The following is a 57,671-nucleotide window of genomic DNA, read 5'->3' as shown; positions in this document are numbered from 1 at the left end:
GGTGCTCGCCGTGGCCGTCGCCGCGACGTCCGCGGTGCTGTACTCGACGGTCTCCGGCGGCGTCGTCCGCGAGGCCTGGCGTGCGACCGGCGCCGACCTCCGGATCTCCGGCCCGGTGGTCGACGAGCCGGCGGCCGAGCAGATCGCCGCGCTCGACGGCGTCGAGGTGGTGGTCCCGGTCGGCGAGGTGGGCGACGGTGTGCTGCAGGGCGATGGCGGCTCCCCGCGTGCGGAGGTCTACACGGTCGACGCGGCGGCGCTCGCGACAGCCCAGGCGGACGTGGCAGGGGTACCGGAGACGCTCGGCGAGCTGGCCCGGGCGACCGGCTCCGGCGAGGCCGACGACGCGGTCCCGGTGATCCTCACCCGAGCCGCCGCCGGTCCCGGCGTGAGCCCGGGCAGCACCGGGATCACGCTCGCGACGCAGGAGGGCAACGTCCCCGTGCGCGTCGTCGACGTCGTCGACGAGCTGCCCGGACTGCCGGCCGACCGCTCCCTCGTCCTCGTCGACGCGGGCCGGCTGGCCGCGGGCACCGGCGACAGCAGCGGCTACCCACGGCTCGCACTCGTCGACCTGGCTGACGGTGCCGACCGTTCGGCGGTGGCCGCCGGGATTGTTCGTCTGCTCCCGACGGCGGTGGTGGAGGACCCGGACCAGGAGGCCGACGAGATGCTGGCGGCGCCGGTCTCCGGCGGGCTCGTGATCGCGTTCGTGCTGGCCGTGCTGCTCGCGGGCCTGCTCTGCGCGGCGGCCGTGGTGATGACGTTGATGCTCGCGGCGCCCGCGCGCGCCCGGCTGCTCGCCGTGCTGCAGACGCTCGGCCTGTCGCCACGCCAGGGGCGCGGGCTCGTCGGCTGGGAGATCGGGCCGTGGGCGGTGGTGGCGCTCGCGGTGGGCGCGGTGCTCGGCGTGGCGGTGCCGTCGCTCGTGCTGGCCGCGGTCGACGTCACGGCGCTGACGGGTGGCATCACGCAACCGGATGCTGCGTACGACCCCCTGCTCCTCGGCGCGGCCGCCGCAGGGTTCGTCGTGGTGGTGCTGGCCGCGGTGGGTGTCGCGGCGGCGCTGAGCCGGCGCGGCGAGGTGGCGGCCCAGCTGCGGATGGGCAGCAATGACTGACACGACGACGACCCTGTACCCAGGCGTTCGAGAGGGGACCCGATGAGCACGACCATCGAGCTGACGGACGGCGGCGCTCCGGTGTCGGCCGTCCCGGCGGAGGGCGGGGAGATCCGGTGCGGCGACCTGGTCCGGATCTTCGCCACGGACGGCGTCGAGGTGCAGGCGCTGCAAGGGCTCACGCTGAGCGTCGACCCGGGGGAGATCGTCGCCGTCGTCGGCGCGTCCGGGTCCGGGAAGTCCACACTGCTGACGATCCTCTCGGGCCTGGACACACCGACCGGCGGGTCGGCGGTGGTGGCGGGCACCGACCTGCTGACCATGGGGCACGCCGAACGGGTGCGCTACCAGCGCTCGACCGTCGGCTTCGTATGGCAGCAGACCTCGCGCAACCTCCTGCCGTACCTCACGGCGAGCGAGAACGTCCGGCTCCCGCTGGAGCTGGCGTCCCGCGGGTCGAGCCTGTCGAGACGGGACCGCGCGCGCCGCGTCGAGGCACTGCTCGAGCTGCTGGAGGTCGGTCATGTGGCCGGGCGGCGGCCGGGCGAGATGTCCGGCGGGGAGCAGCAGCGGACGGCGATCGCCGTCGCCGTGGCCAACAGCCCCCGCGTGCTGCTGGCCGACGAGCCCACCGGCGAGCTCGACGAGGCCACCTCCGTCGAGGTGCTGGAGGCCCTGCGCGGCGTGAACCGGGAGACGGGCGTGACCACCCTGATCGTGACGCACGACCCGACGGTGTCCGAGCACGTCGCGCGCACGATCCAGATCCGCGACGGCCGTACCTCCACGGAGACGCTGCGGCGTACGGAGACCGACGAGCACGGTGAGGCACGGCACGTCTCGGAGGAGTTCGCGGTGGTCGACCGGGTGGGCCGCCTGCAGCTCCCGCAGGACTTCGTGCACGCTCTCGACCTGCGCGACCGCGTGCGGCTGGCCCTGGAGCCGGACCACGTCGGCGTCTGGCCGGCGGCGCCGCAATCGCTGGTCGAGCCTGTCGAGACCGGACCGGGCACCGACGAGCTCGGCCGCCGGAAGACCGAGGAGGACCGATGACGACGACGACCGCGGCGCGCACCGTGCTGCGTGCCCAGGACCTCACCCGGGTGTTCGGTACCGGGGCGGGCGAGGTGCACGCGCTGACCAGCGCGTCGCTGGAGGTCGCGGCGGGCGAGCTGCTCGTGGTGCGCGGTCCGTCCGGCTCGGGCAAGACCACGCTGCTGAACCTGCTGGGCGGCCTGGACCGTCCGACGTCGGGCAGCGTGTGGCTGGGCGACTCCGAGCTGACGGCGCTGGGGGAGAAGGCGGTGCTCACCGCCCGGCGCGAACGGATCGGCTACGTGTTCCAGTCGTTCGGGCTGGTGCCCGTGCTCTCCGCGGCGGAGAACGTGGAGGTGCCGCTGCGGCTGCGGCGCACCGCCCCGGCCGAGCGTGCGGAACGGGTGGCGGCTGCGCTGGACGCCGTCGGGCTGGCCGGGCACGCGAAGCAGCGGCCCTACGAGCTCTCCGGTGGCCAGCAGCAGCGGGTGGGCATCGCCCGCGCGCTCGTGGCCGAGCCGGAACTGCTGCTCGCGGACGAGCCCACCGGGCAGCTCGATTCCGGGACCGCTGCCGTGGTGATGGACCTGCTCGCCCGGGTGGTGCACGAGAGGGGCGTCGCCGCCGTCGTCTCCACGCACGACCCGGAGCTGATGGCACGTGCGGACCGGGTGGTCGAGCTCCACGACGGCCGGGTGATAGACCGAGGCAACGGGTGAATTTCCTGGTGAACGGCCTGGCGGCACCTTTGTTACGGGTGTGAGAACCACCTGGTCAGAACTGTTACCGAGTGTTACCCGCGCATACCGAGATGGTCACAACTCGGTGGCTTTTCCTGTGAGGTGGTCATCGCCATCTGCATGTAGCGGCTACGTTAGGTCTGTTATCACTGGGCGCAAAGAAGCGTCCGCATCGCTCCGGACCGCGACCCGTCGGCTCGGGGTGAACTGCTACCCAGGAGGACACGTGACACCTCGAAAGCGACTTGTGGGGCTGAGTGCGTTCGCGCTCGCATCCGCGCTCGTGCTGACGGCTTGCGGCGGCGGTGGCGACGAGCCCCCCGCCGAGGGCGCCAGCTCCGGCATCGTGACGGTCGGCAACGGCGAGCCGCAGAACCCGATCATCCCGACCATGACCAACGAGACCTTCGGGTCCAAGGTTGTCAGCAGCGTCTTTGCCGGGCTCGTCTACTACGACGCCGAGGGTGTCGTGCACAACGAGGTCGCCGAGTCGATCGAGTCGGAAGACAACGTGGTCTGGAACGTCACGCTCAAGGACGGGTGGACGTTCTCGGACGGCACGCCGGTGACGGCGCAGAGCTTCGTCGACGCCTGGAACTACGGCGCCTACGGCCCCAATGCGCAGAACCTGAGCTACTTCTTCGAGCCCATCGAGGGCTTCGAGGACCTGCAGCTCGCCGAGGACCAGCTCGACGCCGAGGGCGTGCCGCTGGAGGGCGAGGTGCCCGCGGCAGAGGAGCTGTCCGGTCTCGAGGTCGTGAGCGACACCGAGTTCACCGTGACGCTCGCACAGCCGGAGTCCGACTTCCCGCTGCGGCTGGGCTACTCGGCGTTCTACCCGCTGCCCGAGTCCTTCTTCGAGGACCCGGAGGCGGCCGGCGAGGCCCCGATCGGCAACGGCCCGTACGTGCTGGAGACCTGGGAGCACAACGCGCTCATCGAGCTGCGCCCGAACGAGTCGTACGCGGGTGAGCGCACGGTCCAGAACGGTGGTGTGGACCTTGTGGCCTACACCGACGAGGACTCGGCCTACAACGACCTGCTCGACGGCAACCTGGACATCGTCACCAACGTCCCGGCGTCGGCGTTCGGCACCTTCGAGGAGGAGCTGGGTGACCGCGCCGTCAACCAGCCGGCCGCGGTGATCCAGGTGCTGCAGGTTCCCGAGTACGTCGAGGGCTTCCAGGGCGAGGCCGGGCTGCTGCGCCGCCAGGCCATCTCCAAGGCCATCGACCGCGACCAGGTCACGGAGACCGTGTTCAGCGGCTCCCGTACCCCCGCCTCGGACTTCACCTCACCGGTCATCAACGGCTGGAGCGAGGACGTCGAGGGCAGCGAGATCCTCGACTTCGACGCCGCGGAGGCCAAGCGGCTCTGGGACGAGGCAGAGGCGATCGAGCCCTGGGGCGACGAGCCGCTGCTGATCGCGTCCAACGCGGACAGCGACCACCAGTCGTGGATCGACCCGGTCTGCAACGGCATCCGCGACACGCTCGGCATCGACTGCGAGTTCGACGCCTACCCCACGTTCGACGAGTTCCTCGACGCGCGTGACAACGACGAGATCAAGGGCATCTACCGCGGCGGCTGGCAGGCCGACTACCCGGCCATGAGCAACTTCCTCGGCCCGGTCTACGGCACGGGTGCCGGCTCGAACGACATGGGCTACTCGAGCGAGGAGTTCGACAACAAGCTCACCGAGGCCAACGGTGCTACCGACCCCGAGGCCGCGATCGAGCTCTACAAGGAGGCCGAGACGATCCTGTTCCAGGACCTGCCGGGCATCCCGCTCTGGTACAACAACGCGACGGGCGGCTGGTCCGAGGCCGTCGAGGACGTCGTGTTCGGCTGGGACAGCGACCCGATCCTGTACCAGGTGACCAAGTCGGAGTGAGCCTGATCACGTCCGGACCTCCGGCGTGACGCTTCGCTCCAGGTGAGGCGGGGTACGCGCGTCGCGTACCCCGCCTTCCACTGTGCTGCGGCGCACCGTCCGGGTTGCTGTCCGGAACAATGGTTCGCTGAAACCGCTCAAGGAGAATTTCGATGCTCTGGTATCTCGGACGCCGGCTACTGCAGGTGATCCCTGTGTTTCTCGGCGCCACCCTGCTGCTCTACGCGCTGGTGTTCCTGCGCCCTGGTGACCCCGTGGCGGGCCTGGGCGGTGAGCGTGGGCTGCCCGAAGCCGTGCAGCAGCAGATCCGCGCCCAGTTCCACCTGGACCAGCCGTTCATCGTGCAGTACCTGTACTACCTGAAGGGCATCTTCACCTTCGACCTCGGTAACACGTTCACCGGACGTCCGGTGGCAGAGGTTGTGGCAGAGGCCCTGCCCATCACCTTCCAGCTCGCCATCATGGCACTCGCCATCGAGACGATCTTCGGTATCGGCTTCGGCCTCTTCGCCGGTATCCGCAAGGGCAAGTTCTTCGACTCCACGGTGCTGGTGTTCAGCCTCCTGCTGATCGCGCTGCCGACGTTCGTCACCGGCCTCGTCCTGCAGATCGTCGTCGGCGTCCGCCTCGACTGGCTGCCCGTCACCGCAGGCCGAGATCCCGACTTCATCAGTCTGCTGATGCCGGCCGTGGTGCTCGCGACGACGTCGTTCGCCCAGATCCTGCGCCTGACCCGTACCTCGGTGATCGAGAACGTCACCGCCGACTTCGTCCGCACCGCGCGCGCCAAGGGCCTGCCGCGCGACAAGGTGACGACCCGGCACGTGCTGCGCAACTCGCTCATCCCCGTCGTCACCTTCATCGGTGTCGACCTGGGCAACCTGATGACGGGCTCGATCGTCACCGAGGGCATCTTCAACATCAACGGCGTCGGCGGCACGCTCTTCAAGGCGATCTCTCAGGGCGAGGCGGTCACGATCGTGACGATGTCGACCGTGATCGTGCTCGTCTACATCGTCGCCAACCTGCTCGTGGACCTGCTGTACGCCGTCCTGGACCCGAGGATCCGTTATGCCTGAGAACCGCTACGACAAGGCCCCGCGTCCGGGCCAGGGCCACTTCGTGGCCGCACCTGAGGACGTCAAGGTCGGTGTGGTCGACGCCGTCTCGGTCGACGAGACGCCGTCGAGCATGTGGCGCGACGCCTGGCGGGACATGAGCCACCGACCGCTGTTCTGGATCTCCGCCCTGATGATCCTGGTGGTCATCGTGGTCTCGATCGCCCCCGGTGCGTTCACCAATCTGCTGCCGCGCTCCGGATGTGTCCTGGCGGACTCGCTGCTGCCGCCGTCGAGCGAGCACCTCTTCGGCACGGACAAGATCGGCTGCGACATCTACACCCGTACGCTCTACGGAGCTCGCGCGTCGGTGCTGGTGGGCCTGCTCACCACGGCCTTCGTCGTGGTGCTCGGCACCGCGATCGGCGCCATCGCCGGCTACTACGGCGGCTGGACGGACACGATCCTGTCGCGCATCACGGACATCTTCTTCGCCGTGCCGTTCGTGCTCGCCGCGATCGTGATCCTCAGCATCGTGCCGACCCGCAGCCCCTTGGCCGTGGCGCTCGTGCTTGCCTCCTTCGGCTGGACCACCATCGCCCGCATCACGCGTGGCGCCGTGCTCAGCGTGAAGAACAACGAGTTCGTGACGGCGTCCAAGGCGCTCGGCATGAGCCGCGGCGCCATCCTGTGGCGGCACGTGCTGCCCAACTCGGCAGCGCCGATCATCGTCTACTCGACGGTTGCGCTCGGTACGTTCATCGTGGCCGAGGCCACGCTGACGTTCCTCGGTATCGGGCTCGACCCGTCCACCGTCTCCTGGGGCGGTGACCTGTCGAACGGGCGAGCATCGATCCGCACCAACCCGGACATCATGTTCTACCCGGCCGCGGCACTCGCCTTCACGGTGCTCGGCTTCATCATGCTGGGCGACGTGGTGCGCGACGCCCTCGACCCGAAGGCGAGGAAGCGATGACCACCACGATCACCCTCACCGACGGATCCACTGAGGACGCTCCTGTGCCCGCCGAGAAGCGCGACGACACCACGCCCCTGCTGGAGATCCGCGACCTGCAGATCTCCTTCACCACGGCCACCGGCAAGGTCGACGCCGTGCGCGGCGTGGACCTCACGATCTACCCGGGTCAGTCCGTGGCGATCGTCGGCGAGTCGGGCTCCGGCAAGTCGACCACCGCGCACGCGATCATCGACCTGCTGCCCGGCACCGGCAAGGTGACCGGCGGTTCCATCTCGTTCGGCGGGCGCGAGCTCGTCGGCCTGAAGCGCAAGCAGGTCGAGGACCTGCGCGGGCGCGAGATCGGCCTGGTTCCCCAGGACCCGATGTCCAACCTGAACCCGGTGTGGCGCATCGGCACGCAGATCGACGAGGCGCTGGTCGCCAACGGCTTCCAGGGCAGCAAGGCGGAGCGCACCGCGCGGGTCGCCGAGCTGCTCGGCGAGGCCGGTCTGCCCGACGCCGCGCGCCGGGCCCGCCAGTTCCCGCACGAGTTCTCCGGCGGTATGCGCCAGCGAGCGCTCATCGCGATCGGCCTCGCCTCACGGCCGAAGCTGCTCATCGCGGACGAGCCGACCTCGGCGCTGGACGTGACGGTCCAGAAGAAGATCCTGGACCACCTGGAGGACCTGACCGCCGAGCTCGGCACGGCCGTCCTGTTCATCACGCACGACCTGGGCCTGGCCGCCGAGCGCGCCGAGCACCTCATCGTGATGTACAAGGGCAAGATCGTGGAGTCCGGCCCGGCGGTGCAGATCCTCAAGGACCCGCAGCACGAGTACACCAAGCGGCTCGTGGCCTCGGCCCCGTCGCTGGCCTCGCGCCGCATCCAGTCCGCGCACGAGCGCGGCCAGGAGGCAGAGGACCTGCTCGCCGAGCACGCGGACGAGGTGGAGACGTCGGCGCCCGACGTCGTCGTGGCGAAGGACCTGACCAAGATGTTCCACATCCGTGGTTCCCGGCCGGGTTCGCACACCGACTTCACGGCCGTGGACAGCGTCGACTTCGCGCTGCCCAAGGGGCACACGCTCGCGCTGGTGGGCGAGTCGGGCTCCGGCAAGTCCACGGCGGCGAACATGGTGCTGGGACTGCTCGAACCGACGTCGGGCACCGTCATGTTCGACGGCAAGGACGTCGCCAAGATGTCCGCGAAGGAGCAGTTCGCGCTGCGCCGCCGGGTGCAGCCGGTGTTCCAGAACCCGTACGGGTCGCTGGACCCGACGTACTCGGTGTTCCGCTCGATCGAGGAGCCGCTCGCCCTGCACCGGGTGGGTGACCGCAAGTCCCGCGAGGCCCGCGTCCGCGAGCTGCTGGACATGGTCTCCCTGCCACAGGCGACCATGCGCCGGTTCCCGAACGAGCTGTCGGGCGGGCAGCGGCAGCGCATCGCCATCGCGCGTGCGCTGGCGCTCAAGCCCGAGGTGCTCGTGCTCGACGAGGCCGTCTCGGCGCTCGACGTGCTGGTCCAGGCGCAGATCCTGACGCTGCTGAACGACCTGCAGGCCGAGCTGGGGCTGTCCTACCTCTTCATCACGCACGACCTCGCGGTCGTGCGGCAGATCGCGGACCTCGTGGCCGTGATGAAGGACGGCAGCATCGTGGAGCACGCGACCACCGACGAGGTGTTCGACAACCCGCAGCAGGAGTACACGCGGGACCTGCTGGCGGCGATCCCGGGCGCGAGCCTGGAGATCGGCGGCTGACCTCAAGCAGCTCCGCGAAGTAGAGCGCCTGTCCGAGTCTCCCTGGCGATATCAGGGGCGACTCGGACAGGCGCTCTACTTCGCGGTCCGCCGCTCGGCGAGGTAGAGCGTGTGTCCGGACAGGCGCTCTACTTCGCGGACCGGTTTTCGGCGCGGTTGTATTCACCGGACAGTGACACGGTCGACACCTGGTGATTTCGATTCGCGGGTAGGATGGGTGGTGCTGCGAGACCGGTCCGCTTCGGATCAGAGTCCGCGCCCCTGACCTCCCTTCTGGAAATGAGTGCTTCGTGACCGTGCCTGCAACCGCGCCGACCTCGGTCCGTGCGACCCGTTCCGACCTTCGAAACGTCGCGATCGTGGCCCACGTCGACCATGGCAAGACCACGCTCGTGGACGCCATGCTGCGGCAGTCCGGATCCTTTGGCGCCCGCCAGCACCTCGAGGACCGCGTGATGGACTCGGGCGACCTGGAGCGTGAGAAGGGCATCACGATCCTCGCCAAGAACACCGCCATCCGGTACTCCGGCCCGGCGGCCGCGGCGAACGGTGAGCCCGACGGCATCACCATCAACGTGATCGACACCCCCGGCCACGCCGACTTCGGCGGTGAGGTCGAGCGCGGCCTGTCCATGGTCGACGGCGTCGTCCTGCTCGTCGACGCGTCCGAGGGCCCGCTGCCCCAGACCCGCTTCGTCCTGCGCAAGGCGCTGGCCGCCAAGCTGCCCGTCATCGTCGTGGTGAACAAGGTGGACCGCCCGGACGCGCGCATCACCGAGGTCGTCGCGGAGACCACCGACCTGCTGCTCGGCCTGGCCAGCGACCTGTCGGACGAGGTCGAGGACCTCGACCTGGACGCCATCCTCGACGTCCCCGTCGTGTACGCGTCGGCGAAGGCCGGCCGCGCCTCCACCGAGCAGCCCGCCGACGGCGGCCTGCCCTCCAGCGAGGACCTCGAGCCGCTGTTCGCGACCATCCTCGAGAAGACCCCGGCCCCGACGTACGAGGAGGACATGCCGCTGCAGGCGCACGTCACCAACCTCGACGCGTCGCCGTTCCTCGGCCGTCTCGCGCTGCTGCGCATCCACAACGGCACCCTGGTCAAGGGCCAGAACGTCGCGTGGGCCCGTCACGACGGCTCGCTGCAGACCGTGAAGATCACCGAGCTGCTCGAGACCAAGGCGCTCGACCGCGTGCCGACCGACAAGGCCGGCCCGGGCGAGATCGTCGCCGTCGCCGGTATCGCGGACATCATGATCGGCGAGACCCTGACGGACGTCGACGACCCGCGGCCGCTGCCGCTCATCACGGTCGACGACCCGGCGATCTCGATGACCATCGGTATCAACACCGGCCCCCTCGCTGGCAAGGGCGGCAAGGGCCACAAGGTCACCGCCCGCCAGGTGAAGGACCGCCTCGACGCCGAGCTCGTCGGTAACGTCTCGCTCAAGGTCCTCCCGACCGAGCGTCCCGACGCCTGGGAGGTGCAGGGCCGTGGTGAGCTGGCCCTGGCCATCCTCGTCGAGCAGATGCGCCGCGAGGGCTTCGAGCTCACGGTCGGCAAGCCGCAGGTCGTCACCAAGATCATCGACGGCAAGGTCCACGAGCCGATGGAGCGCATGACCATCGACGTGCCCGAGGAGTACCTCGGCGCCGTCACGCAGCTCCTGGCGCAGCGCAAGGGCCGCATGGAGACCATGACGAACCACGGCACCGGCTGGGTCCGCATGGAGTTCATGGTCCCGGCGCGTGGCCTCATCGGCTTCCGCACGCAGTTCCTCACGGACACTCGCGGCACCGGTATCGCCGCGTCGATCGGTGACGGCTACGAGCCGTGGCACGGCCCGATCGAGTCGCGCATGACCGGCTCGCTCGTCTCCGACCGCGCTGGCAAGGTCACGCCGTTCGCCATGATCAACCTGCAGGAGCGCGGCTCCTTCTTCGTGGAGCCCACGCAGGAGGTGTACGAGGGCATGATCGTCGGCGAGAACTCGCGCAACGAGGACATGGACGTCAACATCACCAAGGAAAAGAAGCTGACGAACATGCGTTCCGCCAGCGCCGACAACTTCGAGAACCTCATCCCGCCGCGCAAGCTCACGCTCGAGGAGTCCCTCGAGTTCGCGCAGGAGGACGAGTGCGTCGAGGTGACCCCTGAGGTAGTCCGCATCCGCAAGGTCCTCCTGAACGCGACGGACCGCGCCCGCGCGACGGCCCGCGCCAAGCGAGCCTGACCAAGCCTTCCCGCTGAGTGCTGGATATTCGCCCATGAACGTTCGTTCAGAGGGCGAATATCCAGCACTCAGTGCTTTCTCCGGTGGGGTGCTCGCCGTTCATGCGCATCCGGACGACGAGACGTTGTCGACCGGAGGTTTGCTCGCCACCTTCGCGAGGGCCGGGCTGCCCGTGTGCGTGGTGACGTGCACGCGTGGGGAGCGCGGCGAGGTGATCGCCCTCCCGGGTACGACGTCGGAGGGCCGCGCCGGTCTCGAGGGCGACGGCCCCGCACTGGGCGCCTACCGCGAGGGCGAGCTGGCGGCTGCCCTGGCGCGGCTGGGCGGGGGAGTCGACGGCGCCGTCGAGCACGCCTTCCTGGACACGCTTCCGCAGGCAGGCCCGGAGCTCACCGCGACGTCGGACGCCCCCGCCGGATCGGACGGCGTGCGGTACGAGGACTCCGGCATGAGCTGGGTGGCGCCCGGCGTCGCCGGGCCGGCACCGGACTCCCCGCCGACGGCGTTCGCGCGGGTTCCGCTCGACGAGCCCGCGGGCCGGCTCGCGGCCCTCGTCCGCGCGCGGCGTCCCGCCGTCGTCGCGACCTACGAGCCCGGGGGCGGGTACGGGCACCCCGACCACGTTCGCGCGCACCAGGTGACGGTCCGTGCGCTCGAGCTCGCGGCGGACCCGGGCTGGCGGCCCGGCGGCATCGTCCGGCCGGACCGCACAGGAAGGCCGGCTACCGGCGTCGGGCAGCGGGACGAACCGTGGGCCGACGCCGAGCTGTGGCAGGCCGTCGCCCCCGCCGCCGAGCTGCGGGAGGCGCGTGCGACGCTCGCTGCCACGCCCGCCGCGAGGGTGCTCGCCGCGGCCGAGGGGCTCACCTTCGCGGACCCGGACGGGGACCTGCCGCCGTACGCCAAGCCGGACCTGGACATGCGGCCGGCGGAACGTCAGGGGTCCGGTACGTCGGGGAACCCGGCACCCGACGAGCTGCCGATCACCCGCGTGGGCAGGGTCGCGCGGGTGGACGTCCGGCCGGTGATCGGGCGGGTGGCCGACGGCATGCGGGCTCACGCCTCACAGGTGCAGCACGCGACCGCGCTCGCGCGGCCGGGAGGTCCGCTCGCCGGCTGGTACGCCCTGTCCAACGACGTACTGGCCCCGATCCTGCCCACGGAAACGTACCTGGTCGGTACTCCTGGGTCATCCGGGCGGTGAGAACGGGGTTGTGCTCGTGTGCGGCTCGAACACGAACACAACCCCGTTCTCGGTGACCGCCGGGGGTCAGCGCTCCTGGAGGGCGTCCAGGCCGATCGCCATCGCCGCCACCAGGCGGCGGTCGATGTTCGGGTCCTGGATGTTGACGACGTAGCGGTCACGCAGGCCCCACTTCTTCTCCACGCTGAACGCGGGGCGGCCGTCGACCAGGAAGTCGAAGTGGTACGGCAGCCAGGCCGCCTCGACGAGCCGGCGGATGATGGCGACCGCCATGCTGCGCTCGGACCCCGTGGCCGTGCCCAGTCCGGGCTGCTCGACGTGCCAGGTGGTGCGCAGCAGCGACTTGGCGAAGTCCTTGCGGAACGAGCCGACCGGGTTGCCGCCGCCGTCGACGACGTCGTAGGTGGCGCCGAGGTCCATCATCTGGCGGGCCTTGAAGCCGAGCACCGGCTCGCGCTTGGTGTCGTCGGTGTAGAGCGTCACCTGCTCACGGAAGGCCATGCGCTTCTGCTGGGCGAACGCGTAGAGCTCGCCCTCGGAGCCGTCGGGACGTGCGCCGTGCACCTCGTACTGGTTGACCATCAGCCGGATGCGCTGTCGAACGATGAGCTGAGTCTGTGCCTGAAGCGTATTCACCCGCCGGAGTGTTGCACATTCGCAGTGTCCTCCCAGGTGAATGCTGGACAATACCTGGGTGAACTCACCCGGACGTCACCTCGGACGAACGATCGTGCGCACCCTGCTCGCCGTGCTGCTCGGCGTGGTCATGGGCGGCCTCGGGACCGTGGTGCACCGGTTCGGTGACGAGTCGTGGTACCTCGGTCTGGTTCTCGCACTGGCACTGACCGCCGCATCGGGCGTGCTCGCGCGCGCCTGGGCCGGTTACGGCACACTGCTTGGATTCGGCGTGGGCTGGGTCGCCATGGTGCAGGCCCTGTCGCTCCCGGGTTCCGGGGGCGACGTCGTGGTCCCGGCGGGTGTGCTCGGCATGGTCTGGTCGTACGCGGGGGTGGCGGTCCTGGCGGTCGTCGCGTTCCTGCCGTCGTCGTGGTTCGCTGAGGTTCCAGCACGCCGAGATCGGCCTGCTGCCTGACGCCTGCGGTCCTTCGCAGGCTGGTTCAGGATGGTGGTGAGGATTGATACACAACCTCCACCTCGGGGCGTCCAGTACGCGGCCTTGGGCGGGATTCTCGCTGGATAGGATGCCCGGCAGGGCGGCCCCGTCCAGCGGATTCGCCGCAGGCCAGGTGCGCCCTTGGGGGACGCGGAGAGCCCGCGTCTCGGGTAGTTGCACGGAGCGTGCCGATGGGCCAGCCGACCGAGCGTGACGAACCGCTCGAGCCGACGTCAGACGAGAACACCGGGACGCAACCCGCCCCGGTGACGCCTCCCCCCTTGTCCCGGACGCGCCCTGGCAGCGTCCCGAGGCAGGTCGCGAAGCCCCCGATACGCCCGAGCGACCCCGGGGCAGCGCAAACCCCAGTACCGGCAGGTCAACCGACCGCGCAGCCGACCCCCAGATCCCCAGAGAAGGCCCAGCCCGTGACCCCTCCGGAGCAGTCCGAGGCCCCCGAGGCCCCGCGCCCGCCCGTCGTGCCGCCCGCAACGCCGCCCGCGGCACCCGAGAGCGCCCCCAGGGGCGCTGGAGCGGACGCCGAGGCGCCGGCCGGCGCACCGAGCGGACCCGAGTCGTCGGCCCCGCCTGCGACGCCGAGCGAGCCTGAGGTTCCTGGCGCGTCGGAGGCACCGGTCCCGCCCGTGTCTCCGGTCCCGCCGGTGTCTGCGAACCCGCCCGTGTCTCCGCGCAAGGCGGAGACCCCCGGTGAGCCGGTGCCCGGATCGGCGAGCGAGCCTGCGGCTCCGGGTACGTCCGCAGCTGCGGTTCCGAGCGAGCCCACGGCTGCGAGCAAGCCTGAGAACGTGGCCCCGAGCGAGCCCACGGCTCCGAGCAAGCCTGAGAACGTGGCCCCGAGCGAGCCCGTGGCTGCGAGCAAGCCTGAGGTAGCGGGCCCGAGCGAGCCCAAGGCCCCGACTGGACCTGAGGTCGCGGCTCCGAGCGCGTCCAAGGCCCCGAGCGAGCCTGAGGTCGCGGCCCCTGCCGAGGCCAAGGCTCCGACCAGGCCCGAGGCGGTTGACCGTAGCGAACCCACGGTTCCGAGCAAGCCCGAGGCTGCCGCCCCGAACCCGTCCAAGACGCCGAGCGAGCCTGCCGCTGCGGCTCCGGGCAAGCCCGACGCTCCAGGCAAGCCCGACGCTCCGAGCCGACCCGCGCCCGTGAGCGGAGCCGCTTCGAACACGTCCTCGACGGAGAGCGCACCGGTCACGCCGCCCGTCGTCGAACCCGTACCGGTAGCGGTGCTGCAGACAGTCGTGGAGAAGCTGGAGACGCCGCCGACGAAGGCGGCCGCGACGCCGCGGAGCGGCTACACGCCGCGGGTCTTCGCGTTCGACCGCCCGCCCAAGACGGCGCCCGGGGCGGCCGCCGACGGCGCGGCCGCCGCGCCGCAGACCCCTGCGCAGCCGGCCGAACCCGCCGCGCCCGTCGGCCAGGCTCCCGCCGCGACGGACGGGGGCAGGACGTCCGACGAGGCGAAGACCGGAACCTCCGCCGGACCGGTCCCCGGTACACCGGCCGCTGGTGCCCCGAGGCCCGCGGTGGCAGCATTCGGCGCCGCAGCCGGCGCAGCGGCAGCGACGGCTGCTGCTGGCGCTGCGGCGGCCAGGCCTGCTTCCGCCGACGCGGCGCGCTCGGCCGACCGGGGCACCGCACCTGGCCCGGCGACGTCTGGCGAGGTGACGCCCAGGACGGCGGCACCCGAGGCGCCGGCGCCCAAGACGGATGCGCCCGACAAGGCAGCGCCCGCCGAGCCGGCTCCGCGCACCACGACGCCCGGCGCGGCGTCCGCCGGAGCAGCAGCAGGCGCCGCTGCCGCCGGAGCCGCTGCCGGCGCGGCGGCGAGTGCCGCCGCTCCGCCCGCAGCAGCCCCGGCCGCTCCGCCCACGCCGGCCGCTCCGCCCACGCCGGCCGCTCCGCCCACGCCGGCCGCCTCGCCCACGCCAGCGGCCCCGCCGTCGGTCCCGCCGCGTTCGCCCGAGCCGCAGCCGGGAGCGGTCGCACCGCCTCCTGGTCAGGTTCCGCCGGCCGCGCCCGACCAGAACTCCTTCCTGAAGCCGCTGACCGGCGCTATCCAGCGTGTGTCCCGTCCGCTGGCCGGTACCCGCTGGGCGCCGGTGCGTCCGGACGGGGCAGCACCGGCAGCCTCCGCACAGGGACCGGCTGGGCCGCAGGGCCCCGCCGGACCGGGTGGTCCTGGTGGGCCGTTCGGCCCTGTCGGCCCCAACGGCCCGAGCGCGTCCGGCCAGGGCGAGTTCTTCGGTCTCGCCGGGGACGGCGCCCCGAGCCGCGGACCGAAGATCGCGCTGATCTCCGTGCTGGTCGTCGTCCTGCTGTTCGCGGTCTACGCCTTCGTGGCGTGGGGTCTGAGCGACAAGACGCCGCGCGAGACCACGGTGGCCGGTGTCGACGTCGGCGGTATGACGCAGGCCCAGGCCGCCGCCGCGATCACCGAGCAGCTCGCCCCGCGGGCCAAGGAGCCGATCGAGCTCACCGCGGGTGAGGGCAAGGCCCAGCTCTCCCCGGAGCCGAGCGGTCTCGCCATCGACGCGGAGGCGACGGCGGCTGAGCTCACCGAGTTCTCGCTGAGCCCGGTGCGGATGTGGGAGCACATGTTCGGCGGCTCGGACGAGGCGCTCGTCCTGGCCATCGACCAGAAGAAGTTCGACGCCGCGGTGGCCGGCCTCGAGGAGTCGCTCGCCGTCGAGCCCGTGGACGGCACCGTCTCCTTCGTCGACGGGCAGGCGGTCAAGACGGACCCGAAGGAGGGCTCGCGGATCGTCGCGAGCGAGACCTCGCGCATCATCCAGGAGCGCTGGATCCTTCAGCAGGGCCCGTACGACCTGCCGGTCGAACCGGTCGAGCCGACGATCACGCAGCAGGAGACCGACGAGGGCCTCGCCGTCGCGCAGAAGGTCATCTCGGCGCCGGTCACGGTGTCGGTCGGCGGACAGTCACCGGTCCTGGCGCCGGACGTGCTGGCTGGGCTGTTCCGGTTCGAGCAGCGCGACGGCAAGCTCGTCACCTTCGTCGACGGGGAAGCGACCGTCGCGGCGGTCGTCGAGGCTACCGACGACTTGCTGGAGGTGCCGTCCGACGCCCACTTCGAGTTCGCCGGCGGCAAGCCGACGGTCGTCGGGGGCAAGACGGGAACCACCCTGGACCCCGCCGACGCGGGCAAGGCCGTACAGACCGCTGCGACGGGCGACGACCGCGAGACGTCGGTCGAGCTGGTCGAGCAGGACCCGAAGGAGACCGTGGACTCCCTGAAGGCCCTCGGGGTCAAGGAAGTGGTCTCGTCGTTCCACACGCCGCTGACGAACGAGCACGTGCGCACGCAGAACCTGATCCGCGGCGCCGAGATGATCACCGGCAACCTCGTGAAGCCGGGGGAGACGTTCTCCCTGCTCGACGCGCTGGCGCCGATCACGCTGGAGAACGGCTACTTCGACGCCGGCGTCATCGAGAACGGCGAGCACGTCGAGGCAGTGGGCGGCGGGCTCTCGCAGATGGCGACGACGACCTTCAACGCCGGGTTCTTCGCCGGCTACGAGGACGTGGAGCACCACGCGCACTCCTTCTGGTTCCCACGCTACCCACCGGGTCGCGAGGCCACGATCTACGTGGGCGCGAAGGACATGAAGTTCACCAACGACACGCCCTACGGCGCGGTGCTCCAGTCCTACGTGGCGGGCGGCGAGCTCTGGGTCAAGATCTGGAGCACGAAGCACTACCGGGTCGAGGAGAGCAACACCGGCAAGACGAACGTGGTGCCCACGTCGGCGATCCACGACTCGTCGGCCGACTGCAAGCCCTACCCGGGCGGCGAGGCCGGCTTCTCGATCGGCATCAACCGCAAGGTCTACCTGGGCGACAAGCTGGCCAAGGAGAACTCCTTCAACCACACGTACAACCCGGACAACCCGGTGGTCTGTGACTAGCGCCCGTGACTAGCCAGTAGGGCTTAGACGGCTCACCGGCGGTAGGTTTCGCACATGCTTGGACGTAGCGAGCGGGAGTCTCCCGCGCACGCGGTGCTTGCCGCGCAGATGGCGGGCTGGAACGACCCGGTCGAACTGCTGGACCTCGGTACCACGGCGGACACGCTCGCCACGGTGGCCGGCATCGAGGCGCTGGCGGCGGTGGTGCACCTGGGACACCCGGAGCACCCCGCGCCAGGCCTCGAGCGTGCCCTCCTGGAGGGTGCGCCGTCGCTCATCGTGACGGGTGCGGTAGCCGTGCCCGGCCAGTGGGTGTGGGTCGGTGCGGGCTCGACCGTGGGCCAGGTGGTGGTCGACGAGGCAGGGATGCGCGACTGCGCGAGCGTCCTGCGGAGCCTCGGCGCCAGCCCGCGCCTCGTGCCGACGCGCGCGACGGTCGAGGAGCGGATAGCCCTCGCGGGTGAGGGCGGGTCGCTGGTGATCGAGCGGTCCCGGGTCCCGGCGGGTTTCGCCGAGCTGCCCGACAGCGCCGCGCTCGCCGAGGGCGGACCCGTCTGGTACGGGCTCCTGGAGTCGCGTGACGACTGGCCGCCCTTCGCCGAGCCCGCGCAGGTGTGGCTCGCGTTCGGCCCGGCCGACGACCATCTCGGTTCCCTGCAGCCGACGCTCGCGCTCGTCGCCGAAGCCGGCCTCGACCTGGACCACCTGCGCAGCCAGCCGTCGTCGGCCGGGCCGCACGTGTTCTTCACGTCGTTCTCCTGCCCGACGTCGGACGTGCTGAGCGACCTGGTCGCCGCGCTCACCGAGCGGGGCGTCGCACACCGCACCCTGGCCGTCCTGCCCGGCGAGTCGTTCGTGCCGGGGCCGGACGCCCTGACGCCACGGTGGGCATGACGGTGGGCATGACGGTGACAGGCACCGAGCGCGGCACCCGGGCCGCGTACCTGGGCCCGGAGGGCACGTTCACGCACCAGGCGGCGCTGGAGTGGGCGGGTCTGCACGCCGCGGCCGGTGGTTCCACGGGCGACGTGACCGTCGAGCCGCTGGCCACGGTCAAGAACGTGCACGACGCCGTGTCCGGCGGGACGGCCGACGTCGGCGTCGTCGCCATCGAGTCGTCGGTCGAGGGCTACGTCGTGCCCTCGCTGGACGCGCTGCTGTCCAGCCCGGACGTCGTGGCGGTGGACGAGGTGGCGCTCGACGTGTCGTTCGACGCGTTCGTGCGCCCTGGCCACGGCGAGCTGACCCAGGTCTCCGCGCACCCGCACGGCCTGGCGCAGTGCGCCGGCTTCGTCACGAGCACCGGCCTGGCGACCGCCCCGGCGTCGTCCAACGCGGCGGCGTGCCGTGACGCCGGACCGGGCACCATCGCTCTCGGGCCCACGATCTGCGGCGAGCTCTACGGGCTGGAGACCTACGCGAAGGCGGTCGAGGACTTCCGCGGCGGCCGCACCCGGTTCCTCGTCCTGACCCGGCGGAGCGCGGCCGACGCGTACCTGGCGCGTTCTCGTGCGGCGGGCGCGACGGCCTGGAAGACGATGCTGGCGATCACCCCGGCGGTGACCGGGCCGGGCGTGCTCGCGCGGATCACCGCCGCGTTCGGGGATCGGGGCGTGAACATGTCGAGCCTGATCACGCGCCCGCTCAAGGCACAGGAGAGCAAGTACGTCTTCGTCGTGACGTTCGACGAGGCACCGTGGGACCAGGGTGCCCGCGAGGTGGTGAGCGACCTGCTCGCCGCCGGCGACTCCCTCAAGACGCTCGGCCTGTTCCCCGCGGGCGCCGGATTCCGGGCGCTCGACGGCGTGCTCGACCCGGACCACGTCCCGGTCGGCTCGATCTCGGCCAAGGACTCCGACGAGGCGCGTGAACGTGGGCTGCTGTGGTGAGCGGCGCGCAGAGCGGCCCGGTGGGCATCGTCGGCCTGGGCCTGATCGGCGGCTCCCTGGCCAAGGCGCTCCAGGCGGCGGGTGTGCCGGTCGTCGCGACCGACCCGGCTTCGAACGAGGAGGCCCGCGCGGCGGGCCTCTCGGTGGTGGACGACGTCGCGGGGCTCGCCCTGCACCGTCCCGAGATCGTGGTGCTCGCCGCGCCGCTGCGCGCCATGCGTGCGGTCGCGGGGGAGCTCGCCGAGGCGCTGGCGGGCGAGCCGGGCTGGGACCCGACCGTGACCGACGTCGGCTCGGTGAAGGCGCCCGTTCGGGAGGCGGTGGCGGACGCCGGTCTGGCCGGCCGTTACGTCGGGGCGCACCCGATGTCGGGAACCGAACGGAGCGGGTTCGGTGCCTCCTCGGCGGAGCTGATGCAGGGCATCCCGTGGGCGGTGACCTGCGCGGCGACCGAGGTCGGCGTGGCCGGTGCGGCCAGGACCGACCCTGTCCGGCTGGAACGGGTGCTGCGGCTGGTGACCGGCCCGCTCGGCGGGACGGCTGCCGTGCTCACCGACGACCTGCACGACGAGGCGGCCGCCCTCGTGTCGCACGTTCCGCACGTGCTGGCCAACCAGCTGCTCGGGGCGGTGTCCGGCGCGCCGGTGCGGGACCTGGCGCTGGGGCTCGCGGCCGGCTCGTTCCGGGACGGGACCCGGGTCGGGCTCACCGACCCGCGCCGCACCGAGGCGATGGTCACCGAGAACGCGCCCTGGGTGGCCCCGGTGCTGCGGCTCGCGGCCCGGGACCTCGAACGGCTTGCGGACGACCTCGAGTCGAACGCGCCGACCCACTGGTTCTTCGACCGCCCGGACCCGGTGCGTGAGCTGATCGGCCGCCCGGGCGGGCCGCGCGTGACCGGCCTGCGTCCGGGCGACGGAACCACCCGTCCCGGCGTCGGCTCGGACGCCGAGGTGGTGCCGCTGACGGGCGACTGGCCCGCGGAGCTGGTGACGCGGTGCGCGGCGGGTGCTGTCGTGGTCCGGCTCGATGACCGGGGCGCGGAGCTCCAGTCGGCGCGCTGAGACGGGAGATCGGGGCCAGGCGGCTGGGAGTGTTCGTACGCGGCCCAGCCGCCTTCGTCATGCCCCGGTGGTCTACAGCGCCGCGGCCAGCGCCCGGCCCGTCGTCCGCCCCGTGAAGAGGCAGCCGCCGAGGAACGTGCCCTCCAGCGCGCGGTGCCCGTGCGAGCCACCGCCGCCGAAGCCCGCGGCCTCCCCGACCGCCCACAGGCCCTCCAGCACGTCCCCGGACGCGGTGAGCGCGCGGCCCGTCTCGTCGCACCAGATGCCGCCCAGCGTCTTGCGGGTCAGCACCGTCAGGCGGACGGCGAGCAGCGGCCCGTCCTGGGGGTCGGTGAGGGCGCGCGGCGGGGACACCCGGATGGCCTTGTCCACGATGAAGTGGCGTGCGGCCGACGTCGCCACGACCTGCGGGTCCTTGCCGAGGCCCGAGGCCACCTGGGCGTCCCGGGCCGTGATGAGGGCGGCCAGCTGCTCGGCGTCGATGTGCCCGGTCGAGCCCTCGGTGGCCTCGGTGAGGGCGTTCATCTTCGCGGCGAGCTCTGCGGGCGTGCTCGCCCAGAGGAACTCCTCCGACTGCTCAGCGAACGTCCGCACCGGCATCGACTTCCCGCGCACGCGTTCCACCAGCAGCGGTACCGACTTTCCGGTCAGGTCGGGGTTCTGCTCGGAGCCCGACAGCGCGAACTCCTTCTCCATGATCGTCTTGTTCAGCACGAACCAGGAGTGGTCGTCCCCGCGGTTGGTCACGTGCTGCAGGGCGCCGAGCGCGTCGAAGCCGGGGAAGAGCGGGCTGGGCAGGCGGCCGCCTTCGGCGTCGAGCCACAGCGGGGACGGACCGGCCAGGATCCGGATGCCGTGCTTGGACCAGACCGGCGAGTGGTTCGCTATGCCCTCGGGGTAGTGCCACATCCGGTCCTCGTGCACGAGGGCGGCGCCCGACGCGGCGGCGACGCCGAGCATGAGCCCGTCCGTGGAGTCCGGCACGCCCGACAGCATGCGGGTGGGCAGGCGGCCGGCGTCCGCCGACCAGTGGGCGCGTGCCAGGTCGTGGTTCGCACCGATACCGCCGCTCGCGACGACCACTGCCCGCGCGGACAGCTCCACCTCGCCGGTCACCGTGCGGTTGGAGGGCTCGCCGCGGCCCACGCCGTCGTCGGCGAGGATCTCCGCACGCACGCCCGTGACCCGGCCGTCGGTGGTGACCAGCGACGTGACCCGGTGCCGGAAGCGCAGGTCCAGCAGCCCGGCCCGGTTCGCCTCGCGCGCGGCGACGACGAACGGCGCGACGACGGCGGGTCCCGTGCCCCACGTGACGTGGAAGCGCGGCACCGAGTTGCCGTGGCCGCCCGCCGGGTATCCGCCCCGCTCCGCCCACTGCACCGCCGGGAACCAGCGCACCCCCTTGGCGTGCAGCCACGACCGCATGTCACCGGCGGCGAACTCGACGAACCCCTTGCCCCACTTGTAGCCGAAGCGGTCCGGACCCTCGCCGCGCTCGGCACCCGGCGCGAACTGGGCGGAGCCGAGCCAGTCGGCGAAGGCGAGGTCGAACGAGTCCTTCACCTTGAGGCGGCGCTGCTCGGGCGAGTCCACGAGGAACAGCCCGCCGAACGACCACCACGCCTGGCCGCCCAGCGACGCGGCGGGTTCCTGGTCGAGCAGGACCACCCGCTTGCCGGCCGCCGTCAGCTCGGTCGCCGTGACGAGCCCCGAGAGCCCCGCGCCGATGACGATGACGTCGGTCTCGACCGGGGCGGCGACGTCACTGTTGTGGACGGATTCAGTCATGAGCGAACCATAGCCGGGCATCCGCCACCTGGAGCCGTCAGGAGGCCATCTCGGGGATCAGGTGGTGTGCTGTGCACCCTGCGAGAGCAGGACCTGGAGGCTGAGCGCGTCCAGCGTCACCGAGGTCCGTGGGCCCGTCTCGTCCTCGGGGACGAAGGGAAAGTCCCACGAGGAGTCCCAGACGAGCTGCCAGGGCGCGCTGTTCGTGTCGTCCCGCGGGGGCAGCGTCACGTGGGCGTCGTCCAGGTTGCCGTTGATGACCAGGAGCACGTCGGCGTCACCGGCCGCCGGTCCCGGACGCAGCATCTGCAGCACGCGCCGGCAGGTCTGGTTCCAGGTGGCGGGCTCCATCGGCGCACCGTCGCCGGCGAACCAGAGCAGGTCCGGGTCGGACTCGTTGGGCCGGGGCGAGCCCAGGAAGAACGAGTCGGCACGCAGCGCAGGGTGCTCCCGTCGTAGCCGCAGCAGGTACCGGGTGGTCTCGAGCAGGTCGGTCGCAGCGGAGTCCATCGCCCAGCGGAGCCAGGACACCTCGTTGTCCTGCACGTACGCGTTGTTGTTGCCGCCCTGGCTGCGGCCGAACTCGTCACCGGCCGTGAGCATGGGGGTACCGGCGGAGAGCAGCAGCGTGCCCAGCAGGTTCCGCTGCGACCTGCGGCGCGGCGGCACGATGGCCTGCCACGGTTCGGTGGTGGCGTCGTCGCCGGTGGACGTGTGCCCCTCGATCCCGTGGTTCCACGACAGGTTGTTGTCCGTGCCGTCGCGGTTGTCCTCGCGGTTGTCCTCGTTGTGCTTGTAGTTGTAGGCCACCAGGTCGGCGAGCGTGAAGCCGTCGTGCGCCGTCACGTAGTTCACGGACGCCACCGGCCCGCGCACCAGCGGCGGGTCGCTCGGCCCGAACAGGTCGGCGCTCCCGGCCAGCCGCGTGGCGAGGTCGCGCAGGCCGAGCATCTCCTGCCCCCGCACGCCTTGCTTGGGCGCGTCCAGCCAGAAGGCGCGCGCCGCGTCGCGGAACCGGTCGTTCCACTCCGCCATGGGCGGCGGGAACGAGCCGGTCTGCCAGCCGCCCGGGCCGACGTCCCAGGGCTCGGCGACGAGCTTGAGGCCGGACAGCACGGGGTCGGTCTGCAGGGCGACCAGGAACGGGTGGTCCGGGTCGAAACCCACGGTTCCGCGGCCGAGCGTCACCGCGAGGTCGAACCGGTACCCGTCCACGCCGACGGTCTCGGCCCAGTACCGCAGCGAGTCCAGGGCCATCTGGATCACGCGCGGACGCCGGAAGTCGAGCGAGTTGCCGGTGCCCGTGACGTCCGCGAGAGCGGCGGGCGAGGCGCCGTCGTGCAGGTAGTAGAGGGGGTTGTCGAGGCCGCGCCAGGCCACGTGCAGGTCGTCGTCGCCGCCCTCGCACGTGTGGTTGTAGACGACGTCGAGCAGCACCTCGATGCCCGCCTCGTGCAGCAGGTGCACCATGCCGCGCACCTCGTCGAGCACTGCCTCGGCGCCCTGCTCCTGTGCCGCCTGCGTGGCGTAGGCCGCGTTGGGCGCGAAGAAGCCGAGGGTGTTGTAGCCCCAGTAGTTCTGCTGGTCCTGGGCCGCCAGCCGCGACTCCGAGGCGCTCTTGTGGATGGGCAGCAGCTCGAGCGTCGTGACGCCCAGGCTGAGCAGGTGCTCGACGACGGCCGGGTGCGCCGCCCCCGCGTAGGTGCCGCGCAGCTCCGCCGGGATGTCCTCGCGGAGCATGGTCAGGCCACGCACGTGCGCCTCGTAGATCACCGTGTCGGCCCAGGGCACGCGCGGCCGCGACAGGGGAGCGGGCGGCGGCAGCGGTGCGACGACGACGGAGTGCGGAACGTACGCCAGCGAGTCCCGGTCGTCCGCCGCGCCGTAGCGGTCGCCGAGCCACCAGCCCGGCTCGCGCTCCGTGGACACCGAGCCCACCACCTCGGGGCCGTAGCGCAGGCGGCCGGCGAACCCGCGGGCGTACGGGTCGATGAGCAGCTTGGCCGGGTTGTGCCGCATCCCCGCCTCGGGATCCCACGGCCCGTACACGCGGAAGCCGTAGCGCTGGCCGGGGGCGATGTCGGGCACGTGCGTGTGCCAGACGCCGTACACCGGTCCCACCATCTCGACCCGGCGCTCGGTGTACCGGTCGGGGTCGTGCTCGTCCAGGTCAGGGTCGGTCACGTCGATGAGGCACAGGTCGACGGCGGTGGCGTGGGACGCGAGGACAGCCGCATCGATCCCGCCGTCGGGCGTGACGTAGACACCGAGGGGCGGGACGTGGCTGCGCCTGGCCGTCGGCCGGATCAAGGGCCGGACGACCGGACGGGGCGCCGGGTCGCCCGGCGCCCGCTGCGGTTCTGCTCGTCGTGGCTGCACCATGTGGCTCATCGTTGCAGGAGGGCAACCGTCGGCCCAAACCTCGATGGTTGTTGACGAAGGGCGGCCGGGTGCGGGCGGACGGGGTGTTTCCGTGGTGTCGCAGGGCCTGCAGGGCTTTCGTAGCAGGGGGTGAAGTCGACCAGATATCGTAACTTCCGACATATCGCCTAGGTGCGGTGTGTCGCGCGTCGTCGCTACCTGACGGCCCCGTTCCGAATTCAAGGAGCCTGTGCCTGTGACCCGTACGACGACGCGCCTGGGTGGCGTGGCCGCTGCCGCTGTCCTTTGTGTGGGCCTGGTGGCATGCCAGTCCGGTGGTGACGAGCCGGGAGGGCCAGAGGCATCGCCGAGTGCGTCGCCGAGCGCGAGTGCTTCGCCGAGTCCGAGTGTCGAGCCGTCGGAGGCCGCGATCGCCGAGCGGGCGGCAGAGGCGGAGCAGCGGTACCAGGAGTACCGACAGATCACCGATCGGCACCGCATCGAAGGCACCCCCGCCTTCCCGGAGCTGTTCGACGAGAGGGGCCTTCTCGGCGAACCGGAGGTCTGGGACGCCGTAGCGGAGAGTGATGAATTCTGGGCCGACGAGGGTCTCAAGCAGATCGGGAAGACCCGGATCGCTTCTATCAAGGTGACCGGGTACGACGGTGACCCGTTGTCCGACGGCATCAGTGGCCACCGGGTGAAGTTCGCCGTGTGTCTTGATAACAGTGACATCGACATCGTCCGGGAGGACGGCACGTCGGCCGTCAAGAAAGGCCAGCCCAGACGGACAATCGTGAAGGTCGTGATGCAGGGCCAGGAAGACGGGACGTGGACTGCCAACAAGTTCACGACCACGGACAAGGTTTGCTGACATGCGCACGCTCGCGTCGCTCGCAGCCTTCATCCTGTTCGTTCTGACTTTCGCCCCGGCCGCTGCGGCGGTTCAGATCGAGACGACTCGTTCCGCGCCGGTGGCGATGGACCCGTGCTCGGGCAGCGGCGTAACGGCAGACGCGGACAACAGCCTAGGAATCGTGGCCGAAGACTGCGGCGGTGCCGAGACCACCCCGGCGAGTTCTGATTCGTCTGGGGGCGGGAAGACGGAGATCGACTGTCCCGAGGTGAACGGCAAGGAGACGTGCGCTTTCGCGAGCGGCACGTGGACCGGTCGGTGCTTCGCGGGCGTCGTCGATACGGAGCCCGACCCGGACGATCCGGCCTGGAAGGGGCATGACGACGGGGTGATCGTGCTGTGCAGGACGCTCGCATGCGCCGAGCGACTGGACCAGAACGACATGGCCCACTGCTCTGAGTTTGAAGAGAGGCGGTACTGGGCTCCGGTCCCGCCCGGCACGGAGGTCGACTTCGAGGCTCTGGCCCAGCGCGCGGTGGAGGACATCGGGATCGAGCCGATCACGATCGGCATCGTGCCCGAGGACAAGCCTGGCCGGGTCGGGATCGTGGGTATGCCGGTGTGGATGTGGGTCCAGGAACCTGGCCCGACGACCTATGGTCCCGGCGAGGGCGAGGCGACCGCGGGGGACGTGACGGTCACGGCGACCGCGCGGGTGGTCCGGATCGTGTACGACATGGGCGACGGGACGAAGGTCACCTGCAAGGGCCCGGGAACCCCGTACGAGGACCGGTACGGCGTCAGGGAGTCGCCCGACTGCGGCCACCAGTACGGCAAGCAGGGTGACCCGTACACGGTAACCGCGACGTCCTACTGGGTCGCCGACTGGCAAGGGCCCGGCGACCTCGGCGGCACCATCAGGCTGAACCGCACCGCGGAGACCCAGGTCGTCGTCGGCGAGGCGCAGGTCATCACGCAGTAGGCCGCCGAGCGGGCGTGGCGTGACCGTCTGAGATCGTGACGTGCTGAGCTGACGAGGGGGGTGCTGTGACGGGATATCGCGTCTCGCCGCAGGGTGTGGATCAGACGTTGGCCCGGGTGCGTGCTGAGGCGGACGGTCTGGGTCAGGCCCTGGCGGATGTATGGACTGATGTTCCGGGTGCGGGCGGTGGTAGTCAGATCGTCGCCGACGCGCTGGGCGGGTTCGTCGAGGCCGCGCAGGAGGACATGCGGGTGGTCGCGGAGCGGTTGGAGTCGGCGCCGGGTGCCATGGTGCGTGCGGTCGCGGCGATCCTTGATGGTGATGAGGAGATGGCCCGGACGCATGCGCACGGGTTGTCGCAGGCCGAGACGTTCTCGTCGGCACCGGTCGGTCCGCCGTCTGGCATTCAGTGGCCGCCGGGTCCCGTGCTGCCAGGCTCTGTGCTACCGGGCTCCGGTGGGTCGGCCTATGACGCGAGCCGGTTCGGCGCGCGACCATCCCTTCTGCCGTCCGAGCCGCTGGGGTCTGGGGACTCGTTGCCGGCCTTCGATCTGAAGAGGTTCAGTGCGGCCGAGCCTGGAATCGTGCCGGAGGCCGACTCATGATGTTCGTAGATGCCGCTCTCGTGCCCGGCCTGCACCTGGACGCGGAGAGTGTCGCGGTCGGTGCGAAGTCGCTGCGGCGCGGCGCAATCGCGGTGCGTGACGCTGGTATTGCGGTCTCGGGAGCGTGGCAAGGGCTCGGCACGTGTTACGAGACCCCGTACACCGACCAGGTGTTGCGTGCGTTGGACCCGGTGCGGGCCGCGGCGGACAAGCTGGCTGATGATCTTGATGCGGTGGCCGATGTCCTGGACCGGTTCGCGGACGAGGTCCGTTCCCTGCAGTCCCGCCGGTCGGGTCTGGTCGCGCAGATCGGGGACTTCAGGTCCCGTGTCGCGGCCGAGGCCGATGTGCTGGGTCTGGGGTTGAGCAGTCCCAGGCTGGGGGCCGAGCTCACCGGGGAACTGCCGTTCGAGAACACACGGTTGATCGGTCAGTCGCGGTCGTTGGGCGAGGACTTCGAGACCGCGGAGCGGGAGTGCGCGGACGAGATCAAGGCGATCGGGTCTCCCGCCACCATGCTGGAGAAGGCGCGCAGCTGGTTCCAGGACGCGGCCACCGGCATCGGGAACGCCTGGAACGGCACCGTCGACACCGTCAGCGACGGGTGGGAGGACTTCACGCAAGCCTCCGGGAACGTGTGGGACGACACGGCGGTCTGGTACACCGACACCACCACCGACGTCAGCGGCTGGTACGAGGATGTCACCGACCTGAACAACTGGCCAAGCACCGCCGAGTTGGTGGCCGACTGGCTCATGAGGGAGGGTCAGTGGTACAACGATCTGCCCATCCCCGGGTGGCACAGTCGCGTGTTCGACGACGGGACGGCGTACGCGGGCGAGCCCGTGCCGGTGGACTTCAGCCGCGATCCGGCGGCCAACGAGCTCCCATACGGACTTGCCGGACTCACGGGTGGCATAGTCGCCGCTTACTACGATGCAGAGCACTGGTCCGGGCGTGAGCAGGGCACAAAGGGCCTCGTCCGGGTGACGACCATGGAGACCCCGGACGGTCCCCGGATGGTGGTGAGTGTGCCGGGAACGATGGAGTGGAGTCCGGTGGCCGGGGACAACCCGATGGACCTGACCTCGGACGTGGCCACGATGAACGGGTCGGGGCAGTCCACGGTGTCGGAGGCGGTTCGGCTGGCGATGGAGAAGGCTGATATCCCCGACGGTGCGCAGGTCATGATGGTCGGTCACTCCCTGGGTGGGATCACCGTCGCGCATCTGCTGGAGGACGCGGAGTTTGCCCGTGAGTACAACGTCACTCACGCCATGACGTTCGGTTCTCCGATCGACACGTTCCGGATCGATCCGGATATTCATGTGCACCAGTTCGGGCACAAGAGCGACATCGTCCACAGGGCCGATCTCGGTGATGACCGGGTCGGGTTCGGCGCCCCGGAGGTGGATCGAGGGCCCAATCAGTCCAAGATCATCCTGGACAATCCGGATTGGTTCTGGGAGGCGAAATTCGGCCACGAGAACTACACCAAGTCCATGAGCGCCAACGCTGACGACCCCCGCCTGATCACCTACGAACAAGAGCTCCGCGATGCCGGGTTCCTCCTGCCGCCCCCAACCACCGAACCTGGCCCCTGGAAACTCGGTGAGGTGCCCGACGCTACGTTGTGGTCCGGTGCCACGGCGCCGCAGGTGAGCGTTGAGTACATCCCCGTAAAGAGGAAGTTCGACCAATGACACTCAGCACGAGCAGGAAAGTCCGCGCACACAGACTGCTGAGCCTGGCCGGTGTGCTGGGCCTCGTGATGCCCCTCGGGGCTTGCGGCGTTACAACGGCCAAGTGCGAGCAGCTGATCAACGAGACGGTTGCGCAGGTCCAAGGTGTGGAATCCGTCGAAGCCGGTTGCCGCGAAAGCTTCGGTAGCTCCAGCGCTGGCGCGGGGACGGTCCACCTGACCGCGAAGACCAAGCCGGAAGCCGACGAGATCATCGCGCGGATCGAGGATGCCATGGCCCGCGAACCCGACATTCACCCGGACTGGAGATCGCCTTCCAGTATTTTCCTCACCGATGGAACCCACTACATCACCAGCGGCACCGAGGTGAGGGTCATTCGCGAGACGCTCGGCATCGACCCATGAGGCCGACCTCACCAACAGCCATGCTCGAGCTCGGCGCCCGCCGTCGAAGACCTTGGGAGGGAGCCACCGTATGACCCTGTCGAGAACCTTGCGTGTGGATGGCCCGGAATGGTCGCGGCTCCAGGAGCTGATCCGTACCGGTGTCCATGACAGCGGCACTGCCGCGGAGATCCTCGCCGAGCATCGAGATGCCCCGGTACGCGGTTCGCTGGTCGCCGCGCACCGGGATCGCGGCACGGAGACCCTCCTGACGATGTCGGGCGACCAGATCGTGCTGGTCACGCAGCGTCTTGCGCGGGTCGACGGCCGGCGGCGCGTCGAGCCCGGTGCGCAGGTCACGTTCACCACACCGGAAGACCTGTGGCGTTCCATCGCACGCACCCTCCCGGATACCGGCGCGCTGCGCGCTCCGTCGTCGGCCGCGGCAGGGAGCCGGGACCAGAGGCTGGAACTATCGCCTGACGCGACACTGGAGCTGCTCTCCCGCGAGGACTACGCGCTCCGGGTGCGTGTCGAGGCCTGGTGCGGCGGCGAGATGCCATCGGTGGCCTGGGACAGGCAATGGTCCGTAGCGGACGACCGTCTGCTCGACGTACGTCGCGAGGGTGCGACCATCAAGCTCGTCGAGCGCGCGGCCGGCTCGGTCGCTGCCGAGCTGCGGTGGGCTCTCATCGCCGCGTTCGACGCCACCACGACGTCACCACCGAGGGATGAGTAGCTCCCTCGGGCGGCCTCAAGGCGTCCAGCGGCAGTATCCCGAGTCCACCATCGACAAGTTCGAGACGACCATCGCGATCGTGCTCCTCCCGTTCGGTTGCGCGTTCGCAAGCTTCTTCGGAGTCATCGGTGCGCCGAGGCCGAGCTATTGCCCTGGCTGCAACGACAACGACCTGGCCTTCGCCGCGGGCTTCTTGATGATGATCTTCGGCCCGTGGATCTGCTGGCTTGCGTCCAGCATCTGGGCAGTCGCACGCGTCATGCGCCGGAAGCGCGGAGGAGCCATCATGGCCGGCGGGCTCGTCACGTCGATCGTCCTGTACGTGTCCGCGTATCTCATGCTGACCGCGGTGGCCCGCTGACCTCACCGTCTCGGTGGACGGAGAGTTTGACGAAGTTTGATCTACCGTTGCGATGTCACGGTTGATCAAACTATCCTCAAACTCATGGCCACCTTCGACGATGCCATCAACGCTGTGCTCGCGGGAGCGTCCGCCGACGAGCTCGAGACCACCATGCTCGAGTTCAAGCAGGAGTCCGACTCGATCAAACACACCTTTGAGACGATCACCGACGCCGTCGTGTGCTTTGCAAACAGCGTCGGCGGCACGGTGATCGTCGGCGTGGCCGACAAGGGGCGCGGGATTGATGCGCTGCTTGGGGTGTCGCCTGGGCTTCAGCAGGGGCTGGTCAAGGGGATCTTTGACCGTACCCGGCCGTCGCTCTCGGTGCCGATCTTTGAGCGCGAGGTGCGCGGAAGGCTGCTGCTCGAGATCACGGTCCCGCAGGGGGCGACCTTCTATGCCAACGCGAAGGGCACATCAACCCGACGGGTCGGTCATGAATGCAGACCGTTTCCGCCCGAAGAGCAGCGTCAAGCGCTGGCGTCGCGGGGACTGTACGACTGGTCGGCAGCGCTGTCGGGTTCGGTGACTTACTCGGAGGACGAGATCGTCAGGCTGCGGAGGCTGCTCCGCGCGGCAAACAAGCCGGATCTCGCGCAACAGAAACCCGAAGCGATCCTTCAGGATCTGCGGCTGATGAATAGTGCAGGTGAGCTGACGAACGCCGGCGTGCTCCTTGTCGGCGATGTCGACGAGATCGCACGATTGATTCCAACCTACGGGTACTCGTACCAGTACCGGGCGACGCCGGGAACTGAGGCGAGTGCAAGGTTCCGGGAGACGAGACCACTCCTTGCTGCCATCGAGTACCTGCTGGAAGCCGTCGACGCACGGAAGCTCGTGCGTCCGCTCAACATCGCCGGCGGTGTTCAGCTCACCCTGCAGGATTATCCTCCCGAGGCGGTGCGCGAACTCGTCGTCAATGCCCTGGTCCACAGGGACTACGAGGTTGACGGGAGCGTGGATATCGAACAATCTCCCGAGCAACTTCGCGTGACGAACCCCGGTGGGCTTGTCTTCGGTGTCACTGCGGAGAACATCCTCAGCCACCCGTCAACGCCGCGGAATCGGTTGCTGCTCGAGACCGTCACCACGCTTCAGATAGCGGAGCGGACAGGTCAAGGTGTCGACCGTGCGTATCGAGTGCTTCTGCGCGCAGGCAAGAAGCCACCGACTTTTACGGATCACGGCACTGTGGTTGAAGTCTCGGTGCCAGGAGGGGAAGGAAACAACGCATTCGCGCGGTACGTCAACACGGCCATGCCGGACGCCCTTTCCGCAGACATCGAGGCACTGCTCGTTCTCGACGCCCTCTGTGTGCGCCGGAGTGTCGATGCCAGCGAGGTTGCTCCCTTGATTCAGCGTCCGGGTGTCGGTGCACAGGCGGCACTGGCCAGGCTCGCGTCGGCAGGGCTTATTGAACCGTCACGCCGTACCGCGAGTGCAGCGTTTCCACGCTATGGGCTCACGAGCAGCGCACTCACGGGGCTCGGGCTGGCGGTCGCTTATCACCGTCGGGCCGCGGACGGGCTTGACGACAAGGTCGTTGAGCACGTCCGTGAATACGGCTACGTGACGAACCAGACGATTCGGCGGATGTTTGATCTCGATCTGTATCCAGCGCGAGATATGTTGCGTGACCTGCAGAAGCGAGAGGTGCTCGTGAAGGATGGCACGCAGGCGCGTGGTCCTGGTGTGCGCTATGTGGCTGGTCCTCGATTTCCGAAGCGCCTGAGTTGACCGAGGCGCTTGGATTGACGAGCAGTAGTCGTGGTGGAATGGCGTGATGAAGCGGTTTCCGCCACAGGTCGCGCCCGTCCAGGGCCACCTGGCGCCGGACGAGCGCCGCCGGGTCGCGCGGCACCTCCTGCTCGATGGGTTCGGGCTGACCGCGCAGGAACGCCTCGCCGCGTCGCGTGTGGTGGTGGTGGGCGCCGGCGGCCTCGGGTCCCCGGTGCTGCAGTACCTCGCCGCGGCCGGGGTGGGCACCCTCGGCATCGTTGACGACGACGTCGTCGAGGCCTCCAACCTGCAGCGGCAGGTGCTGCACTCTGTGGCCGACGTCGGACGCGCCAAGACGGCGTCGGCCGCCGACGCGCTGCGCGGGCTCGCCCCGTCGGTGGAGGTGGTTGCGCACTCGGAGCGGCTGACCCGCGACAACGCCGCGGCGATCCTCGGCGGGTACCACCTGGTGGTCGACGGTTCGGACACGTTCGAGACGCGTTACGCCGTGTCCGACGCCGCCGCGAGCCTCGGCCTGCCCGTCGTCTGGGGCACCGTGCTCGGCTGGGACGGCCAGGTGAGCGTCTTCTGGTCGGCGGCTCCCGACGGGAGGGCGATCACCTACCCCGACGTGTTCGGTCCGCAGCCGCCCGAGGGGGAGTCGTGCGCGACAGTGGGCGTGCTGAGCCCGGCGTGCGGCGTCGTGGGCTCGACGATGGCGGTCGAGGCCGTCAAGGTCCTGACCGGCACCGGTGATCCGGCGCTGGGCCGGCTGCTGGCGTACGACGCGCGCACCTCGGCGTGGGACACGATTGAGCTGGCCGCGCCGCCGTCGGGCCCGGACCCCGCGGCCGTCGAGACCGCAGAGACCGTAGCGGCGTCCGCGGCCGTGGAGGGGGTTGCGCTCGCGCCGTCCCCGGGGCCCGCGGTGGTTTCCGAGACGTCCCCGTCGCCGACCGCGGGCCAGCCCGGGCCGCCGTCCGCCCGCCCTGAGCTGCCCGGGGTGCTGCTGCTCGACGTCGGGCTGCGGCCAGGTGCGGTGCCCGGCGCGGTGTTCGCCCGGCTGGAGGATCTGGCGGCCGGCAACCTGCCGCCGGAGCTGCTGGACCATCCCCTCGACGGGCCAGTGGTCGTGGTGTGCGAGCGCGGTCTGCGGTCGCGCGGTGCGGAGCAGCTGCTGCGCGCCGAGGGGTGGCGCGACGTCACGAGCCGCGCCATTCTCGGGTGAAGCGGACCCGACCCACCTGCTGGACACGTCCCGTTCATCTGGACGTACCGGACCTTTGGTGGGCGAGACACCGCCTGCTCCTAGGTTGACGACGACCTACCCCCCAGCACCGACCGGAGAACCTCCGATGACGATCGCCCCTGAACACCGCACGCTGCTGACGGTGCAGACGCACGCGCGCGGCAAGCGCAGCCCCGTCACGTGCCGCCTCAAGTGCAACGACGCGTGCCTTCACCCCGCTCCGAACGAGAGCGCCAACGAATACTTCAAGGACGTTGTGAGCTCGGTGCTGTCGCGCCGCGCGATGCTCGGCACGCTGGCGGTCGCCGCCGGCGCCGTGGTGATCGGTGCGCAGGGAGTCAGCGCGCCGTCCGCGGCCGCCGCGACCCTGCCCGAGGGGCGCTTCCCCGGCCACGGCGGGCGCGGCCTGGCCTTCGGTGCGATCGACCCGCAGCCCGTCGACGTCGACGCGCTGGTCGTCCCCGAGGGCTACACCTGGGACCCGATCATCCGCTGGGGCGACCCGATCCTCCCGGGCGGGCGCACGTTCGACCCGAACAACCAGTCGCCGGAGCAGCAGGCCAAGCAGTTCGGCTATAACTGCGACTACCTCGACATCCTGCCGTTCGACGTCGGCGACGAGCGCCGCGGCACCCGCGGCCTGCTCGTCTCGAACCAGGAGTACACCAACGCGGCGATCATGTTCCCGCCGACGGAGAAGTACTGGGAGAAGGACGCCGCAGGCAACGTCACCACGACGAAGAACGCCTACGCCCGCGCCATCGAGCGCGCCGCGCACGGTATGGCCGTCGTCGAGGTCCGCCGCAAGGCGCCGGGCAAGCCCTGGAGCTACCAGCGGATCAGCCCGTTCAACCGCCGGATCCACCTCGACACGGAGTTCGTCGTCGACGGGCCGGCCGCCGGCTCGGACCTGCTCAAGACGTCCGCGGACCCGACCGGCACGCGCGTGTTCGGCACGATGAACAACTGCGCCGGCGGAACCACGCCGTGGGGCACCGTCCTGTCGGGCGAGGAGAACTTCAACGGCTATTTCAAGGCCGCCGGAGTCAACCCGGCCGCCGACGCCCGCTACGGCATCGGCTCGACCACCAGCTACGGCTGGGAGGCCGACGACCCGCGCTTCGGTGGCGGTGCCGGGTTCGAGAACGAGGCCAACCGCTTCGGCTGGATCGTCGAGCTCGACCCGCACGACCCGTCCGCCGCGCCCGTGAAGCACACCGCCATGGGCCGGTTCAAGCACGAGGGCGCCAACGTCACCCTGTCCTACCGCGGCCACGCCGTCGCGTACATGGGCGACGACCAGGCGTTCGACTACGTCTACAAGTTCGTCTCCAAGGACCGCGTGGCCAAGGGCGACTCCCGCTGGGCCCGCAAGCACAACAAGACGCTGCTCTCGGAGGGCGACCTGTTCGTCGCCAAGTTCACCGGCGACTCGCCGGCCGCCGAGATCGACGGCTCGGGCGCGGTCCCGTCCGACGGCGCCTTTGACGGCACCGGCGAGTGGCTGCCCCTCGTGCAGAACGGCCGGAGCAAGGTGCCCGGCATGTCCGTCGAGGAGGTGCTGGTCTACACGCGCATGGCCGCCGACAAGGTCGGCGCCACCAAGATGGACCGCCCGGAGGACGTCGAGATCAGCCCGGTCACGGGCCGCATCTACGTGGCGTGCACCAACAACTCCGGCCGTACCCCGACCAACACGGTCGAGGGCGCCACCGAGCCCAACCCGCGCACCCACAAGGTCGTCGGCGGCGTCACCAACACCGGCAACCGCGACGGCCACGTGGTCGAGATCATCCCCTCGGGCGACCAGACCTCGACCCGCTTCACGTGGAACCTGCTGCTCGTCGCGGGCGACCCCGCAGTCGAGGGCACGTACTTCTCGGGCTACCCCAAGGAGCGCGTCTCGCCGATCTCCTGCCCCGACAACCTCGCGTTCGACGCCGAGGGCAACCTCTGGATCTCGACCGACGGCGCGCCGAGCTCCAACGCAATCCAGAAGTGCGACGGCCTGTTCAAGGTGCCGGTCTCGGGCCGCGAGCGCGGGCACGTGCAGCAGTTCCTCTCGGTGCCGGCCGGCGCCGAGACCTGCGGCCCGCTCGTCGACTCCCGCGACGGCATGGTCTACGTCAACGTGCAGCACCCGGGCGAGGACGGGACGTTCGCCGCGCCGCAGTCGTTCTTCCCCGACTACGTGGCCGAGGGCGTCACCCCGGAGGCCGGCGACTTCCGCGGCCCGCGCCCGACGGTCGTCCAGGTCTACCGCAAGCGCTGACCACCACTCCTGATCGCCGAGGTAGAGCGTGTGTCCGGACACCCGCTCTACCTCGGCGTCACCCTTTTGCCGAAGTAGAGCGAGTGTCCGGACACACGCTCTACTTCGGCGGTCCCGGACGCGCGAGTCCGTGCAGCGTCACACCTTGGGATGCGATTCGGGGCTCGCGGCGTTCGTAGACTTGATGACCGTGACCACTCCGCCTCCCGTTCCCGCACGCACGCCGCTCACGGCGAGCGGTGCGCACGGCGAACCGCCCCGTGAGCCGGACGGCGCATACCTCGACCACGCCGCGACCACACCCATGTCGGCCGCGGCGCTCGCGGCGTTCGTCGCCGAGGCGCAGCGCACCGGCAACGCGTCGTCGCTGCACTCCGCGGGGCGCACGGCACGGCGCGCCGTCGAGGAGGCGCGGGAGACGCTCGCGAAGTCCCTGGGCGCACGGCCGAGCGAGGTCATCTTCACGTCGGGCGGCACCGAGTCGGACAACCTGGCGATCAAGGGCATCTTCTGGGGACGCCGCGCACAGGACACGCGCCGCTGCCGGGTCCTCGTCTCCGCCGTCGAGCACCATGCCGTGCTCGACCCGGCGTTCTGGCTGGCCGGCCACGCGGGCGCCGAGATAGTGCTCCTGCCGGTCGACGGCGAGGGCCGGCTCGACCTCGACGCCCTGCGCGCCGAGCTCGCCGCCCACGCCGACGAGACGGCACTGATCAGTGTCATGTGGGCGAACAACGAGGTGGGTACGCTGCAGCCGATCCGCGACGTCGTGCGCGCGGCGCGCCCATACGGCATCCCCGTGCACACCGACGCCGTCCAGGCCGTTGGCCAGGCGGAGGTGTCCTTCACCGACTCCGGCGTGGACGCCATGACCGTCAGCGGGCACAAGCTGGGCGGCCCCGTGGGCGTCGGCGCCCTCCTCGCGAAGCGCGACCTGGCCCTCGACGCGGTGCTGCACGGCGGCGGCCAGGAGCGCGGCGTGCGTTCCGGGACGCTCGACACGGCGTCGATAGCGGCCTTCGGCGTCGCCGCACGCCATGCCGTCGAGTGCCTGCCGGAGCGTGCCGCCCGGCTGTCCGCCCTGCGCGACGACCTCGTCGCCCGCGTCCGCGTCGCCGCACCCTCCGCGGTGCTGCGCGGCCCCGAGCCGGCGTCGGGCGACCGGCTGCCCGGCAACGCACACTTCACGTTCCCCGGCGCCGAGGGCGACTCCCTGCTGTACCTGCTGGACTCGGCAGGGGTGCAGGCGTCCACCGGTTCGGCCTGCCAGGCCGGAGTGCCCCAGCCGTCGCACGTGCTGCTCGCCATGGGCGTCCCCGAGGCGGAGGCCCGCGGCGCCCTGCGGTTCACGCTCGGCGCCACGTCCACCGAGTCCGACGTCGACCGGCTCGCCGCCGCGCTGCCCCACGTGGTCGCCCGGGCACAGGCCGCGGGCCTGGTGTCCGGCCGTTCGATCGGAGGCATGTGATGAGGGTGCTCGCAGCGATGTCGGGCGGCGTGGACTCCGCGGTCGCCGCGGCGCTCGCGGTCGAGGCGGGGCACGACGTCGTCGGCGTGCACATGGCGCTGTCCCGCAACCGGGACCAGTTCCGCACGGGTTCGCGCGGGTGCTGCTCCATCGAGGACGCCGGCGACGCCCGCCGCGCGGCCGACATGCTCGGTATCCCGTACTACGTGTGGGACCTGTCCGAGCGGTTCGAGGACACCGTCGTGGCCGACTTCCTGTCGGAGTACGAGGCCGGCCGCACCCCCAACCCGTGCGTGCGCTGCAACGAGCACATCAAGTTCGAGGCCCTGCTCGACAAGGCGACGGCCCTCGGGTTCGACGCCGTCGCGACGGGTCACTACGCGCGCATCGAGACCCGCGAGGTGACGCTGCCCGACGGCGGGCTGCGCGCCGTGCGCGAGCTGCACCGTTCGCCCAACGACGCCAAGGACCAGTCCTACGTGCTGGCGGTCGCGGGGCCGGAGCGGCTCGCGCGCGCGATGTTCCCGCTGGGCGGGTTCGCGTCCAAGGACGAGGTGCGCGCCGAGGCCGCGAAGCGCGGCCTGTCGGTCTCCGCCAAGCCCGACTCCTACGACATCTGCTTCGTGGCGGACGGCGACACCCGCGGCTTCCTGCAGTCCCGCCTGGGCTCGCGCCCGGGCTCCGTCGTGGACACCGACGGCGAGGTCGTGGGCGAGCACGACGGCGCCTACTCGTTCACCGTCGGCCAGCGCAAGGGGCTCGGGCTCGGGCGGCCCGCCGCCGACGGAAAGGCGCGGTACGTCGTCGACGTGCAGCCCGCGACGAACACCGTGGTGGTGGGACCCGCCGAGCTGCTGAGCGTGGACCGGATCGCGGGGGAGAAGGCCCTGTGGTTCGACGGCGTCCTGGCTCCGGCGTCGGTGGTCGAGCCCGTGTCGTTGACCGAGCCTGTCGACACCCCCGGCGTCGTCCCGGACGCGGACGGCTGGTTCACCGCCGAGGTCCAGGTCCGCGCGCACGGCGCGCCCGTCCCGGCGCGGGTGCGGTCAGTCGCGTCGGCGGATGGCGCTTATGGTGACGACGTCGCGGAAGGCGAGCGGCCGGCGTCGTCGGACGGACCCCACTGGCCCGCGAACGCCATGGAGATCGAGCTGACCGGGGCGCCCCTCCGGGGTGTCGCGCCGGGCCAGTCGGTGGTCGTGTACCGCGGGACGCGGGTGCTCGGCCAGGCGACGGTCTCCCGCGCCTGGCGGGCCCCCGTGCCGCGTTAGGCAGCGCCGCGAGCCCTGCATATCTGAACAAGGAGAGCTGATGACCGCTGTGACCGGACACGGGCCGTGGCCCGGAGGCGAGCGCGACGTGCTCGAGGTGCAGCAGATGGCCCTGGGCGAGCTGGCCGAGCTGCCGACCGGCGTCGATGCGCTGCCGTTCCTGACGCAGCTGACGCAGCGCGGTCCGGGCGCAGATGCCCTCGGGCGGACGGCGGTGCGGCTCGCCGAGATGCCCGTCGAGCTGGGGCCCCACGGCTGGAAGCTCACCGACCGACCGGGGATCGACGCGCGGCGGGCCGACACGTTCTGGCGCGAGGACCTCGGGGCGCTCGCCGTCGCGGCGCACGGCCACACGGGTCCGCTGACCGTGGAGATGCTGGGGCCCTGGACGCTGGCGGCCCAGCTCTGGTCGGCCCGCGGGGACCGCGTCCTTGCGGACACCGGAGCGCGCGCGGACCTGGGCCTCGCGCTCGGCGAGAGCCTGCGCACGCTCGTCGCCGACATCGTCGCCCAGGTCCCCGGCGCCGAGGTGACCGTGCAGCTCGCGGAACCGCTGCTCGGCCAGGTGCACGCTGGCGTGCTGCCCACGTTCTCCGGGTTCTCGCGGCTGCGGGCGGTGGCGGGGCCCGAGATCGTCGAGGGCCTGGAGCCCGTGCTCGCTGCCGTGCGGGACGTCGGCGCGCGCTCCGTCGTCCACCTGGGCAGCACCTGGGTCGGTGTGCCGGCGGTGGTCCTCGCCGGTGCCGACGCGCTGGGCCTCGACCTGGCCGACATCGGGCCGGGCGGCTGGAACGAGCGGGCCTGGGAGCTGCTGGCCCGCGCGACGGAGCGCGGGACCAGGCTCTGGGCGGGGCTGCCTCCGGCGGAGGTCTCGCAGTGCGCGGGGCCGGCACTCGGCACGCTCGCCGACCTGGTCGCCGTCCCGTGGCGGCGGATCGGCCTGCCCGCCGCGCAGCTCGTCGAGGTGACGCTCCTGGCGGCGCACCGGAGGTCGCTCGGCTCGACGGACGCCCATCGCGCGGAGCTGGCCAACCTGGGCCGGGTAGCGGAGACCCTGTCGGAGAAGGCCGAGGCGTAACCCCTGCTCTACCTCGGCATCGATGTGTCCGTGAAGTAGAGCGTGCGTCCGGACGTCGTCGTCCCGTCGCACAAACCGGTTCGCGACCCGATCGCCGTCGTTCCAGGGCCTGGAGCGCAACCACAGGCCGTACGTTTTCCACAGCTCGGTCCAGCCTGCCTCCGGTCACACATGCTCCCTTGGTGAGACGAGCCGAGTACGCAGAAAACCTGCGACGAATAGCAGACCTCCAGCGATCCGCCGCGGACGGGTCGCTGGTCACGTCCCGGATGTACTCCGCAGATCGAGAGACCGAGCCGGAGGTTCCGGCGAAGATCGGGTACTCCGCGCGGGACCGACGGCGCCTCGCGGAGCGCGTGCGGCGCGGGGACCTGGAGCGGATCAGACCAGGTGTACTCATGGTGCCGATCGATGACGGTCTGCGACCGCACGAAGTATCCGAGCTCGTGACGCTACGCACTGTGCGGGCCGTGGTCGAGCGCTCCCGCTCGTCCCTCTGGGTAAGTCATCAGACTGCCCTGCTCCTGCACGGCTGTTGGACGTTTCGGAGCGGCACGGCAGTCCACGTGACACATCTCAGCAACCCGAACATCGACCATGAGCACGAGACGGACGTCGTTCGGCACTGGACGAAGCTGCCGGACCGCGACCGGTCCACCGTGAGCGGGATTCCGGTCACGACGCTGGAGCGGAGCTTGGTCGACTCGATCAGGTCACTGAAGCCCGACAGTGCGCTCGTTGCTGCAGATTCCGCCTTTCGGCGTGGCGCGAGCACCGTTCTCGTCCAGCGCATCGTCGCTGAGTCCGTCGGAAAGCGCGGCGTCGTCCAAGCACGTGAGACGTTGCGCCGTGCAGATCCGCGTTCGGGCTCGCCCGGGGAGTCGATCGTCCGGGCGGCCATGCATCGCGCGAGGGACGTGAATCCGTCTCTTCAGATCCCGGTCAAGACTCGGATCGGGACGTTCTGGGTCGACGTCGGGTGGCCAGATCTCAAGGTCGGTTTCGAGTTCGACGGGGCGGTCAAGTACTCCGGCGGCGCGTTCGGCGACCCGGAGCTGGCCCAGCGAGAGAGGGCTCGCAGAGTGCGCGCACTCGAGGAGGCGGGCTGGCTGATCTTCGAGGTGAAATGGGCGGACGTCGGAGATCCGGCGAGACTCGACGCCCTGGTGTACGACGCGTTCCTGCTCGGGCTCGCACACATGCGCCGCGTCGGCTGAACCCGCCCGGACACTTCCTCTACTTCGCGAACAGAACGACGCCGAAGTAGAGCGGGTGTCCGAAGCGGACCGCGAGGTAGAGCGTGCGTCCAGACACACGCTCTACTTCGCGGATGGGCGTCAGGCCGTCAGGCGGTTCCAGAGGAACGTCCAGTGGGTGGCCGCCATGTACGCCGCCTGGGCGTTGTTGGCCGCCCCACCGTGGCCGCCCTCGATGTTCTCGTAGTACGTCACGTCCTTGCCCGCGGCCAGCATGAGCGCCGCCATCTTGCGGGCGTGGCCGGGGTGCACCCGGTCGTCCTTGGTCGACGTCGTGAACAGCACCGGCGGGTAGTCCCGCGCCGCGTCGAACAGGTGGTACGGCGAGTACCTCTGGAGGAACTCCCACTCGTCGGTGTCCGGGTCGCCGTACTCGGCCATCCAGGACGCTCCCGCGAGCAGGTGGGAGTACCGCTTCATGTCCAGCAGCGGGACACCCACGATGATCGCCCCGAACAGCTCCGGGTACTGCGTCAGCATGTTGCCGGCGAGCAGCCCGCCGTTCGACCGGCCCTCCATCCCCAGCTGCGCCGGGACCGTGATGCCGCGCGCGACGAGGTCACGAGCTACTGCCGCGAAGTCCTCGTACGCGTGGTGCCGGTTCTCCTTCAGGGCGGCCTGGTGCCAGGCCGGCCCGTACTCGCCGCCGCCGCGGATGTTCGCCACGGCGTAGACCCCGCCCCGCTCCAGCCACGCGCGTCCGACGGTGCCCGAGTACCCGGGCAGGATCGCGTGCTCGAACCCGCCGTAGCCCCACAGCAGGGTGGGCGCCGGCCCGGCCTCGCCCGAGACGAGGTCCGCCCGGCCGACGACGAAGTACGGGACCCGCGTGCCGTCGTCCGACTCCGTGAACTGCTGACGGACCTCCATGCCGGCCGCCTCGAAGTACGACGGCGCCGACTTGAGCACCTCGGGCGCCGCCGCCGTCTCGCCGGGTCCGGCGACCGTGGTGCGGCCCAGCGTCGACGGCGTCAGGTAACCGGTGGTGACCACCCAGACGTCGTCGGAGTCGACGACGTCCACCGCGCCGACCCCGACCGTCAGCAGCTCGCCGCCCACGGGGAGCTCGGAGCGCGCCCACTCGCCGCCCGGAGTGGCCGCCGTGGGCGGCGTCAGCACGTGCAGCAGGTTCTTCACGTCGTCGAGCACGTTGAGCACCAGGTGGTTCCGCGTCCAGGTGATGCCCGCGAGCGACGTCGTCGGCGTCGGCTCGAACAGGACCGTCAGGTCGCGCGACCCGGCCATGAAGCCGTCGAAGTCGGCGGCGAGCAGGGAGCCTGCGCGGTAGGTCACCTTGCCGAGCGTCCAGTCGTCGCGCAGGCGCACCATCATCCACTCGCGGTGCAGGCCCACGTTCGCCGAGTCCGGCACGTCGATCTTGGTGAGGGTCTGCTCGGGCGTGCCCGCGTTCGTCGCCAGGTACGTCTCGTTCGCGTAGAAGCGCAGCGCGCGGTGCACCAGGTCCCGCTCGAAGCCCGGGGTGTGCGACCGGGACGCGCTGATGTACATGTCCTGGTCGGTGCCCTCGTAGACGACGGTCGCCTCGGCCAGGGGAGTGCCGCGCAACCACCGCTTCACCTGCCGCGGGTAGCCCGACGGCGTCATCGTGCCCTCGCCGAAGTCCGTGTACACGTAGACCGTGTCCGCATCGATCCAGGACAGCCCGCCCTTGGCCTGGGCACGCACGAAGCCGCCGTCGCTCTCGGGCACGAACTGCTTGGTGACGAGGTCGAACTCGCGCGTCACGTCGGAGTCGGACCCGCCGGGCGACAGGTCGACCAGCGCGTGCCGGCGCGGCTCGCCCGCCGCGAGCTGCTCCGGCGTCGGGCGCAGGACGCTCGCGCCGTGCCAGACCCAGCTCTCGCCCTCCGCCGCCGCGAGGGCGTCGAGGTCGAGGACCGTCTCCCACTCGGGGTCGTCGGTGCGGTAGGAGTCGAGCGTCGTGCGGCGCCACAGGCCGCGCTCGTGCTCGGCGTCCTGCCAGAAGTTGTAGTAGTGCTCGCCGACCTTCGAGACGTGCGGGATCTTGTCGTCCGAGTCGAGGACCTCGCGCACCGCACGCTCGGTCTCGGTGAAGGCGGGACCGCCGAGGACCTGGGCGCTGTGCGCGTTGCGCTCGCGGACCCAGCTCAGGGCGGTGTCTCCGTCGACGTCCTCGAGCCATGCGAACGGGTCGGTGGCGGTGGGGTCCAGCGGGGTGTCCGGGAGAGCGGTTCGGGGGGCGGTCTGGGTGTGCTCGGCGCTCATGGAGAGCACCCTACGCGGCCGGTCACGGCTGCGGCCGTCGGTGGGCCGCATGCCTCGGGCCGGAGGAGTCGTGCCCGGTTTGTACAGTATTGTGCGGCTATTGCGCTACGGGGCTGCCATATTCCTCAGTGGCACATATTTTCGCTGGTCGCACCACGGTCGTGCCCTTCCACGCGTGGGACGCCCTGTGGTAGAAACTGCACTCCAGGGGGTTGTTCGCCCCTCCAGCCGAGTTCGTGGAGCAAGCCGCGGTAATTGCCGTGTCCCGCCTTCCCAAACTCTGACGAGACAACTATTAGGGGGATCGGCTCGGTGAGCTCGATGTCTTCTTCTCCTCCGCCGAGCAGGCTGCGCCAGGTCGCACCTTGGGTGTGCGTCGCCGGCGTGCTTGCCTATGTACTCGTAGCACCAGTCCTGTTCACCGCCACCGGGGCCTCGTCCACGTGGCCCGCATGGCTCGTCGGCATCGCCGCCGTCGGGCTCGCGGTGGCGGCCGCGCTGATCGCCGCGCGGTCCTCTCGTGACGACCTCGCCGCGCACGAGGACCTGGTCCTGGCACACCGCCGGGCCGAGGAACGTGCGGACGCGGCGTCCCGGGCGCTCGACGCCCTGGCGAACGAGCAGCTTCCCGCGTTCCTCGACAGCGAGCCCGCCCCGCCGCTCCCGCACCTTCCGGGTGACGCGGGTGCCCAGGCTCGTCTGGACGAGGCCGCCGCCATGCTCGCCCGGGTGCAGGAGGAACGTGTCGCTCGTCGCGACGCCGTCCAGGTCGCAGTGGTCGCCCTGAGCCGCAAGGTCCAGGCCGCCGCGCACCGCATCCAGGAGGAGGCGGCGCGCATGGTCCAGCGTCACCCCACCGACCCGGACATCCTGCAGACGTCGATGCGCGTCGACCACGCCGCCGCTCAGCAGGCCCGTCAGGCGCAGAGCCTCGCGGCGCTGTGCGGCGAGTGGCCGGGCCAGCAGTGGAGCGAACCGCTCCCGCTGCCCGACGTCGTCAAGGGCGCCGCCAGCCGGATCACGGCGTTCCACCGGGTCGAGGTGTCGGGTGACCCCGGCGTCGCCGTCTCGGCGCGCATCGTCGAGCCGCTCATCCACCTCGTGGCCGAGCTGCTGTCCAACGCCACGCAGTCCTCCCCGCCCACCACGCAGGTGCTCGTCTCGCTGCGCCAGGTGCAGCGCGGCGCGGTCGTCGAGATCGACGACTGCGGTGTGGGCCTCGACCTCAAGCAGCTCGAGCAGGCGCGCGACATCGCCTCCGGGAAGCGCGAGATCAGCATCACCGAGCTGGGCGAGATCCCGCAGACCGGCCTGGCCGTCGTCGGTACCTACGCGCGGCGCCACGGCTTCCGCGTGGACGTCACCGAGTCGGTGTACGGCGGCCTCCGCGCCATCGTCATGATCCCGGCGGAGCTCACCGAGGCAGTGGTGCCGTCGGGCATGCTCACGCCCGCAGCGACGCTGCCCAGCGCCGGCTCCCACACCAGCGGGGCCTCCGCACTCGGATCCCGTCGCAGCGCCACCGCAGTCGCCGAGGCACCGCTCGTGACCGAGCTGCCCAGCGCAAAGCCCGCGGACGACGACGAGTGGCCCGCACCCGCGGCGCCCGACCCGGCGACCGTGGTTCCCGTCGAGCCGCTGAGCGCGCCCGGCGTCGTGGTCGACGAAGAGGAGGAGACGCCCGTGGCCGGAGCCCCGGTGCAGGCCCCTGGCGAGCTGCCCCTGCGTCCTGGGCGAGCACGCCCCGAGGACGACGAGTTCCCCGAGCCGTCTGCGCTCCCGCAGCGGCGATCGCGCCGCGGAGAGGCGGAAGCGACCGACGACCGGACCAAGACCACGGAGCCCCGTACCGAAGCTCCTGGTCCCGCTCAGACGGCCGAGGAGGCCGGTGAGTGGATGGGTGCCTTCTTCAGCTCGACCGAGGCGCAGTTCGGGGACTCACCAGACAGCAGCGAACCGCCGGCTGGAGCCGGTGGACCTTCGGAGGACCGATGACTACGCACGCCGACGGCATGACCAGCACTGACGGTAATAGCTGGATGCTCGAGCTCATCAGTGGTGTACGGGGGGTCAAGCATGTAGTCGTGCTCACCTCCGACGGCCTGATGAAGGTTCGGACGGACCAGACCCCGCTGGACGTGGCCGACAAGGTAGCGGCGGCTTGCGCCGGACTTGTGGCGCTGGGGATGGGAATGAGCAGGGAGTTCGGGAACAGCGAGACGATCCGCCAGGTGATGGTTGAGTTCGACGGCGGATTCCTCTTCGTGCGGGGCGCCGGTGACGGTTCGCGGCTCGCGGTCGTCACGGAGACGGTGATCGACCCGGCGCTGATTGCCCAGCAGATGCAGGCCCAGGTCCTCATGATCGGGGAGCGCACCCTGGGCACGGAGCGGATCTCCAGCTGACCCCGCCCCAGGCACCATTTCGGAAAGCACCACCCGAGCCTCGTGAGGCTTGGCCGTACCAGGCACCACCAGCTCGACCGATACCTGACCGACCAACAGGGGGCGAGGGGATGGACACCGAGGAGTACCGCGATCACCCGGTGCGCTCGTACGTGCTCACCTCGGGGCGGGCGCACCCGTCGCGCAACACGCTGCGCCCGGAGACACTTGTACGTGCGGTGGAGAGCCGGCCAGTGCTCTCGACGGCGAGCCGGCTGGAGCGTGAGCTGGTCGAGCTGTGCCGCGGCACGCTCGCGCTGGCCGAGGTGGCTGCCTACCTGCAGCTGCCCGTGAGCCTCGTGGCGGTCATGGTCTCGGACCTGGTCGACACGGGGAACCTGACGATTCGTTCCAACCACCAAGCGCACGTCCTGCCCGGCAAGGACATCCTGGAGAAGATTCTCGATGGACTCCGCAAGCTCTGACCGCCCGGCGCCCGGGCAGCACCTGGCACCGACCGTTGCGCGGTCGGTCAAGGTGCTGGTGGTGGGCGCCTTCGGCGTGGGCAAGACGACGCTGATCGGTGCGGTGAGCGAGATCGACCCGCTGCGCACCGAGGAGCGCATCACCACGGCGAGCGTCGGCATCGACCCGGGGCAGCCGAACAAGGAGACGACGACGGTCGCGATGGACTTCGGTCGCATCACCGTGACCGACGACATCGCCCTGTATCTGTTCGGCACCCCGGGTCAGCGCCGCTTCTGGGACCTGTGGGCGGGCCTGGCCGACGGCGCCGTCGGTGCGCTGGTCATGATCGACACCCGGCACCTCGAGGACAGCTTCGAGGTGCTGGACCAGCTGGAGCTGCGGACGAAGATCCCGTTCGCGGTGGTCGTCAACCAGTTCCCGGACTCGCCGAACTATCCGCTGGAGCGGGTCCGCGCCGCGCTGGACCTGCTGCCCGAGACGCCGATCGTCGAGTGCGACGCACGCGACCGGCAGTCCGCCGTACTCACCCTGATCACCCTCGTCGAGCACGCGATGACGTTCCCGGTGTTCCAGAAGGTCAACGCGTGACACTCGCCAACAGACTGCACCTCCGGCTGGAAGACATCTCGGACCGGATGCAGCTGTCGGAGATCACGTCGGCCCGGGATCCGCACAAGCTGTACGAGCAGCTCCGTGACGAGTGGGGCCCGGTCGCGCCGATGGATCTCGAGCCCGGCGTCCCCGCCTGGCTCGTCCTGGGGTACGACGAGGCGAGCAGCGTGATGCGCAACGAGCTGCTGTTCTCCCGCAACTCCCGCAACTGGCGCTACGTCCAGGAGCGGTCCCTGCCCGACGACTCGGGGGTCTTCGCCGCGCTGGCGCCGCGCGAGAGCGCGTACTACCTGGACGGCATGCAGCAGCGCCGGCTGCGTGCCCCGCTCGACGACGCCCTGGGCGCCATCGACGAGAAGCGTCTCGCCCGTACGGTCGCCGTGACGTGCGAGGCGATCATCGACCGGCTGATGCCCCGCGGCGAGGCGGACCTGGTCAAGGACTACGCCGTGGCGGTCCCCGTGATGGTCATGACCGAGATGTTCGGCATGAGCCTGTCCGACGGGAACCGGATGCACGAGCTCACCGAGGCGGTCTACGCGGGCCGGGAGCGGGCGCGCGCCGCCGCGATGGAGCAGGAGAACCTGCTGGCCGTGCTCGTGGCGACGCACCGGGCCGAGCCGGGCGAGGACCTGACCACCGCCCTGGTCAACCATCCGAACCACGAGAACGACGTCGAGGTGATGGCCTCGATCGGCGTGATGTTCAGCCTGGGGCACGACGCCGAGATCGCCTGGATCGCGAGCACACTGCACATGATCTTGACCGACCCGGCCTTCGCCGCCCGGGTTCGGCGCGGCCGGCTCGACCTGGACGACGCCCTGGACGAGGTGTCCCGGCGCAACCCGCCCGCCCCGCACGTGCTGCCCCGGTTCGCCCGGCAGGACTGCGAGCTGGGCGGACGCCGGATCGCGTACGGTGACGCCCTCGTCCCTGCCGTCGCCGCCGCGAACGCCGACCGGGCGATCCGGACCGACGACCCGTGGGAGGAGCTGGGCAGCCGGTTCCACCTGACCTGGGGTGCCGGCGCGCACGCGTGCCCCGCCCACCGGATCGGGCCGCTCATCGGCCGGATCGCCGTGGACACCCTGCTGCGCCGGATCCTCGACATGGAGCTGTCGGTCCCGGCGGACTCGCTCAAGATGTCGGCCTCGCCGTGGTCGCGCTACCCGCGCAAGCTGCCCGTCCGGTTCACGACACCGCTGACCGAGGGCGGCCCGCGCGCCGAGCGCTGACCGCCTGCGTCACCGCCGGTCGAGCTCGTCGAGACCGCCCACCGGTGATCAAGCCCCACCGCCGGTCGGGCCTGTCGAGACCCCTCGACAGGCCCGACCGACGTAGGTCTCAGGACTCCGCGGCCGCCCGCTCCTTGACCTTCTCCTTGAGCCGCGGCACCACGTTCTTGTAGACCGCCGGGTTGATCGGCAGGAGCCACTGGATGGTCTGGGCGGTGGAGCTGATGTTCACGCCGGCCTCGTCGAGCGTCTCGTCGATCTGGTGCATCGAGAACGGGATGACGTTGGTGCCGCGGGCGTGCTTCCCGCCCGTGCGCTTCTCCATCCACGCCACGCGCTCGGCCACGTGCTTGCGCCGCTCCTCGATCGGCGGCAGCTCGACGACGCCGGCCAGGTACGCGGCGATCCAGATCGCGCCGGCCTCGGCGGACAGCGGCGAGAACAGCGACGAGTTGTAGCCGGCGAAGGTCAGGTTCGGCACGCCCTCGGGCAGGATCTGGCGGTAGAGCTGGTAGTTGCCCTGGTCGTCCACCAGGCGGGCGGCGATGGTGTCGTCGAGGAACGGCACGCGCTGGTGGAACCCGGTACCGCAGACCACGAGCTCGGCCGGGATCCGGGCGCCGTCGCTCAGCACGGCCACCGGGTGGTCGCCCTCGACCTCGAAGCGCTCGATCTCGGTGTCGCGGTGGACCTTGATGGTCCCGTCGGCGACCTGCTCGTAGAACCCGTCGGTGGACAGCGACACCGTGCTGTTGGCGATGTCGGCGAACTCGCCGTGCGGGACCAGGCCGAGCTTCTTGAGCTTGAACTGCCACGTCGCGACGGATCCGATGCTCGAGAGCATGCCCGCACGTACCTTGTCCCCGGGGCCGTGCAGGAAGCGCTCCATGCTGTTGGGCAGCTCCTGGTAGCGGAACAGCGCCTCGCCGAGGCGGGACAGCAGCAGGTACTTCATGTTCAGGGTGCTGGCGATGCGCTTCGGCATCTTCCACAGCAGGCGCCGGGCCACGACGGTGGTGGACTTGGCCACCTGGCCGATCTCGGCGGCGACGTCGCACGCCGACTTGCCGTACCCGACGACCACCACGTGCTTGTCGCGGGCGTCGTCCAGCGTGTTGAGCTGGCTGGAGGCGACGAGCTTGCCGCCGGCGCGGACGAGGTCGGCGTACCCCTCGTACTGCGGGAAGACCGGGTCGGAGAAGATCCCGTTCGCGACCACCAGGTGGTCGAACCGCTCGGGCGCGGAGACCGGGGCGCCGATGCGCCGCGCGGTGATCATCCAGCCGTCCTCGGCGTCGGTCAGCTCGGCGCGGACGACCTCGGTGGCGAGCCGCAGGACAGGGCGCAGCTCGAACTTCGCGACGTAGCGCTCGAGGTAGGCCTGGACCTGCTCGCCGGTGGGCCACTCGGGATAGTCCCGGGGCATCGGCAGGTCCGAGAAGGCGTACGAGTCCTTGTTGTTCTGCGTCCGGAGGCCCGAGTACCGGCGGGTCGCGCTCCACACCCCGCCGACGTCCGGCGCCTTCTCGAAGACTGTGACGTCGTGCTCGAACTCGCGGAGGATCTTCGCGGTAGCCAGTCCTGCGAAACCGGCACCGACGACGGCGATCTTCAAGGGGCCCCTGCTCTCAGTAGATTTCCGGCATTTTTCACGAATGGTAGCGGTGTCGGACCCTGTGCGATAGGGGTCGATCGAGGCGAATGCCCAGGTCGGCTGACCTTTCGGAACAGGGTCCGGCGACACGCCACTCGAATGTCAGTGGTTCAGTCCATGATTGTGTCTGTGAGCGAGACGACAGGCATCCCGGAACGTGAAGAAGCCACGAGCGACGAGGCCACCGCACAGCGGCGGTGGGCCGAGCTGGTGGCCGGGATCGAGGAGGACCGGCGGGCGTACTACGAGAACGACGCACCGAAGTCGTCGGACGCCGACTACGACATGCGGCTGCGTGAGCTGGAGGAGCTCGAGGCGGCCCACCCCGCCCTGGTGACGCCGGACTCGCCCACGCAGAGTGTCGGCGGCGTGGCGACGGCGGGGTTCGTCACGGTCGAGCACATCGAACGCATGCTCTCGCTCGACAACGCGTTCAGCACCGACGAGCTTGCCGTGTGGGCGGAGAAGGTCAACCGTGACCTCGGCACGGACCGTCCGGGGCTGCTGTGCGAGGTCAAGATCGACGGCCTGGCGATCTCCCTGGTCTACGAGAAGGGGCGCCTGGTGCGCGGCGTCACGCGCGGCGACGGGCGAGTCGGCGAGGACGTGACCCGCAACGTGCTGCGGATCGCCGAGATCCCCCAGACCCTCACCGGCGAGGGGCACCCCGACGTCGTCGAGGTGCGGGGCGAGGTGTTCATCCCGGTCGCCACCTTCGCGCGGCTCAACGAGCTGCAGGCCGAGCTGCGCGAGCGGGCGGTCGAGGACGCACGCGAACGGTCCGCACGGAGCACCGGCGGCAAGGAGTTCGACGTCGAACGAGCGCGTATCGCAGCGCTCCGCCGGTTCCCGCAGTTCGCCAACCCGCGCAACGCCGCGGCAGGTGGCCTGCGGCAGCTGCTGGAGAACAAGGACGGGCTCGAGCTGGAGGCGGGTCTCGCCCGCGTGGAAGGCCTGCGCATGTACGCGCACGGTGTGGGGGCGCTGCAGTGGCAGGAGGGCGAGCACGCGGAGCTGGAGCGGCAGTCCGACGCCTACACCCTGTTCGAGCAGTGGGGCATCCCGGTCTCCCCGCACAACCGGGTGGTCGACGGCCTGGACGGGGCACTCGAGATGATCGAGTACTTCCGCGAGCACCGGCACGACATCGAGCACGAGCTCGACGGGATCGTCCTCAAGGTCGATGCCCTCGCGCGGCAGCGCCGGCTCGGGTCCACCAGTCGTGCGCCGCGCTGGGCCATCGCGTTCAAGTACCCGCCGGAGGAGGTCAACACGCGCCTGCTCGCGATCCAGGTCGGTGTGGGCCGTACCGGCCGGGCTACCCCGTACGCCGTCATGGAGCCGGTGAAGGTCGCGGGCTCCACGGTGCGTCAGGCGACGCTACACAACCAGGACGTGGTGCGGGCCAAGGGCGTGCGTATCGGTGACGTCGTGGTGCTGCGCAAGGCGGGTGACGTCATCCCGGAGATCGTCGGGCCGGTGTCCGCCCTGGCCGACGACGGCTACCCGCGCGAGGAGTTCGTCATGCCCGCGGAGTGCCCGGAGTGCGGCACGCCGCTGCGCGCCATGAAGGAGGCCGACGTCGACCTGCGCTGCCCGAACGCGGAGTCGTGCCCGGCCCAGGTACGCGGGCGCGTCGAGCACATCGGTTCGCGCGGCGGCCTCGACATCGAGGTCCTCGGTGAGGTCACCGCCGCGGCGCTCACGCAGCCCGACGTGCCGGAGACCCCGCCCCTGGTCACCGAGGCCCAGCTGTTCTCCCTCACGCTCGACCAGCTCCTGCCCATCGAAGCGGTGGTCCGCGATGCGGACACCGGCCTGCCCAAGATGGACGACGACGGCGTCGTGCGCCGGCGGACCCCGTTCCGGCGCAAGCTGTCGTACAGCAAGGCGCAGCGCGCCGCGGCCGAGGAAGCCGGTGAGACCCTGCCCGAGTGGGCGCCGTCGGCCAGCGCGACGAAGCTCCTCGAAGAGCTGGAGCGCGCCAAGACGAAGGAGCTGTGGCGCAAGCTCGTCTCCCTGAACATCCGGCACGTCGGGCCGGTGGCGGCGCGGGCGCTCGCGGGCTGGTTCGGTTCGGTGGACGCGATCGAGGCCGCGTCGGAGGAGGAGCTGGCAGCGGTCGACGGCGTCGGCCCGGTGATCGCTGCCGAGATCAAGGAATGGCTCACGGTGGACTGGCACCGGGAGATCCTCGCGGCATGGCGCGCGGCGGGTGTCGAGCTCGCCACGCCGGGGCATCCGGGACCTGCCGCGATGGCGGAGGCCGACACCGGGCCCACCGGCCCGCTCGCCGGCCTGACCGTGGTGGTGACCGGTTCGCTGGAGGACTTCACGCGCGACGGCGCCAAGGAGGCCATCATCGCCGCGGGAGGCAAGGCCTCCGGCTCGGTCTCGAAGAAGACCGACTACGTGGTGCTGGGGGAGAACGCCGGCACCAAGGCGGCCAAGGCGGAGGCCCTGGAGATCCCGACCCTGGACGAGGACGGTTTCAAGAAGCTGCTGGAGGGCGGTCCCGAGGCGCTGTGAGCCGTCCGGTCGTAGCCGGCCCGGTCGACGGGCCGGCCACTCACCCCCGGTCCGTCAGCGGCGGCCCGGGAGCCGCATGGTGAGCAGCTTCGCCTGCGGCGCGAGCCGAGCGGCGAGGGCGAAGACGCCGTCGGTGCGCTGCCGGTCGGGGTCGATCACCGAGAACAGGTTCACGCCCAGGTAGAACGTGATCGCGGCGTCGGCGACGTCGCGCGCGGGCAGGAGCTTGCCCAGCGGCGTCCCGCCGACGACGCGTTCCCACTGCTCGGCGACGAAGCCGACCCAGGGCTCGGCGCGCACGCTGATCTCCGCCCGCAGCGCCGGCTTGGTGACGGCGGCCGCGACGAGCTCGCCGAACTGGGCGAGATACCCGCGCTCCAGGTCGGTGCGGTAGATGGTGGTCGCTGCCTCGACCAGCTCCTCGACCGTGCGGGCCTTCTCTGCCGTGGCGCGGTGCAGCGCCATGCGTTCCTCGGTGGCTCGGTCGAGCGCCGCCAGGAGCAGCTGGTCGACACCCCCGAAGTGGTAGAAGACCAGCGCCGAGTTGGCCTTGGCCGCCGTCGCGATGGACCTGGCCGACGCCCCGGCATAACCCTGCTCGCGCAGCACCTGGTCTGCCGCGTCCAGCAGCCGCCTGCGTGTGTCCTCGGCCGTCCCACGCCCTGTCTGGGCCATCACCGGCTCCTTCCGTCGTCGCTTGATCATATGCTTTAATCACCTGATTAAAGCGACTGATCAAATCGAGTGATCAACTCGACGATCAGATCGAGCGACGACAACCCGTGCGGCCCGCCGGGTGACGACCACGGAGGACGCCGTGCACGAGCCCACCAACGAGCCCACCAGCAAGCCGGCCGACGAGCCAACGCCCCCGCCCCGGGAGATCGACCCCGACCCCCGATGGCACGACCGCCGGGACCTGCGGTCCGATGCGCAGTGGGACGCCGATCCCGAGCCGCCCCGTGCCCCACGCCCTCCGCTGGCGCCCGAGGCCCGGCGCGCCCGGCTCCTGCTGGCTGGGATCGCCCTCGCGCTGTTCGCCGCCATGCTCGCGGCCAAGCTTCTCGACTCGGCGGGCGCGCAGCAGACCGCCCTCTTCTACGTGGGCATCCCGGCGGTCATCGCCCTCACCGTGATCCTCACCGCCCGGCCCAGGAGCGCCGTCGGTACCGCCCTGGCGACCACGACCGTGGGGCTCGCGCTCGCGGGTCCGCTCCTGGACGAGGGGATCGTGTGCCTGGTCATCGCGGCTCCGCTGTTCTACGGCATCGCGGCGCTCGTCGGCGGGATCGTCCAGAGGTTCCGCAACCATCGAGGGCGTGCGCTCGCGGCGGCGCCGCTGCTCCTCGTGCTGGTGGCCGAGGGGGTCGGCGGGTTCAGCCTGCTGCCACGGGAGGACGCCGGCGTCGCGACCGTCGTCGTGCAGGCGACGCCCGAGCAGGTGGCCGCCGCACTGGCCGCCCCGCCCGCCTACGGGGAGTTCGAGGCGCCGTTCCTGCGTGCCGTCCCGTTCCCTGAGCCGGTGTCCGCCATGGGGCACGGGCTCCGGGTGGGCGACGAGCGGCACGTGACCTTTACCCCGCGGCGCAGCCTCGGGATCAACGCGGGGACGACGCCGCGGGCGATGTCGCTGCGCGTCGCGCAGTCCCAGGTGTCCGACGGCGGGGGCCACCTGCGACTCGACGTCACCTCCGACACGACCCTGGCCCGCTGGATGGACCTGCACGCCGCCGACGTCACGTGGGAGGCGGCCGGTGCCGGCCGCACCCGGGTCACCTGGGCGCTGGAGTACACGCGCACCTTCGACCCCTCCTGGTACTTCGGCCCGATCCAGCACTACGCGTCAGGCCTGGCCGCCGAGTACCTGATCGACACGTTCGCGGCCACGGCGGAGCGGGCGGACGCATGACGGGCCTGCTCGACCCGGCCACGGCCGTCGTCGTCGTGCGCGGAGCGGCGGTGGCCGGACCGCTGCTGCTGGTGGTCGCCCTCTGCGTCTGGCGGACGCCGAGCCCACGCGCGGTCGGCGCCGCCGTCACAGCGACGGCGTGGGCCGCGCTCCTGCTCCTGCCGCTGAACGTCGCGGCGTCCTCGTTCGGCTGGTGGACGTTCCGCGCGACGGGTGCCGTCTGGTTCGGCGTGCCCGTCGACCTCTGGCTCGGTTGGTCGCTGCTCTGGGGAGCGGTACCCGCCCTGATCCAGAGCCGGCTCCGCACCGGGCCGGGCAGGGGGATCGGAGCTCTCGTGCTCCTGACCGCCGCCCTGGTCTGGCTGGACCTGGCGCTCATGCCGCTCGGTGAGCCGGTGGTCGTGCTCGGCGGTGCCTGGCTGGTCGGCGAGGCGCTGGGGGTCGCGACCGCCCTGGTGCCGGCACTGCTCCTGGCTCGCTGGACCCTGCGCCGCACCCACGTGGTGCTCCGGGCGTGGGGGCAGGCGGTCTGGGCCGGCGGACTGCTGCTCGCCCTCCCGGTGCTCGCCCTCTCGCCCGAGCCGCGCTGGCCCGCACCGGTCACGTCGATCGGCGTCCAGCTCACGCTGCTCGCCTGCCTGCCGGGCCTGGCCGCGATGCGTGAGCTCGCCGCCGTCGGTCACGGGACGCCCCTTCCGTACGACCCGCCGTCACGCCTGGTCGCCTCCGGGCCCTACGCGTACCTGCGCAACCCGATGCAGGCGGCCATCGCCGCCTCGTACGCGGGGCTTGCCCTGGCCTTCGGCGAGCCCGCCCTCCTCCTCGGCACCCTGGTCGCCGTCGGATACTCGGCAGGGCTGGGCGAATGGCACGAGGGGGAGCAGCTTCGGCAGGCGTTCGGGCCGCCGTACCGGGCGTACCGCGCCGCTGTGCGGCCGTGGCTGCCGCGGTGGCGTCCCGCGCCGGTGCTCCCGGCCGCGACGCTGTGGGTCGCCGCCGACTGCGTGGAGTGCACGGGCGTCGCCCGCTGGTTCGCGCACCGCAGCCCGGTCAACCTCGAGATCCGGCCGGCCGCCGACCACCCGGAGATCCTGTACCGCATCACCTACGAGGCGCCTGCCGTACGCGCGCAGGGCGTCGCCGCCGTCGCCCGCGCGCTGGCGCACGTACATCTCGGCTGGGCGCTCGCGGGCTGGGCGCTCGATCTCCCCGGAGTGCGCCACTTCGGTCAGCTGGGCGCCGACGCGTTCGGGGCAGGGCCGCGCCCGTCCCGCCCGGCAGCCTGCACGGCCGGGCGATTAATGGTGACCAGTTGACAACTTCTGCTTGACTACCGGCAGAAGTCCCTCGTAGGTTCGGGCCCGCAGGGTCAACGCCGACCGAGGAGTACTGATGAGACAACGTGGAACCAGAATCCGCGCGAGACAGGCAGCCGCAGGCGCGACTGCCGTAGCACTGACAGCGGTGATGCTGTCGGGAACCGTCCCCTTCGCGTCGGCAGCGGACGATCTGCCGCCGCAGGAACCCGGCGTCACCCTGAGGACCTACGATCTGGCACGTGACCTGAGCGAGCTGTGCACGCTCCGCTCCGGCCAGACGCCGAACGTGGACCAGCTCAAGCCGACCATCGACTACTCGACGGAGGCCGACTTCGGCATGGGCGAGCGCTTCATCGCGCACGCGCTCGCGAACCTGTCGGTGCCGTCCGCCGGGAACTACGAGTTCCGGCTCACCAGCGACGACGGCTCGCGGCTGGTGATCGACGACGCCGAGGTCATCGACAACGACGGCCTGCACGGCGCGGAGTCGAAGGAGGGCACCGTCGCTCTCGAGGCCGGGTTCCACGACCTGCGCGTGGAGTACTTCGACAACACCAACGACAACATCCTGCGGCTCGAGTGGCGCCCGCCGGGCACGGCGGACTTCGTCGTCGTCCCCGAGAGCGTGCTGAGCACCGAGGCCGGCGTCGTGCGCGTGACCGCCCCGGGCACCAAGTACTGCGAGGGGCAGGACGACACGGCCGGCGACGGCATGCGCCTGGACTCCGTGTACCCCGGCTACAGCCTGACGGACCTGCGCCCCGAGGGCTTCGAGCCCATGGTCGCCGGCCTCGACTGGACCGACGACGACCGCCTCGCCGTGCTCACGACCGGCTCGGTCAGCCCCGGTGGGTGGGTCGAGAACCCCGAGCCGGGTGAGGTGTTCCTGCTCGACAACGTGACCGGCGAGACCTCGAAGGATCAGGTGACCTACGAGAAGGTCGCCACCGACCTGTTCAACCCGCTGGGCATCGCCGTGATCGACGACTCGATCTACGTGTCGGAGCGCGACAAGCTCACCGAGCTCACCGACCCTGACGGGGACGGCTTCTACGACGACCACCGCACGGTGGCCGAGTGGCCCTTCGGCGGCAACTTCCACGAGTTCGCCTTCGGCCTGCTGCACGACGACGACTACTTCTACGTGAACCTGTCGGTCGCCATCAACAACGGCGGCGCCACCACGGACCCGCAGCCGGCCCCGAACCGCGGCACGGCCATCCGGGTCGACCGCGAGACCGGCGAGATCGAGTACGTGGCGGGCGGCCTGCGCACGCCGAACGGCATGGTCAAGGGCCCCGACGGCGAGCTGTTCGTGATGGACAACCAGGGTGCCTGGCTGCCCAGCTCCAAGCTCGTGCACATCGAGCAGGGCAAGTTCTTCAACCACTTCACCAACCCCGCCGGGCCGTTCGACGACCAGCCCGTCTCCGCACCGGCCCTCTGGGTGCCGCAGAACGAGATCGGCAACTCGCCGAGCGCTCCGGTGCAGCTGGAGGACGGCCCGTACGAGGGCCAGCTGGTGTTCGGCGACGTCACGTACGGCGGCCTCCAGCGCGGCTTCCTCGAGAAGGTCGAGGGCGAGTACCAGGGTGCGGTGTTCCGGCACTCGGCAGGCCTGGAGGCGGGCGTCAACCGCACCGTCGTCGGACCCGACGGCGCCATCTACGTCGGCGGTATCGGCGAGGGCGGCAACTGGAGCGAGCCGGGCAAGCTGCGCTACGGCCTGCAGAAGCTCACGCCCAACGGCGAGGACGCTTTCGACATGACCGAGATGCGGGTGACCAAGAAGGGCTTCGAGGTCGAGTACACGCAGCCGCTCTCCGCGGAGACGGTCGCGAAGATCGCCGAGGACCCGAACGCGGCGTTCCGGATGGACCACTGGCGCTACGTGCCGACCCGCAACTACGGCGGGCCGAAGATCGACGAGCGTCCGCTGTTCGTCGCGGGCGCCAAGGTCTCGCGCGACCGCACGAAGGTGACGCTCACCGTGGACGGCCTCGAGCCGGGACGTGTCGTGCACCTGCGTAGCCCGCGCCCGTTCGCGGACGCCGAGGGCCGCGAGCTGTGGAACACCGAGGCCTGGTACACGCTCAACGCGATCCCCGGCTACAAGGCTCCGGCCGAGCAGGGGTACCTGGAGGCGGAGGACGCCTCGCTGCGCGGCAGTGCGAACGTGGCCACCGAGCACAGCGGCTACTCCGGCTCCGGCTTCGCCGCCGGGTTCGGGCAGGTGGGCGCCTCGGCGACCTTCACCGCCGACGTCCGCCGCGGTGGCAACCAGCCCGTGAGCCTGCGGTACTCGAACGGACCCAATCCGTTCGAGGGCACCAAGACGGTGTCGGTGCTGGTCAACGGCCAGGAGGTCGAGCCGTGGGCGCTGGAGTCGACGGGTGACTGGAAGACGTGGGCGACGGCGACACGGGACCTGCCGCTCCGCAAGGGCGTCAACACGATCACGCTGCGCTACGACGCCGACGACGACGGCAACGTCAACCTCGACGTCCTCACTGTCGGCGGCATCCAGGACATCTGCCGGCCCGGGAAGTACGAGCGCGGCTACCGTGCCCTGTTCGACGGCACCACGGCGTCGCTGGACGGATGGCGTCTGGCGGGCGCGGGCTCGTTCGGCCGCCAGGCCGACTGCTCGATCCGGAGCACGGGCGGCATGGGGCTGCTCTGGCACACCGGCCAGGAGCTGGGCACGTACAGCCTCAAGCTGGACTGGAAGCTCGTGAAGGACGACAACGGCGGCATCTTCGTCGGCTTCCCGAACCCGGGGAACGACCCGTGGGTCGCCGTCAACCAGGGTTACGAGATCCAGGTCGACGCGAGCGACGAGCCCGACCGCACGACCGGGGCGATCTACACCTTCCAGGGTGCGGACCCGGACGCGGTGGAGCGGGCGCTGAAGCCCGTGGGCTCGTGGAACTCCTACGAGATCCGCGTGGTGGGGCAGAACATCAAGGTCCTGCTCAACGGGGTGCTGGTGAACGACTTCGACAGCACCGACCCCGCGCGCGACCTCGCTCAGGGGTACGTGGGTCTCCAGAACCACGGAGGCGGGGAGACGATCTACTACCGCGACGTCCGGGTCAAGGACCTGGGCTGACCCTGCCGGATCCGCGAAGTAGAGCGCCTGTCCG

At 70.8% G+C, this 57,671-nt stretch carries 44 protein-coding genes (1 of these 44 cut by a window edge); 37 read left to right on the top strand and 7 right to left on the bottom strand.

The annotated features are described in order from the left end of the window. The 9 genes from ACFO6V_RS27205 to ACFO6V_RS27165 all read left to right on the top strand — a co-directional run. Nucleotides 1-1,120, top strand: partial view of an FtsX-like permease family protein gene (locus ACFO6V_RS27205; protein WP_377142058.1) — the final stretch only. Its footprint begins 1,679 nt before the window's first position; the window shows 1,120 of its 2,799 coding nt (coding positions 1,680-2,799); the start codon falls outside the window, past its left edge; its stop codon occupies nt 1,118-1,120. A gap of 42 nt (nt 1,121-1,162) precedes the next feature. Further along, nucleotides 1,163-2,173 carry an ABC transporter ATP-binding protein gene (locus ACFO6V_RS27200; RefSeq protein ID WP_377142055.1) on the top strand — a complete coding sequence of 337 codons (1,011 nt, stop codon included), beginning with the start codon at nt 1,163-1,165 and terminating at the stop codon, nt 2,171-2,173. Further along, on the top strand, nt 2,170-2,874 hold the full coding sequence (locus ACFO6V_RS27195; protein ID WP_377142052.1) for an ABC transporter ATP-binding protein: 705 nt from the start codon (nt 2,170-2,172) through the stop codon (nt 2,872-2,874). Before ACFO6V_RS27200 ends, ACFO6V_RS27195 begins: the two co-directional genes overlap by 4 nt. Before the next feature lie 247 nt (nt 2,875-3,121). After that, entirely contained in the window at nt 3,122-4,789 is a 1,668-nt protein-coding gene (locus ACFO6V_RS27190) for a peptide ABC transporter substrate-binding protein (protein WP_377142050.1), read from the top strand. 152 nt (nt 4,790-4,941) lie between these two features. Then, nucleotides 4,942-5,868: an ABC transporter permease gene (locus ACFO6V_RS27185; RefSeq protein ID WP_377142047.1), complete on the top strand. Its 927-nt coding sequence runs from the start codon at nt 4,942-4,944 to the stop codon at nt 5,866-5,868. Further along, nucleotides 5,861-6,823 (top strand): ABC transporter permease, encoded by a 963-nt coding sequence (locus tag ACFO6V_RS27180; protein WP_377142044.1) that lies wholly within the window; start codon nt 5,861-5,863, stop codon nt 6,821-6,823. Before ACFO6V_RS27185 ends, ACFO6V_RS27180 begins: the two co-directional genes overlap by 8 nt. Next, the gene (locus ACFO6V_RS27175) at nt 6,820-8,565 is read left to right on the top strand and encodes a dipeptide ABC transporter ATP-binding protein (protein WP_377142042.1); all 1,746 of its coding nucleotides are present in this window, start codon (nt 6,820-6,822) and stop codon (nt 8,563-8,565) included. The genes ACFO6V_RS27180 and ACFO6V_RS27175 overlap by 4 nt, the downstream gene beginning before the upstream one ends. 290 nt (nt 8,566-8,855) lie before the next feature. Beyond that, a complete protein-coding gene (gene typA / locus ACFO6V_RS27170) occupies nt 8,856-10,799 on the top strand; it encodes a translational GTPase TypA (RefSeq protein WP_377142040.1) in 1,944 nt (647 codons plus the stop codon). A 34-nt stretch (nt 10,800-10,833) separates the two neighbouring features. Next, nucleotides 10,834-12,003 carry a PIG-L family deacetylase gene (locus tag ACFO6V_RS27165; protein WP_377142037.1) on the top strand — a complete coding sequence of 390 codons (1,170 nt, stop codon included), beginning with the start codon at nt 10,834-10,836 and terminating at the stop codon, nt 12,001-12,003. 66 nt (nt 12,004-12,069) lie between these two features. Here ACFO6V_RS27165 and ACFO6V_RS27160 read toward each other — a convergent pair whose 3' ends face one another. After that, nucleotides 12,070-12,639, bottom strand: a complete 570-nt coding sequence (locus ACFO6V_RS27160) for an LURP-one-related family protein (protein ID WP_377142034.1) — start codon at nt 12,637-12,639, stop codon at nt 12,070-12,072. Nucleotides 12,640-12,697: 58 nt separating this feature from the next. Between ACFO6V_RS27160 and ACFO6V_RS27155 the strand changes: the two genes are divergently transcribed. Beyond that, entirely contained in the window at nt 12,698-13,096 is a 399-nt protein-coding gene (locus ACFO6V_RS27155) for a hypothetical protein (protein WP_377142032.1), read from the top strand. 400 nt (nt 13,097-13,496) lie between these two features. On the opposite strand, the gene ACFO6V_RS27150 is transcribed toward ACFO6V_RS27155, so the two are convergent. Beyond that, nucleotides 13,497-13,913, bottom strand: a complete 417-nt coding sequence (locus ACFO6V_RS27150) for a hypothetical protein (RefSeq protein WP_377142029.1) — start codon at nt 13,911-13,913, stop codon at nt 13,497-13,499. 10 nt (nt 13,914-13,923) lie between these two features. Between ACFO6V_RS27150 and ACFO6V_RS27145 the strand changes: the two genes are divergently transcribed. The 4 genes from ACFO6V_RS27145 to ACFO6V_RS27130 are packed head-to-tail and all read left to right on the top strand — an operon-like array spanning nt 13,924 to nt 20,011. Next, the gene (locus ACFO6V_RS27145) at nt 13,924-17,058 is read left to right on the top strand and encodes a VanW family protein (RefSeq protein WP_377142026.1); all 3,135 of its coding nucleotides are present in this window, start codon (nt 13,924-13,926) and stop codon (nt 17,056-17,058) included. 54 nt (nt 17,059-17,112) lie between these two features. After that, nucleotides 17,113-17,952 carry a hypothetical protein gene (locus ACFO6V_RS27140; protein ID WP_377142024.1) on the top strand — a complete coding sequence of 280 codons (840 nt, stop codon included), beginning with the start codon at nt 17,113-17,115 and terminating at the stop codon, nt 17,950-17,952. Between the two features lie 8 nt (nt 17,953-17,960). Continuing rightward, a complete protein-coding gene (locus ACFO6V_RS27135; protein ID WP_377142021.1) occupies nt 17,961-18,947 on the top strand; it encodes a prephenate dehydratase in 987 nt (328 codons plus the stop codon). Then, on the top strand, nt 18,944-20,011 hold the full coding sequence (locus ACFO6V_RS27130) for a prephenate dehydrogenase (protein ID WP_377142019.1): 1,068 nt from the start codon (nt 18,944-18,946) through the stop codon (nt 20,009-20,011). The genes ACFO6V_RS27135 and ACFO6V_RS27130 overlap by 4 nt, the downstream gene beginning before the upstream one ends. A gap of 72 nt (nt 20,012-20,083) precedes the next feature. Here ACFO6V_RS27130 and ACFO6V_RS27125 read toward each other — a convergent pair whose 3' ends face one another. Both ACFO6V_RS27125 and glgX read right to left on the bottom strand, forming a co-directional pair. Further along, a complete protein-coding gene (locus ACFO6V_RS27125) occupies nt 20,084-21,799 on the bottom strand; it encodes an FAD-binding dehydrogenase (RefSeq protein ID WP_377142016.1) in 1,716 nt (571 codons plus the stop codon). A gap of 57 nt (nt 21,800-21,856) precedes the next feature. Beyond that, nucleotides 21,857-24,181: a glycogen debranching protein GlgX gene (gene glgX, locus ACFO6V_RS27120; protein ID WP_377142014.1), complete on the bottom strand. Its 2,325-nt coding sequence runs from the start codon at nt 24,179-24,181 to the stop codon at nt 21,857-21,859. 235 nt (nt 24,182-24,416) lie between these two features. Here glgX and ACFO6V_RS27115 point away from each other — a divergent pair, with 235 nt between their 5' ends. The 14 genes from ACFO6V_RS27115 to ACFO6V_RS27050 all read left to right on the top strand — a co-directional run bounded on the left by ACFO6V_RS27115 (nt 24,417) and on the right by ACFO6V_RS27050 (nt 40,108). Beyond that, a complete protein-coding gene (locus ACFO6V_RS27115; RefSeq protein ID WP_377142011.1) occupies nt 24,417-25,034 on the top strand; it encodes a hypothetical protein in 618 nt (205 codons plus the stop codon). Between the two features lie 250 nt (nt 25,035-25,284). After that, nucleotides 25,285-25,998, top strand: coding sequence for a hypothetical protein (locus ACFO6V_RS27110; RefSeq protein WP_377142009.1), 714 nt, complete (start codon nt 25,285-25,287; stop codon nt 25,996-25,998). A 65-nt stretch (nt 25,999-26,063) separates the two neighbouring features. Then, nucleotides 26,064-26,603, top strand: a complete 540-nt coding sequence (locus ACFO6V_RS27105; protein WP_377142006.1) for a DUF6507 family protein — start codon at nt 26,064-26,066, stop codon at nt 26,601-26,603. Next, complete coding sequence (locus ACFO6V_RS27100; RefSeq protein WP_377142003.1) at nt 26,600-28,306, top strand: hypothetical protein; 1,707 nt, start codon at nt 26,600-26,602, stop codon at nt 28,304-28,306. Before ACFO6V_RS27105 ends, ACFO6V_RS27100 begins: the two co-directional genes overlap by 4 nt. Next, entirely contained in the window at nt 28,303-28,710 is a 408-nt protein-coding gene (locus tag ACFO6V_RS27095; RefSeq protein ID WP_377142000.1) for a hypothetical protein, read from the top strand. The genes ACFO6V_RS27100 and ACFO6V_RS27095 overlap by 4 nt, the downstream gene beginning before the upstream one ends. A gap of 70 nt (nt 28,711-28,780) precedes the next feature. Beyond that, entirely contained in the window at nt 28,781-29,428 is a 648-nt protein-coding gene (locus ACFO6V_RS27090) for a hypothetical protein (protein ID WP_377141997.1), read from the top strand. Next, nucleotides 29,421-29,789, top strand: coding sequence for a hypothetical protein (locus tag ACFO6V_RS27085; RefSeq protein ID WP_377141994.1), 369 nt, complete (start codon nt 29,421-29,423; stop codon nt 29,787-29,789). The genes ACFO6V_RS27090 and ACFO6V_RS27085 overlap by 8 nt, the downstream gene beginning before the upstream one ends. An 84-nt stretch (nt 29,790-29,873) precedes the next feature. Then, nucleotides 29,874-31,571 carry an ATP-binding protein gene (locus tag ACFO6V_RS27080; RefSeq protein WP_377141991.1) on the top strand — a complete coding sequence of 566 codons (1,698 nt, stop codon included), beginning with the start codon at nt 29,874-29,876 and terminating at the stop codon, nt 31,569-31,571. A gap of 46 nt (nt 31,572-31,617) precedes the next feature. After that, the gene (locus ACFO6V_RS27075) at nt 31,618-32,781 is read left to right on the top strand and encodes a ThiF family adenylyltransferase (RefSeq protein ID WP_377141988.1); all 1,164 of its coding nucleotides are present in this window, start codon (nt 31,618-31,620) and stop codon (nt 32,779-32,781) included. Nucleotides 32,782-32,908: 127 nt separating this feature from the next. Next, entirely contained in the window at nt 32,909-35,074 is a 2,166-nt protein-coding gene (locus ACFO6V_RS27070) for a PhoX family protein (protein WP_377141985.1), read from the top strand. 184 nt (nt 35,075-35,258) lie between these two features. Next, a complete protein-coding gene (locus ACFO6V_RS27065) occupies nt 35,259-36,542 on the top strand; it encodes a cysteine desulfurase family protein (protein ID WP_377141982.1) in 1,284 nt (427 codons plus the stop codon). Next, a complete protein-coding gene (mnmA, locus tag ACFO6V_RS27060) occupies nt 36,542-37,813 on the top strand; it encodes a tRNA 2-thiouridine(34) synthase MnmA (protein ID WP_377141979.1) in 1,272 nt (423 codons plus the stop codon). Before ACFO6V_RS27065 ends, mnmA begins: the two co-directional genes overlap by 1 nt. Nucleotides 37,814-37,853: 40 nt before the next feature. Next, nucleotides 37,854-38,891 carry a uroporphyrinogen decarboxylase/cobalamine-independent methonine synthase family protein gene (locus ACFO6V_RS27055; RefSeq protein ID WP_377141976.1) on the top strand — a complete coding sequence of 346 codons (1,038 nt, stop codon included), beginning with the start codon at nt 37,854-37,856 and terminating at the stop codon, nt 38,889-38,891. 182 nt (nt 38,892-39,073) lie between these two features. Then, complete coding sequence (locus ACFO6V_RS27050; protein ID WP_377141974.1) at nt 39,074-40,108, top strand: hypothetical protein; 1,035 nt, start codon at nt 39,074-39,076, stop codon at nt 40,106-40,108. A 120-nt stretch (nt 40,109-40,228) separates the two neighbouring features. Here the strand turns inward: ACFO6V_RS27050 and ACFO6V_RS27045 are convergent, their stop codons facing one another. Continuing rightward, a complete protein-coding gene (locus ACFO6V_RS27045) occupies nt 40,229-42,394 on the bottom strand; it encodes a prolyl oligopeptidase family serine peptidase (RefSeq protein WP_377141971.1) in 2,166 nt (721 codons plus the stop codon). A gap of 321 nt (nt 42,395-42,715) precedes the next feature. On the opposite strand from ACFO6V_RS27045, the gene ACFO6V_RS27040 reads away from it, so the two are divergent. From ACFO6V_RS27040 to ACFO6V_RS27020, 5 genes are all read left to right on the top strand, one after another. Then, a complete protein-coding gene (locus ACFO6V_RS27040; protein WP_377141968.1) occupies nt 42,716-44,389 on the top strand; it encodes an ATP-binding protein in 1,674 nt (557 codons plus the stop codon). Continuing rightward, on the top strand, nt 44,386-44,799 hold the full coding sequence (locus ACFO6V_RS27035; protein ID WP_207775687.1) for a roadblock/LC7 domain-containing protein: 414 nt from the start codon (nt 44,386-44,388) through the stop codon (nt 44,797-44,799). The genes ACFO6V_RS27040 and ACFO6V_RS27035 overlap by 4 nt, the downstream gene beginning before the upstream one ends. A 110-nt stretch (nt 44,800-44,909) precedes the next feature. After that, a complete protein-coding gene (locus ACFO6V_RS27030; protein ID WP_275005546.1) occupies nt 44,910-45,263 on the top strand; it encodes a DUF742 domain-containing protein in 354 nt (117 codons plus the stop codon). Further along, nucleotides 45,244-45,855 (top strand): GTP-binding protein, encoded by a 612-nt coding sequence (locus ACFO6V_RS27025; RefSeq protein WP_432895983.1) that lies wholly within the window; start codon nt 45,244-45,246, stop codon nt 45,853-45,855. Before ACFO6V_RS27030 ends, ACFO6V_RS27025 begins: the two co-directional genes overlap by 20 nt. Further along, on the top strand, nt 45,852-47,114 hold the full coding sequence (locus ACFO6V_RS27020) for a cytochrome P450 family protein (protein WP_377141964.1): 1,263 nt from the start codon (nt 45,852-45,854) through the stop codon (nt 47,112-47,114). Before ACFO6V_RS27025 ends, ACFO6V_RS27020 begins: the two co-directional genes overlap by 4 nt. Before the next feature lie 109 nt (nt 47,115-47,223). Here the strand turns inward: ACFO6V_RS27020 and ACFO6V_RS27015 are convergent, their stop codons facing one another. Next, nucleotides 47,224-48,729, bottom strand: coding sequence for a flavin-containing monooxygenase (locus tag ACFO6V_RS27015; protein ID WP_377141961.1), 1,506 nt, complete (start codon nt 48,727-48,729; stop codon nt 47,224-47,226). A 156-nt stretch (nt 48,730-48,885) separates the two neighbouring features. Here ACFO6V_RS27015 and ligA point away from each other — a divergent pair, with 156 nt between their 5' ends. Continuing rightward, nucleotides 48,886-51,297, top strand: a complete 2,412-nt coding sequence (ligA, locus tag ACFO6V_RS27010; protein WP_377141959.1) for an NAD-dependent DNA ligase LigA — start codon at nt 48,886-48,888, stop codon at nt 51,295-51,297. 54 nt (nt 51,298-51,351) lie between these two features. On the opposite strand, the gene ACFO6V_RS27005 is transcribed toward ligA, so the two are convergent. Further along, nucleotides 51,352-51,972, bottom strand: coding sequence for a TetR/AcrR family transcriptional regulator (locus ACFO6V_RS27005; protein ID WP_377141956.1), 621 nt, complete (start codon nt 51,970-51,972; stop codon nt 51,352-51,354). 121 nt (nt 51,973-52,093) lie between these two features. Between ACFO6V_RS27005 and ACFO6V_RS27000 the strand changes: the two genes are divergently transcribed. The 3 genes from ACFO6V_RS27000 to ACFO6V_RS26990 all read left to right on the top strand — a co-directional run bounded on the left by ACFO6V_RS27000 (nt 52,094) and on the right by ACFO6V_RS26990 (nt 57,637). After that, nucleotides 52,094-53,206: a hypothetical protein gene (locus ACFO6V_RS27000; RefSeq protein WP_377141954.1), complete on the top strand. Its 1,113-nt coding sequence runs from the start codon at nt 52,094-52,096 to the stop codon at nt 53,204-53,206. Further along, complete coding sequence (locus tag ACFO6V_RS26995) at nt 53,203-54,522, top strand: methyltransferase family protein (RefSeq protein ID WP_377141952.1); 1,320 nt, start codon at nt 53,203-53,205, stop codon at nt 54,520-54,522. Before ACFO6V_RS27000 ends, ACFO6V_RS26995 begins: the two co-directional genes overlap by 4 nt. A gap of 76 nt (nt 54,523-54,598) precedes the next feature. Then, the gene (locus ACFO6V_RS26990) at nt 54,599-57,637 is read left to right on the top strand and encodes a 3-keto-alpha-glucoside-1,2-lyase-like domain-containing protein (protein WP_377141950.1); all 3,039 of its coding nucleotides are present in this window, start codon (nt 54,599-54,601) and stop codon (nt 57,635-57,637) included. The last annotated feature ends 34 nt before the right edge of the window (nt 57,638-57,671 follow it).

Origin of the sequence: Promicromonospora alba, assembly GCF_042654905.1 — a bacterium.
GTDB classification, from domain to species: domain Bacteria; phylum Actinomycetota; class Actinomycetes; order Actinomycetales; family Cellulomonadaceae; genus Promicromonospora; species Promicromonospora alba.
Note: the sequence above shows the minus strand (reverse complement) of the source record. Positions and strands in the feature narration are given on the sequence as shown.

Bases quoted from the DNA above. Each gene is read 5' to 3' on its own strand.
- ACFO6V_RS27065 (WP_377141982.1), top strand. From the start codon at position 35,259: ATGACCGTGACCACTCCGCCTCCCGTTCCCGCACGCACGCCGCTCACG.
- ACFO6V_RS27055 (WP_377141976.1), top strand. From the start codon at position 37,854: ATGACCGCTGTGACCGGACACGGGCCGTGGCCCGGAGGCGAGCGCGAC.
- ACFO6V_RS26990 (WP_377141950.1), top strand. From the start codon at position 54,599: ATGAGACAACGTGGAACCAGAATCCGCGCGAGACAGGCAGCCGCAGGC.
- ACFO6V_RS27195 (WP_377142052.1), top strand. From the start codon at position 2,170: ATGACGACGACGACCGCGGCGCGCACCGTGCTGCGTGCCCAGGACCTC.
- ACFO6V_RS27090 (WP_377141997.1), top strand. From the start codon at position 28,781: ATGACCCTGTCGAGAACCTTGCGTGTGGATGGCCCGGAATGGTCGCGG.
- ACFO6V_RS27005 (WP_377141956.1), bottom strand. From the start codon at position 51,972: ATGGCCCAGACAGGGCGTGGGACGGCCGAGGACACACGCAGGCGGCTG.
- ACFO6V_RS27175 (WP_377142042.1), top strand. From the start codon at position 6,820: ATGACCACCACGATCACCCTCACCGACGGATCCACTGAGGACGCTCCT.
- ACFO6V_RS27025 (WP_432895983.1), top strand. From the start codon at position 45,244: ATGGACTCCGCAAGCTCTGACCGCCCGGCGCCCGGGCAGCACCTGGCA.
- ACFO6V_RS27070 (WP_377141985.1), top strand. From the start codon at position 32,909: ATGACGATCGCCCCTGAACACCGCACGCTGCTGACGGTGCAGACGCAC.
- ACFO6V_RS27185 (WP_377142047.1), top strand. From the start codon at position 4,942: ATGCTCTGGTATCTCGGACGCCGGCTACTGCAGGTGATCCCTGTGTTT.
- mnmA (WP_377141979.1), top strand. From the start codon at position 36,542: ATGAGGGTGCTCGCAGCGATGTCGGGCGGCGTGGACTCCGCGGTCGCC.
- ACFO6V_RS27100 (WP_377142003.1), top strand. From the start codon at position 26,600: ATGATGTTCGTAGATGCCGCTCTCGTGCCCGGCCTGCACCTGGACGCG.
- ACFO6V_RS27030 (WP_275005546.1), top strand. From the start codon at position 44,910: ATGGACACCGAGGAGTACCGCGATCACCCGGTGCGCTCGTACGTGCTC.
- ACFO6V_RS27125 (WP_377142016.1), bottom strand. From the start codon at position 21,799: ATGACTGAATCCGTCCACAACAGTGACGTCGCCGCCCCGGTCGAGACC.
- ACFO6V_RS27080 (WP_377141991.1), top strand. From the start codon at position 29,874: ATGGCCACCTTCGACGATGCCATCAACGCTGTGCTCGCGGGAGCGTCC.
- ACFO6V_RS27180 (WP_377142044.1), top strand. From the start codon at position 5,861: ATGCCTGAGAACCGCTACGACAAGGCCCCGCGTCCGGGCCAGGGCCAC.
- ACFO6V_RS27040 (WP_377141968.1), top strand. From the start codon at position 42,716: ATGTCTTCTTCTCCTCCGCCGAGCAGGCTGCGCCAGGTCGCACCTTGG.
- ACFO6V_RS27200 (WP_377142055.1), top strand. From the start codon at position 1,163: ATGAGCACGACCATCGAGCTGACGGACGGCGGCGCTCCGGTGTCGGCC.
- ACFO6V_RS27165 (WP_377142037.1), top strand. From the start codon at position 10,834: ATGAACGTTCGTTCAGAGGGCGAATATCCAGCACTCAGTGCTTTCTCC.
- ACFO6V_RS26995 (WP_377141952.1), top strand. From the start codon at position 53,203: ATGACGGGCCTGCTCGACCCGGCCACGGCCGTCGTCGTCGTGCGCGGA.
- glgX (WP_377142014.1), bottom strand. From the start codon at position 24,181: ATGGTGCAGCCACGACGAGCAGAACCGCAGCGGGCGCCGGGCGACCCG.
- ACFO6V_RS27045 (WP_377141971.1), bottom strand. From the start codon at position 42,394: ATGAGCGCCGAGCACACCCAGACCGCCCCCCGAACCGCTCTCCCGGAC.
- ACFO6V_RS27140 (WP_377142024.1), top strand. From the start codon at position 17,113: ATGCTTGGACGTAGCGAGCGGGAGTCTCCCGCGCACGCGGTGCTTGCC.
- ACFO6V_RS27095 (WP_377142000.1), top strand. From the start codon at position 28,303: ATGACACTCAGCACGAGCAGGAAAGTCCGCGCACACAGACTGCTGAGC.
- ACFO6V_RS27135 (WP_377142021.1), top strand. From the start codon at position 17,961: ATGACGGTGACAGGCACCGAGCGCGGCACCCGGGCCGCGTACCTGGGC.
- ACFO6V_RS27085 (WP_377141994.1), top strand. From the start codon at position 29,421: ATGAGTAGCTCCCTCGGGCGGCCTCAAGGCGTCCAGCGGCAGTATCCC.
- ACFO6V_RS27075 (WP_377141988.1), top strand. From the start codon at position 31,618: ATGAAGCGGTTTCCGCCACAGGTCGCGCCCGTCCAGGGCCACCTGGCG.
- ACFO6V_RS27035 (WP_207775687.1), top strand. From the start codon at position 44,386: ATGACTACGCACGCCGACGGCATGACCAGCACTGACGGTAATAGCTGG.
- ligA (WP_377141959.1), top strand. From the start codon at position 48,886: ATGATTGTGTCTGTGAGCGAGACGACAGGCATCCCGGAACGTGAAGAA.